At 43.5% G+C, this 57,671-nt stretch carries 37 protein-coding genes (1 of these 37 running past the window's edge); 22 read left to right on the forward strand and 15 right to left on the reverse strand.

Features of this window, described 5'->3' with window-relative positions:
• On the forward strand, window positions 1–1,489 hold the 3' portion of the coding sequence (locus OLM56_RS09160; RefSeq protein WP_264526733.1) for an OmpA family protein. It extends 443 nt beyond the left edge of the window; only the last 1,489 of its 1,932 coding nucleotides appear in the window; the start codon falls outside the window, past its left edge; the stop codon is at window positions 1,487–1,489.
• A 77-nt stretch (window positions 1,490–1,566) separates the two neighbouring features.
• Here the strand turns inward: OLM56_RS09160 and OLM56_RS09165 are convergent, their stop codons facing one another.
• The gene (locus OLM56_RS09165) at window positions 1,567–1,983 is read right to left on the reverse strand and encodes an OsmC family protein (RefSeq protein ID WP_264526734.1); all 417 of its coding nucleotides are present in this window, start codon (window positions 1,981–1,983) and stop codon (window positions 1,567–1,569) included.
• A 121-nt stretch (window positions 1,984–2,104) separates the two neighbouring features.
• Between OLM56_RS09165 and OLM56_RS09170 the strand changes: the two genes are divergently transcribed.
• Window positions 2,105–3,076 carry a hydrogen peroxide-inducible genes activator gene (locus OLM56_RS09170; protein WP_264526735.1) on the forward strand — a complete coding sequence of 324 codons (972 nt, stop codon included), beginning with the start codon at window positions 2,105–2,107 and terminating at the stop codon, window positions 3,074–3,076.
• Window positions 3,077–3,151: 75 nt separating this feature from the next.
• Here the strand turns inward: OLM56_RS09170 and OLM56_RS09175 are convergent, their stop codons facing one another.
• Entirely contained in the window at window positions 3,152–5,056 is a 1,905-nt protein-coding gene (locus OLM56_RS09175; RefSeq protein ID WP_264526736.1) for a sialate O-acetylesterase, read from the reverse strand.
• A gap of 604 nt (window positions 5,057–5,660) precedes the next feature.
• Here OLM56_RS09175 and OLM56_RS09180 point away from each other — a divergent pair.
• From OLM56_RS09180 to OLM56_RS09245, 14 genes are all read left to right on the forward strand, one after another.
• On the forward strand, window positions 5,661–6,392 hold the full coding sequence (locus tag OLM56_RS09180; RefSeq protein WP_121377385.1) for a FadR/GntR family transcriptional regulator: 732 nt from the start codon (window positions 5,661–5,663) through the stop codon (window positions 6,390–6,392).
• A gap of 197 nt (window positions 6,393–6,589) precedes the next feature.
• Complete coding sequence (locus OLM56_RS09185) at window positions 6,590–9,730, forward strand: SusC/RagA family TonB-linked outer membrane protein (protein WP_264526737.1); 3,141 nt, start codon at window positions 6,590–6,592, stop codon at window positions 9,728–9,730.
• A gap of 12 nt (window positions 9,731–9,742) precedes the next feature.
• Window positions 9,743–11,242 carry a RagB/SusD family nutrient uptake outer membrane protein gene (locus OLM56_RS09190; RefSeq protein WP_264526738.1) on the forward strand — a complete coding sequence of 500 codons (1,500 nt, stop codon included), beginning with the start codon at window positions 9,743–9,745 and terminating at the stop codon, window positions 11,240–11,242.
• 12 nt (window positions 11,243–11,254) lie between these two features.
• A complete protein-coding gene (locus OLM56_RS09195) occupies window positions 11,255–13,555 on the forward strand; it encodes a polysaccharide lyase 6 family protein (RefSeq protein ID WP_264526739.1) in 2,301 nt (766 codons plus the stop codon).
• A 15-nt stretch (window positions 13,556–13,570) separates the two neighbouring features.
• The gene (locus OLM56_RS09200; protein WP_264526740.1) at window positions 13,571–15,007 is read left to right on the forward strand and encodes an IPT/TIG domain-containing protein; all 1,437 of its coding nucleotides are present in this window, start codon (window positions 13,571–13,573) and stop codon (window positions 15,005–15,007) included.
• Between the two features lie 12 nt (window positions 15,008–15,019).
• The gene (locus OLM56_RS09205; RefSeq protein WP_264526741.1) at window positions 15,020–17,227 is read left to right on the forward strand and encodes an alginate lyase family protein; all 2,208 of its coding nucleotides are present in this window, start codon (window positions 15,020–15,022) and stop codon (window positions 17,225–17,227) included.
• A gap of 5 nt (window positions 17,228–17,232) precedes the next feature.
• Window positions 17,233–17,574: a cupin domain-containing protein gene (locus OLM56_RS09210; RefSeq protein WP_121377379.1), complete on the forward strand. Its 342-nt coding sequence runs from the start codon at window positions 17,233–17,235 to the stop codon at window positions 17,572–17,574.
• 82 nt (window positions 17,575–17,656) lie between these two features.
• Window positions 17,657–18,538 (forward strand): T9SS type A sorting domain-containing protein, encoded by an 882-nt coding sequence (locus OLM56_RS09215; protein WP_264526742.1) that lies wholly within the window; start codon window positions 17,657–17,659, stop codon window positions 18,536–18,538.
• A 33-nt stretch (window positions 18,539–18,571) separates the two neighbouring features.
• Window positions 18,572–19,837 carry an MFS transporter gene (locus tag OLM56_RS09220; RefSeq protein WP_264526743.1) on the forward strand — a complete coding sequence of 422 codons (1,266 nt, stop codon included), beginning with the start codon at window positions 18,572–18,574 and terminating at the stop codon, window positions 19,835–19,837.
• Window positions 19,838–19,867: 30 nt separating this feature from the next.
• Entirely contained in the window at window positions 19,868–20,620 is a 753-nt protein-coding gene (locus OLM56_RS09225; RefSeq protein WP_121377376.1) for an SDR family NAD(P)-dependent oxidoreductase, read from the forward strand.
• A gap of 9 nt (window positions 20,621–20,629) precedes the next feature.
• Window positions 20,630–21,637 (forward strand): sugar kinase, encoded by a 1,008-nt coding sequence (locus OLM56_RS09230; RefSeq protein ID WP_264526744.1) that lies wholly within the window; start codon window positions 20,630–20,632, stop codon window positions 21,635–21,637.
• Window positions 21,638–21,640: 3 nt separating this feature from the next.
• Window positions 21,641–22,312, forward strand: coding sequence for a bifunctional 4-hydroxy-2-oxoglutarate aldolase/2-dehydro-3-deoxy-phosphogluconate aldolase (locus tag OLM56_RS09235; RefSeq protein ID WP_264526745.1), 672 nt, complete (start codon window positions 21,641–21,643; stop codon window positions 22,310–22,312).
• A gap of 75 nt (window positions 22,313–22,387) precedes the next feature.
• Window positions 22,388–22,564 (forward strand): hypothetical protein, encoded by a 177-nt coding sequence (locus OLM56_RS09240; protein WP_264526746.1) that lies wholly within the window; start codon window positions 22,388–22,390, stop codon window positions 22,562–22,564.
• Window positions 22,565–22,727: 163 nt separating this feature from the next.
• Window positions 22,728–23,771 (forward strand): T9SS type A sorting domain-containing protein, encoded by a 1,044-nt coding sequence (locus OLM56_RS09245; protein ID WP_121377373.1) that lies wholly within the window; start codon window positions 22,728–22,730, stop codon window positions 23,769–23,771.
• A 68-nt stretch (window positions 23,772–23,839) separates the two neighbouring features.
• Here the strand turns inward: OLM56_RS09245 and OLM56_RS09250 are convergent, their stop codons facing one another.
• The 7 genes from OLM56_RS09250 to OLM56_RS09280 all read right to left on the reverse strand — a co-directional run bounded on the left by OLM56_RS09250 (window position 23,840) and on the right by OLM56_RS09280 (window position 41,084).
• On the reverse strand, window positions 23,840–24,238 hold the full coding sequence (locus tag OLM56_RS09250) for a hypothetical protein (RefSeq protein WP_121377372.1): 399 nt from the start codon (window positions 24,236–24,238) through the stop codon (window positions 23,840–23,842).
• 158 nt (window positions 24,239–24,396) lie between these two features.
• A complete protein-coding gene (locus OLM56_RS09255) occupies window positions 24,397–24,621 on the reverse strand; it encodes a hypothetical protein (RefSeq protein ID WP_182493935.1) in 225 nt (74 codons plus the stop codon).
• Window positions 24,622–24,655: 34 nt separating this feature from the next.
• Window positions 24,656–30,625, reverse strand: a complete 5,970-nt coding sequence (locus tag OLM56_RS09260; protein ID WP_264526747.1) for a T9SS type B sorting domain-containing protein — start codon at window positions 30,623–30,625, stop codon at window positions 24,656–24,658.
• Between the two features lie 109 nt (window positions 30,626–30,734).
• Complete coding sequence (locus OLM56_RS09265; protein ID WP_264526748.1) at window positions 30,735–33,959, reverse strand: gliding motility-associated C-terminal domain-containing protein; 3,225 nt, start codon at window positions 33,957–33,959, stop codon at window positions 30,735–30,737.
• A gap of 186 nt (window positions 33,960–34,145) precedes the next feature.
• On the reverse strand, window positions 34,146–37,925 hold the full coding sequence (locus OLM56_RS09270; RefSeq protein WP_264526749.1) for a T9SS type A sorting domain-containing protein: 3,780 nt from the start codon (window positions 37,923–37,925) through the stop codon (window positions 34,146–34,148).
• 199 nt (window positions 37,926–38,124) lie between these two features.
• The gene (locus tag OLM56_RS09275) at window positions 38,125–38,322 is read right to left on the reverse strand and encodes a hypothetical protein (RefSeq protein WP_264526750.1); all 198 of its coding nucleotides are present in this window, start codon (window positions 38,320–38,322) and stop codon (window positions 38,125–38,127) included.
• A gap of 11 nt (window positions 38,323–38,333) precedes the next feature.
• On the reverse strand, window positions 38,334–41,084 hold the full coding sequence (locus OLM56_RS09280) for a T9SS type A sorting domain-containing protein (RefSeq protein ID WP_264526751.1): 2,751 nt from the start codon (window positions 41,082–41,084) through the stop codon (window positions 38,334–38,336).
• 389 nt (window positions 41,085–41,473) lie between these two features.
• On the opposite strand from OLM56_RS09280, the gene OLM56_RS09285 reads away from it, so the two are divergent.
• The 3 genes from OLM56_RS09285 to OLM56_RS09295 all read left to right on the forward strand — a co-directional run bounded on the left by OLM56_RS09285 (window position 41,474) and on the right by OLM56_RS09295 (window position 49,520).
• Window positions 41,474–41,926: a T9SS type A sorting domain-containing protein gene (locus OLM56_RS09285; RefSeq protein WP_121377365.1), complete on the forward strand. Its 453-nt coding sequence runs from the start codon at window positions 41,474–41,476 to the stop codon at window positions 41,924–41,926.
• A 2-nt stretch (window positions 41,927–41,928) separates the two neighbouring features.
• Entirely contained in the window at window positions 41,929–48,945 is a 7,017-nt protein-coding gene (locus OLM56_RS09290) for a polymorphic toxin type 23 domain-containing protein (protein ID WP_264526752.1), read from the forward strand.
• A 62-nt stretch (window positions 48,946–49,007) separates the two neighbouring features.
• Window positions 49,008–49,520 carry a hypothetical protein gene (locus tag OLM56_RS09295; protein ID WP_182493929.1) on the forward strand — a complete coding sequence of 171 codons (513 nt, stop codon included), beginning with the start codon at window positions 49,008–49,010 and terminating at the stop codon, window positions 49,518–49,520.
• Between the two features lie 74 nt (window positions 49,521–49,594).
• Here OLM56_RS09295 and OLM56_RS09300 read toward each other — a convergent pair whose 3' ends face one another.
• The 6 genes from OLM56_RS09300 to OLM56_RS09325 all read right to left on the reverse strand — a co-directional run bounded on the left by OLM56_RS09300 (window position 49,595) and on the right by OLM56_RS09325 (window position 54,017).
• Complete coding sequence (locus OLM56_RS09300) at window positions 49,595–50,023, reverse strand: PepSY-like domain-containing protein (protein ID WP_182493928.1); 429 nt, start codon at window positions 50,021–50,023, stop codon at window positions 49,595–49,597.
• 125 nt (window positions 50,024–50,148) lie between these two features.
• The gene (locus OLM56_RS09305; protein WP_182493927.1) at window positions 50,149–50,625 is read right to left on the reverse strand and encodes an acyl-CoA thioesterase; all 477 of its coding nucleotides are present in this window, start codon (window positions 50,623–50,625) and stop codon (window positions 50,149–50,151) included.
• A 27-nt stretch (window positions 50,626–50,652) separates the two neighbouring features.
• Window positions 50,653–51,009 carry a SnoaL-like domain-containing protein gene (locus OLM56_RS09310; RefSeq protein WP_264526753.1) on the reverse strand — a complete coding sequence of 119 codons (357 nt, stop codon included), beginning with the start codon at window positions 51,007–51,009 and terminating at the stop codon, window positions 50,653–50,655.
• Between the two features lie 71 nt (window positions 51,010–51,080).
• Window positions 51,081–51,662: a Crp/Fnr family transcriptional regulator gene (locus tag OLM56_RS09315; RefSeq protein WP_182493925.1), complete on the reverse strand. Its 582-nt coding sequence runs from the start codon at window positions 51,660–51,662 to the stop codon at window positions 51,081–51,083.
• A 59-nt stretch (window positions 51,663–51,721) separates the two neighbouring features.
• On the reverse strand, window positions 51,722–52,525 hold the full coding sequence (locus OLM56_RS09320) for an AraC family transcriptional regulator (RefSeq protein WP_264526754.1): 804 nt from the start codon (window positions 52,523–52,525) through the stop codon (window positions 51,722–51,724).
• A 76-nt stretch (window positions 52,526–52,601) separates the two neighbouring features.
• Window positions 52,602–54,017 (reverse strand): aldehyde dehydrogenase family protein, encoded by a 1,416-nt coding sequence (locus tag OLM56_RS09325; protein ID WP_264526755.1) that lies wholly within the window; start codon window positions 54,015–54,017, stop codon window positions 52,602–52,604.
• 207 nt (window positions 54,018–54,224) lie between these two features.
• Between OLM56_RS09325 and OLM56_RS09330 the strand changes: the two genes are divergently transcribed.
• From OLM56_RS09330 to hemN, 3 genes are all read left to right on the forward strand, one after another.
• Window positions 54,225–55,046: an SDR family NAD(P)-dependent oxidoreductase gene (locus OLM56_RS09330; RefSeq protein ID WP_264526756.1), complete on the forward strand. Its 822-nt coding sequence runs from the start codon at window positions 54,225–54,227 to the stop codon at window positions 55,044–55,046.
• Window positions 55,047–55,124: 78 nt separating this feature from the next.
• Window positions 55,125–56,021, forward strand: a complete 897-nt coding sequence (locus tag OLM56_RS09335) for a helix-turn-helix domain-containing protein (protein ID WP_264526757.1) — start codon at window positions 55,125–55,127, stop codon at window positions 56,019–56,021.
• A 100-nt stretch (window positions 56,022–56,121) separates the two neighbouring features.
• Entirely contained in the window at window positions 56,122–57,489 is a 1,368-nt protein-coding gene (gene hemN, locus OLM56_RS09340) for an oxygen-independent coproporphyrinogen III oxidase (protein ID WP_264526758.1), read from the forward strand.
• The last annotated feature ends 182 nt before the right edge of the window (window positions 57,490–57,671 follow it).

A 57,671-nucleotide genomic window follows, 5' to 3' on the forward strand; every position in this document is an offset into this window, starting at 1 on the left:
AAACATCGGGATCAATTCAGAATATTCCGATTACGGAACTGCTTTTTACGACAACAAATTAGTTTTTGCTTCGGCAAGAGACACGGGAGGCATCTTCAACAGAAAGCACCAATGGACCAATCAGTCGTTTACGAAGCTGTATGCCTCTGAGATCAGTTCGGATGGAAATATGCTGGAACCTGAAAAATTCAATACGTCTCTAAATTCGAAATTCAACGAAGCGACGCCGGTTTTTACAAAAGATGGAAAGACCGTTTATTTTACCAGAAACAATTACAACAAAGGTAAAAGAGGCAAGAACAGTGACAAGGCAACGCTTTTGAAAATCTACAAAGGCGTTCTTGAAAACGGAAAATGGACCAACATTACCGAGCTTCCGTTTACAAGCGACAATTACAGCACAGCGCATCCGGCTTTAAGCATTGATGAAAAGACGTTGTATTTTGCGTCAGATATGCCAGGAACATTAGGCCAGTCGGATTTGTTTAAGGTAGCGATTAATGCCGATGGAACTTTCGGCACGCCAGAAAACCTAGGAAACAAGATCAATACCGAAGGCCGCGAAACCTTCCCATACATTACAGAAGAAGGCGAATTGTATTTTGCTTCGGACGGACAATTGGGATTAGGCGGATTGGATGTTTTTGTTACTCAAATCAACAAAGACGGAAGTTATGGCGAAATCAAAAACGTAGGCGCTCCGGTTAACGGACCGAAAGACGACTTTGCCTTTATCATTGATACCAAGACCCGCTTTGGATTTTTCTCTTCCAACAGAGATGGCGGAAAAGGCTATGATGATATCTATAAATTCCAAGAAACAAGACAGCTGAAATGCGAGCAGTTATTATCAGGAAAAATTACGGATAGAGAATCTGGACTTCCGATTGCCAATGCTCGTGTGACATTGTCTGATGCTTCTTTCAAGGTCATCAAGACGATTTATGCTGACCACGAAGGAAAGTATAGTTTTGATGTAGAATGCGGCAATGCGTATTACGTAAAAGCAGAAAGCAAAGATTATACGCCAACGGAATTGAAAGCAATTATCCCGAAAGAATCTGGAGAAACCGATCTTTCTATCGAATTGGACAAGCCGGTAAAACAAATTACGGTTGGAACCGATTTGGCAAAGACGTTCGGAATCAAGATCATCTATTTCGACTTGGACAAATCAGACATCCGTCCAGACGCAGCCATCGATTTGGCTAAAATCGTTGATGTCATGAAGCAATATCCAAACATGAAAGTAGATGTCCGTTCACATACCGACAGCCGCCAGACGCACAAATACAATGAAAAACTTTCTGATAGAAGAGCAAAATCTACTATCGCTTGGATGATTCAAGACGGAATTGCCAAAGAAAGAGTAACTGGAAAAGGCTATGGCGAAACGCAATTGGTTAACAAATGCGCCGACGGTGTGGAATGCTCTGAACAAGAACACCAGCTAAACCGCAGAAGTGAGTTCATTATTACAGCCATGTAATGTTCTAAAATAGTTTTAAAATTAAAAAACCGTGCTGTTAAGGCACGGTTTTTTTGTTTAGAAAAATAACTTTTTGATTATGCCAGCGTAGCGGTCAAGGTGATTTCGGCATTTAATACTTTTGATACCGGACAGATTTGTTTGGCTTTCAAGGCAGTATTTTGGAATTCTTCGTTGGTGATTCCAGGAACATCACCTTTTAGTTCCAAATGCATTTTGGTAATCGTTCCGTCTTCAAAAGTAAGTACGGCTTCTGTGCTTAAATCAGTCGGTACATAGTTTAGTTCGCTTAACAAGAAGCTCAATTGCATAGTGAAGCAACCAGAATGTGCTGCTGCTATTAATTCTTCAGGGTTGGTTCCAACACCTTCTGCGAATCGGGTTTTAAAAGATAATTGTGCCTTGTCTAAAGTGGTACTTTGTGTACTGATGGTTCCTTTTCCTTCCATTCCTGTACCTTGCCATTGTGCGTTTGCTTTTCTTGTAAATTTCATAATGTTTGATTTTAAATTGTTTATTTATTAGTTGTTGATTTTTGATAGGACAAATTTATTGCGGGTTTGGTTATAAATCAAATTGATAATTTTTTACCTTTATAAAATAAAATTATAATGTATGACAATTCAGCAATTAAAATACATCGTAGCCTTAGACGAAGAACGCCATTTTGCTAGGGCAGCAGAAGTCTGTATGGTAACCCAGCCAGGACTTACCATACAATTAAAAAATCTGGAAGAAGAAATAGGAATCAAGATTTTTGACCGCACAAAAGTTCCGTTGACGCCGACCGTTTTGGGCGCTAAGATTATTTCGAGAGCGAAAAAAATACTTAGAGAAGTAAATGAAATCAGAGATTTTGTTGTCAATGAAAAAAACATACTTGAAGGAGAAATCAAATTAGGAGTCATTTCTACGCTTTCGCCTTATCTAATTCCGCTATTCATAAAGTCCATGAAAGAAGCGGCGCCAAAGATGCAATTTGTCATCAAGGAAGCCTCTACAGGCCATCTCATGCACGATATCGAAACAGGCGCTCTAGATGTTGCATTAATGGCCAGTCCGACCGGAAATCCAAATTTAAAAGAACACCATGTCTTCAACGAACCTTTCGTAGCTTATCTCAACGAAAATCATCCCTTAGCCCAAGAAGATTTTTACGAACTGCAAGCCAGTGACAAGCCAGAATTGTTGTTGTTGCAAAATGAATACTGCTACAATGCACAGCTTCTCGATATATGCGGTCTTAAAGAAGACAGGAAGATTAGCGAACAATTCTCGTATGATATTAGTTCTATTGAAACGCTGAAAAACCTAGTAAGGGCACAATTAGGCTTTGCCATCATACCCGAACTTTCCATATTGAATGAAAAAGAAAAGCAGCTCTTCAAGCCGTTCAAAGAACCAAAGCCCATACGCGAAATCAGCTTGGTCGTTTCGGATACCTTTTCCAAAAAACTGCTGCTCGAAAAAATGAGCAAGAGCATTTGGGACTGCCTTCCAGAAACCTTGAAGAAAGACTTCAGCTATCGTAAGATCCAATGGAACGATTCGCCTTATTTCATTAACGCGACAAAAGGTTTTCTCTAAAATAAAAATAGCTTACAAGATTTCTCCTGTAAGCTATCTTTTGCGAAATAAAAATAACTAAACTAAATCAACTAATTAAAAACTATCGGTTCTAAAAGGGGGCGTTGCCAGTCCTTCTTTATTATAAAGCATGATTTTTCCAGGAGCGTCTTCCCACAAATAGCGGACATCTTTTGGAGACGAAACCTTATCGCTGCTGAGCTTTATGGTTTTCATGTCGCTTTGTAAATAAGCATTCGCAGGATAGAATTTTTTGTCGCTTCCCGCAACCATAAAGCCATTGATGTTGGCCTTTGCCGTTTCAGGCGCAAAAGTTCCGTTTTTGAAAGTGACGGTAACTGAATTTCCGTCAATCTTAAAACTGTCAAAAACAGGAGCCGATGCCGGAACATCCTTCTCGCCATACGCTACGTTTGAAGCAATCAGCGCCATTCGTTTGCCAACAACCTGCTTGTGGATAGGGTGGATGTTGTCGTCTTCGCCTACATCAATCAATACAGCCATTCCGGTATTCTTCAATTCCAGCGCCTTGCTTTGTGATTCGCGCAATGTTATCCAGCGGTTGTTTTGGTTGGCATAATTAGGAAGCTGTGCATATATAAAAGGATAGTCTGCATTCCATTTCTTTCTCCAGTCCGTAATCATATCCTTAAACATTCCGGCGTATTCTTTCGCGTTTTTAGAATTCGCTTCAGCTTGGTACCAGATGATTCCCTTGATTTTTAGGCCAAAAAAAGGAGCGACCATTCCATTATACAAAGAAGTCGGATATTTTGTCGGATGCTGTCTCACAGGAACTTCTTCGATATCTTTTGTGCCAGCCTCATATTTCCATTCGCCGGCCAAAGAAAGTCGCTGTGATGCCGTTTCAAGGTATAACGATTGTGCATCGCCACGGAAACCGCCAATATCGCCTGTGTTTTTTACGCGGATAGTAATCACGTTTTTCCCTGCAACCAGCACGCTTTTCGGAACTTTATAAAAACGATCCAAATCCTTCTGTGTGCTTTCACCCACTTTTATGCCGTTGATATACGTAATGTCTTCATTATCGACACGTCCGATAGCTAAGGTCATTTCGTCTTTGGCCAAATCTTTTGCTGTCAGCTCGAAATTTCGCGTTACCCAGATGACGCCATCGTTAGGAGTAACCTTCGCTTTGCTCCAATACACAGGCAAGGTTATCGTTTTCCAAGACGACGTATTGTAATCTTTATTGTGCCATTTTTCTTTTGTGCCCAAATCCAGTTCGTCTGCTTTTTTCTCCCAAGCCGTGAATTCCTTTTTATAACTCTTCATGACCTCTTGAAAGTTGATGCCTTTCATCTCGGCAATTACTTTTTGGGCAGCCGTATGCTTTCCCATCAAGTCCTCGCTCATCCAAGCCTCAATATTGGTACCGCCCCAAGACGAATTAATCAGGCCGATCGGCACATTGTATTTTTGGAACAATTCCCTTCCGAAAAAATAAGCCACGGCAGAAAAACCTTTGGCACTTTCAGGAGAGCTCGTTTCCCATTGTCCCTTTTCAATATCTTTTTGCGGTATTCCGGCCATCGTTCTCGACACTTGTAGCAATTTAATCTTTTCATGCGATGCATTAGAAAGCTCTTCTTTCCCGTTTAGGGCATCTTCCAGTTTCCAGCCCATGTTAGACTGTCCGGAGCAGAACCACACATCACCTATATATACATCCTTAAAAGTTATTTTATTGTCTTCAGAAATTACCATTTCAAAAGGTCCGCCTGCCGCTTGCGACGAAAAAGTAAGACTCCACTCACCATTAGCATTGGTTTTACTTTCAAGGTTTTGGTTCTTGAAACTGACCTTTACGGTTTTACCAGGATCAGCCCATCCATAAATCGTTATAGGAGCATCCCGCTGCAGCACCATATGGTCAGAAAAGAATTTAGGCAATGTAGCTTTAGCAGAAAGAGTAGTACTGATAGCTATAAATAGGAGGGAAAGTATGCGTTTCATATACGAAAGGAATAAATAAGTGTGGCTAAAGTATAGAATTAAAATTGGTTGACCAAAAAATAATTTGCGATTTGTTTAAATTTAACGAATAATAATTGCCATCTCAATAATTAAATAAGTAAATAATTGTAGATAGTTCTTCTTAAATTTAAAATGAAGGATAATTGAAGAAAGACAAGTCAAATAAAAAAGGAGCACTATCAGACGACAGACTCCTTGTTTTTGGTATATTTTACATCCATTGCGTAAAGTTGCATCGCTTGTGGGAAGTGAAAAATGGTTTTACTCTTCTGAATGCAGTATAAATAGTACCTTTATGACTACAAAAATAATCATTTTAATGATTTGTAGTGTGAACGTCTCGTTAATAATTCGTCAGCGTATCGAAATTTATGAGGTAAAATACGCTAGTGTTTTGTCGAAAACGTTTTAGTTTGCAGTGTTAAAAGCTGATAGAATTCAAATTTAAACGATTTGTTTTAACTTTTTCATTGAATTATTATTATTAAAATAAACTTAAAATTTCATTATACATAAAAAATACCTGCTTATTTGGTAATTTAAAAAAATGCGTATATTTGGTCAACCAATTTATTATTCTAAAATGCAAGAGTTTGGTTTAAATGGATTTAAATCTTCCGAAGAAGAAGAAATCATTAAAAAATTAAAGGATTTGATTACCTCACAGAAGCTAAAGCCCGGCGACAGGCTGCCTTCAGAGAGAAAACTATCCGAAGAATTTGGCGTTAGCAGAGGAAACGTTAGAGAGGTTATCCAAAAGCTAGAGTTTTACGGATTGCTCAAGACCCTTCCGCAAAGCGGAACTTTTGTAGCAAACCTTGGCGTTCCTGCCCTAAGCGGCATGATAACCGATATCCTGCAACTCAAAAAGCCCGATTTCAAATCGCTTGTAGAAAGCAGGATCATGCTTGAAATGCAGGTAGTAGCCCTTGCAGCAGAAAGAAGGACAGAACAACATCTCGAAAATATAGAAGAAGCATTGTTGGCCTACAAAGCAAAAGTAGAAAGCAATGAAGATGCCGTAGAAGAAGACCTGATGTTTCACCTTAAAATTTCCGAAGCCAGCGGCAACCCAGTACTAAATACATTGATGCTGATCATCACGCCAGAAATCATTGCCAACTTTGAAAAATACCATGTCTGTACCAAATCCATGACGGGAGACAATATTATCGAACACCAGCAAATATATGAAGCCATAAAAGAAAAAAATCCTGAAAAGGCCAAACGCGAACTGCAGTTTCATTTCAAGACGTTGTATGAATACTGCAACAAGACAGATACTTTGATGAATTTGAACGAAAGTATCTTTTAAATTTCCGGTAAGGAAAAAAAGACGGTTATGACATTGTGTAAAGTTGCATCGCTTGGGGAAGTGGATTATTACTGCACATTTAAGTCAAGATTCAGCATCTGATTTTCAGATTTTACGAACTAAAAAGCATTATCGGCAAATAGCCGGTCAGGATGCGCTATATCTTAATGTTACAGAATTGTAAGCTATAAATTTTTATGAAATTAAAAACATTTTTCTTATTCTCGGCCTTGATGCTGACAGGCCTGATTACGGCACAGGAAACCTATATGTTGACTGGACAAGTCGTTGCGGCCAAGGATAATACCACGCTACCTGGTGCTTCTATCACCATTTTAGGTACAAAAAACACCGTAATTGCCGACAACGAAGGCGAGTTTTCAATCGAAGTAAAAGAAAACAGCTCGCTGCAAATTTCCTTTATCGGAATGACTACAAGAGTGGTGCTCGTGAACGGCCAGAAAGACATTACTATTTCGCTAGAAGATGAAAGCAAAAGCCTAGACGAAGTAGTCGTGGTTGGTTACGGTACCCAGAAAAAATCTTCAATCACCGGTTCCGTATCAAAATTAGAAAACACAAATCTTGACGAAAATACAGTTTCCAGAGTCGATAAGGCATTGCAAGGACGAATCGCAGGTCTTCAGATTCAGAACATCACCTCCGAAGTCGGTGAAGCACCGCAAATCAGGATTCGCGGTATGGGCTCTATCAGCGCCAGCAGCGACCCATTAGTAGTTGTTGACGGATTTCCGGTACAAAACGGACTAGAGTTCATCAATCCAAGTACCATCGAATCCATTGAAGTCTTGAAAGATGCCAGTTCTACAGCCATCTACGGTTCCCGTGGCGCCAACGGTGTGATCATCGTTACCACCAAATCAGGCTCAGAATCCAAGACATTATACGAATTCAAGTCCTTTTTCGGCGTGAAATCAGTATACGACAAAATCGACATGTACGATACCTATAGCTATACCGACATGCTGCGTAACGAACGCCAGCTTCACGAAAACTACCTGGCCGGAATCGAAAACAGAGTGCCAAGCACTATTGCTTATACAGCCCGCGAAAAAGGAATGCGCCAAGTCGCAAACAATTCCAACGGCGGAACGGATTGGCAAGACGAAGGAACCCGAAATTTTGCCACAATCAAGAATTACCAATTGAACGTTTCCGGCGGCGGAAAGACCGCAAACTATTATGTTTCCGGACAATATATAGAAGACGAAGGCTTGATGAAAGACAACTTCCTAAAACGTATCAATTTCCAAAGCCGTGTAAGAACAAAACTAAGCGACAAGCTTTCTTTAGATTTCAACCTACGACCATCCTACAGCAAAAGAAGAAGATCAACAATTTCATATTCAGACTTGACACGTTCGCTTGGCTTTATGCCCGTGCGCCATAACGATTATACCTCCGCTCTTACTGGCTATCCAGTTGGCGATTACGCACAAGGAAGACATTTCAACAATGTAAATTTCGATTATATAGACGAAAACGGACAGCCTCAAAACTTCACCACGTCACTTTGGGGAACCAACAACAACAGCCCAATCTCAAGGATGGAAAACGAAACAAGATTCATCCACGATTACAGAATGCTGGCCAATTTTGCGTTAGAATATAAAATCACAAAACGCTTGACGTTTAAGACTTCTGGCGGTGTTAACACAGAATATTCCAACTACGAGCGCTTCCGAAACTCATTGGCAGACCAGACCGGACAAGCCATAGGCGAAGACGACAGTACCCTAAAAACAGACATCCTTACAGAAAATACGCTGAACTACAAATGGAAAGGCGACAATCACAGCGTTGACGCGCTAGGAGGGATGACCTACCAAAAAACAAACATCAAAGGAACCGGAATTTACGGAACCCAATTCCCTTCCGACTATATCGAGACCCTAAACGGAGCAAACATTATCGATGTCAACGAAACCTTTACCAGAAAAGAACAAATCGGATTGCTGTCGTTCCTAGCCAGAGTAAATTACGCCTACAAAGACAAATACCTGATCTCGCTTGCTGCGCGTGCCGACGGTTCCTCATTATTCGGACCAGAAAACAAATACGGAATTTTCCCTTCTGCCTCAATCGGGTGGAACGTAAGCGAAGAAAACTTCTGGAAAGAAAACATCCAGTTCATCAACAAATTTAAACTGCGTACCAGCGTTGGTGTGACTGGAAACAACAACATCGCGAATTACTCGTTCACCAACCTGCTATACCCTTCCAACTATTCCTTAGGCGAAGGCGGAGGAAGCGTTACCTCTGGATTAGGAGAAACGGGCGACGTATTAGGAAACCCTGGAATCGGCTGGGAGCAGACCTTAGAATACGATTCAGGAACTGATATCAGCTTTTTCGATAACCGATTAAACCTGTCATTAGACTACTATTACTCTATTACAGACAAACTACTATTGCAGCAAAATGTCTCTTACATCACCGGACATTCCCAATATTTCAACAATATTGGAAAAATCCAAAACAAAGGAATCGAACTCGAAGTTTCCGGAAACATCCGAGGCAAAGACTTTAGCTGGAAGCCAGCCTTCAATATTGCGGCCAACCAAAACAAACTCATTTCCCTAGGCGGCGAAGCACAATTCATAAGCCAAGGCGAAAGAAACGAAGAATACATTGCCAAAGTAGGGCAAGAAGCCGTACAATTTTACGGATACAAAATGATTGGCGTTTGGCAAAATGCCGAAGAATTAGCAAACAATCCACACTCGGCCGATGACGCCGTTGGAGGAATCAGAGTAGCCGATATCAACGGCGACGGAATCATCAACGCCAGCGACAGGACTACGCTCGGAAGCCCTTTCCCAGATTTCACTTGGGGCTTTTACAACGCCTTTACCTATAAAAATTTCGACCTGAATTTCCTAGTACAAGGCTCTGTCGGAGGCGAAGTGTTTTTCGGCGACGGATACTATAACGAAATGCGCTACCTCTACAAAGATTTCGTAGAAGGCAGATGGTTTAGCGAAGGCGTTCCAGCCACAAAACCACGCGAAAACAACGGTAGAGCTTGGCAAAATACAGACTACCTGATCCAAGACGCTTCCTATATGTCATTAAGAACCGTGACGATAGGCTTTTCAGCTCCCGATGCCTTCATCAGCAAACTAGGATTGAAAAAAGCAAGATTCTACCTATCAGGAGAAAACCTGCTGTACATAAGAGCATCCGATTTCTGGGGATTAAACCCAGAAGGAATCACGACCAGCGGCATCTACAGCTCGCCGTTGATTTCAGGCTATCAGCGAGGCGCTTTCCCTGTACAAAGAACAATCTCTTTTGGTATCGACATTAATTTCTAAAAAATAACAGCTATGAAACTATATAAATTTTCACTCAAAAATTTAAAAATCGCGCTCCTCGGCACGGCTTTTATCTTCGCAAGCTGTGACGAAACACTTGACCTCCAGCCCATTTCAGAAATAGGAGTAGACGAGTTTTACAGCACGCCGCAAGAAGTGAATCTGGCAGTAATCTCCATCTACAACAGCCTATACGGCATGCAGAACAGAGAATGGCTGCTGACAGAAATCCGCTCCGACAATACCTACATGAATCCGAACTCTACCGAAACCAAAGACTTGGCCATTCGAGAAGTAGACCGTTTCGTGCAAGGCTCGCAGAACATTTACGTACAAGAATACTGGAAAGCCTGCTACAGAACCATCAACCTGGCCAATATCGTGATGCAGAATCTCGACGTAGTAACAAACCCTGTAACACGTGACCAATACGAAGGCGAAGCCAGATTCCTAAGAGCACACGCCTATTTTAATCTTGTCCGTCTTTGGGGAGGCGTCTTTATTATCGAAAAACCAGTTTCAGGCAGCGAAGCCAAAAAAATGGACAGAAGTCCGCAAAGCGAAGTCTACCAATTCATCCTAAACGACCTTCGCCTTGCTTCCGAAAAACTCCCAGTTTCCCAAGGAGGAGCCAATCTAGGCAGAGTAGCAGCAGATGCCGCTAAAACACTTTTAGGTAAAGCATTGATTACAGCCGGAGGCGATGCCAACCTTACCGAAGCCAGAATCGTATTAGCCGAAGTAATTGCAGGCAATTTCAACCTGCAGCCTACCTATGCATCCGTGTTCGATATCGCTAACGAATACAACAGCGAAATCCTTTTTGCCGTACGTTACCAATCCGGAAGTGTCGGATTAGGCTCGCCGCACCCTAACTTTTTCGCACCCTTGCAAAGCGACAACTACGTAGTATTCGGAAACGGAGACGGATTAAACGTACCTACAGAAAACATGTCAACCTCCTATGCCGTAGGCGATCCGAGAAAAGCATCATCCATGGCCGATACCTGGATTGGCTTCAACAACTCAGTAAGAAGCGACAGGCACGTCACCAAATACAATTCCACCTTTACAAGAGTTGACGATGGCGGAAGCGACTGGGTCATCCTGCGCTATGCCGATGCCCTATTGCTGATGGCCGAAGCCATTAACGAACAAAGCGGCCCAAATGCCGAAGCCCTAGGATACCTGAACGAAGTAAGAACACGCTCATTAGGAAGCAGCGCCGCCCTTTCGCTAGCCAATGTTTCCACCTATTTCAATTTCAAATTAGCCCTAGAAAACGAAAGAAGATTCGAATTCGCTTTCGAAAACCACCGCTGGTTTGACTTAGTAAGAACCGGAAGAGCAGAAATCGTCATGTCGCAGCACTTCGCTACAGAATTCCAATACAACGATCCCGCACACCCATCCCTGAATACAGGCCCGCTGCAGCATTATCAGATCCTATTGCCGATTCCACAATACGAAATCGACCTGAATCCGACGATCGCACAAAACACAGGCTACTAATTCGTTAAGACAATGAAGAACATAAAATATTCCATAACAGCACTCTGTACCTTTCTGCTAGCTGCAGCAAGCGCAAACGCTGTCGAAATAAAAGTAGGCACCATTGCCGAGCTGAACGAAGCCATTTCCAAAGTAAAGCCAGGCGACCGTATCATCATGTCGAACGGAACCTGGAAAGATACCGCTATCGATTTCAATGCAAAAGGAGCCTCAAAAGACTCCATCTTTTTAGAAGCCGAAACAGCAGGAAAAGTAATCCTTTCCGGCAATTCCTCCCTAAAAGTTTCCGGAGACTATCTAGTAGCAAAAGGACTCTGGTTCAAAGACGGCTATAGCAAATTCGTAATCTCTTTTATGAGCAAAGACAAAGTCGCGACCAATTCAAGAGTGACCAATTGCGCCATTACCGATTACAACCCAGAAACCAAAGCCGAATCCAACCACTGGGTCGAATTATGGGGCAAAAACAACCGCTTTGACAACAACTACGTAGCCGGAAAAAACAACGACGGCTGTACGCTCGTTGTCTGGCTCAAAGGAGAAGAAAACCACCAGAACCACCACAGGATCGACCACAACTATTTTGGAGAACGCCCGCCATTAGGAGCCAACGGAGGAGAAACCATCCGAATCGGAACCAGCCACAATTCCATGTTCCAATCCAACACAATCGTTGAATGGAACAAGTTTGAAAAATGCAATGGCGAAGTAGAAATCATTTCCAACAAATCCTGCAACAATACCTTTAGAAACAACCTATTTTTAGAATCCCAAGGCTCGATGGTCTTCCGTCACGGAAACAACTGCCTCGTAGAAAACAATGTCTTTTTAGGCAACAACCAGCCCTATACAGGCGGTGTTCGTGTCATCAATGAAGGACATACCGTAAAAAACAACTATTTCTACGGATTGACAGGACAAGATTTCAGAGGCTCGCTAGTCATCATGAACGGCGTGCCGAACAGTCCGCTCAACCGTTACAACCAAGTAAAAAATGCCACCGTTACCAACAACATATTTTACAATTGCGGCCCGTTCCAGCTAGGAGCAGGAAAAGACGAAGAACGTTCCCTAGCACCCATAACCTCCGTGATTTCAGACAACATCATCTACAACGACACCGACGCAGAAACCGTTGCTTTCTTTGACGATATGAAAGGCATCACCTTCAAAAACAATACGCTCGACACCAAAAACACCAAAAAGCTAGAAGGCTTCACGCCAAAAAAACTATCGTGGAAAAAAGAAGGAGCCATTTTCGTACCAAGCGAAAAAAACAATATCGATTGCTCCATTTTCCAAAAAGTAATCGCCAACAAGACCGGAACCTCTTGGAACCCGAAAGCACCTAAAGTAGCCATACAAGAAGAAACCATCAACGTAGAGCCCGGAACAGGCACGCTCGAAAAAGCAGTAAAAAAAGCCAAAGGAAAAACCAAATTCATCTTGGCCGCCGGAACCTACCTCTTAGACCGCTCGATCATCATCACAGACAACATCACCATACAAGGCGAAGACGCTGCCAAGACCACCATCAGCTTTAACCCCAATGCCGAAAAAATGTCCAACTACCTGTTCAGGGTAGAATCAGGCGCCAGATTATCCATCGAAAAAGCAACCCTTACCGCTAAAGAAACACAAGCCGTAAAATACGCCATCGTTTCGCCAAAAGACGACACGCCGGGTTCGTACAGCGTTTTTATCAACAAATCAATCATTTCTGATTTCACCAATGCCGAAGGCGGTTCCGTTTTCAAAGCCTCAAAAGGAACCTTTGCCGATACAATCAAAATAAGCAACTCGATACTCAGAAACAATTTCCGCGGCATCAACCTTTCCTCAGAAAAAGACGATACCGGAAAATACAACGCCGAAAACGTAATCCTTGAAAACACAGTCTTCTCCGACTTCTCCCAATGGACATTGCACTACTACAGAGGCGGCAACGACGAATCCACGATTGGAGGCAATCTTGTCATCGACCATTGCGTATTCTCAAGAATCGGTACCACAGAAAAAGACCTAGTAGTCCAAAACAAAGGAATCGTAAACGTAAAAATCCAAAACAGCGTGTTCTACGACAATTCAAAAATAACCAACCCGCTGCGCCTTAACGGAAAAAACAACACCATCAAGAACTCCCTAATCTACAATTCAGGAGAAATCAAGCTCTCCGGAAATGCAGTATCAGAAAATATAATCAGCAAAAATCCAGGCTATCAAGACATGAAGCAATTCCTGCCAAAAGACAAATCGCCCCTAAAAGCAGCCGGAACAGACAAAAAAGACATAGGAATTCTAGTAGTCAACTAACTTAAAAAGAAACACATGAAAAGCATACTACAAGAAAAAATATACAGATTCGCCTGCATGATGCTTGCAGTCGTGATCCTATCCTGCGATGCAGACACCGAAGTAGACAAGACGTTTGAAGAAATCCTTGCGGCACAGCCAACAGTCGAATCATTTTCCCCAGCCTCGGCACCCATCCAAAGCCTGGTGACCATTACCGGAACCAACCTGAACTTCGTCACAAAAGCCTACATCGGCGATGTCGAAGCCCAGATCTATTCCCGTGAAAACTCAAGAATACTGATCATCAAAGTGCCCGCTTCAGCCGTAGACGGAATCATCCGCCTAACGACCGATTCCGATAAAGTAGCCTCATCAGCAGAAAGCCTGACGATTACCTATCCCGTTCCAACGATTACCTCAGAACTCCCAACAATGTCTGTCGTAAACGAAAACATTACCATCAGCGGAAACAACCTCCAAGTAGTCACAAAAGTCACTTTCGGTACCGTTAACGGAACAATCGAATTCCAAGACGACAGAACCATTATCGTCAAGACCCCAAACACAGGACCAAGCCCGCTAGCACTGACCTATAGCTATAATACCGTTTCCGGAGAAGTAGCCGTACCACTAGTCGAAAACTATACCATCGACGTGCCGACGCCTGCCGTAACCGGTTTCCCAAAAGCCATCATCAAAAACAATCCCGTGCAGATTGGTGGAACAGACATGAACCTAGTAACAGGCATTATTTTCGGAACCACGCCGATCACCACCTTCGAAGTAACGCCGACAAGCATCACCTTTAACGCACCGACCGAATTGCCGACCGGCTTCTACGCCATCAAGCTAGTATACGGCGACGGGATGGAAGTAACCAGCGACCCGATTGCCTATATCAACCGAAACGTTGAAACCTATTTTAATTTTGAAGCACAAGGCATGGAAGTAATAACTGCCGGACAAGCCGCACAGATTACCGCAAACCAATTAAACGGAACCGTAGCGCAGCCGCCATTTCCAAGCAGCACCAACTACCACCACCTAAAAATGCTTTCCCCAACAGACAACGGAAGCAGTATCGCCTACATGAGATTCTCATTCGCCACCAATGCCACCTGGAAAACCGCTTTCGATGCCGGAGCCTTCAACAACAACCCCGTGCTGCATTTCTGGCTCAATACCAACAATACAACGCCTACGCTAAGACTATACGCCACCTCCGCCATCAGCAAAAAACTAGTCCATTACAACACAGGAGGCGAGTGGAAGCTAGTCGCTGTCCGCCTGAGAGACCTGTTCCCGACCGTTACAGCTTCCGACTTTGTAAGTGGAAACTACCTAAGAATGAACTACCTCACAGACAACCAAGCCAACGTGCCATTAGAAGTAAACGCAGACTGGTTTATCATTACCGACGAAGTCCTGACAGGAGTAGGAGCAGTCGATTTGACCAGCACATTTAATTAATACAACACAAGAATGAAATACAAAACCATAAAAGCAATCAGTCTGACAGTACTCTTTACAGTACTGTCGGGCAATGCTTTTGCCCAAGACTACGCGCCCCTTTTGCTTCTTTCAAAAGCCGAAGCAAAGAATATCAGCCAGCATTTAGGCGATTACAAAGCCCTAGAAAAATCCTTTTCCAAAGTAAAAAAAGGTGCCGACAAAGCCCTAGAAAAACCAATCGAAGTACCAATCCCTGTCGATAACGGAGGAGGCTATTCACACGAAAAGCACAAGAAGAACTACAGAGAAATGTACTATGCCGGACTCGCTTTCCAAGTCACCGGCGACAAAAAATATGCAAAATTCGTAGAAGACATGCTGCTCGAATACGCCAAGATATACCCAGGCCTGCCGTTGCATCCCAAAAGAAAAGCCGAGCAAAACTCCGGCAAGCTCTTCTGGCAAGGACTCAACGACTGCGTATGGCTCGTACACGGAATCCAAGCCTATGACCTCGTAAAAGAAAACATCAGCGCCCAAAACAGAGAAACCATCGAAAGAGACGTCTTCAAGAGCATGGCAGCATTCCTGAGCGAAAGCGAAAGCGGCAAAGACACCTTCAACAAAATCCACAACCACGGCACTTGGGCCGTTGCCGCAGTCGGAATGACAGGCTATGTCCTAAACGACAAAGACATGGTCGAAAGAGCCCTATACGGTTCCGCCAAAGACAAAAAAACAGGCTTTATCAAACAAATCGACCTCCTCTTTTCGCCAGACGGCTACTATTCCGAAGGACCCTATTACCAAAGATACGCCCTGCAACCCTTCATGGTCTTTGCAGAAGCCATCAACAGAAACCAGCCAGAGCTCAAGATTTTCGATTACAGAAACCAGATCCTAAGAAAAGCAACCAATACCGTACTGCAGCTCACAGATGCCAACGGCTATTTCTTTCCGATAAACGATGCCCTCAAAGAAAAAAACTTCATGACAGAAGAACTCGTCTTTGCCACCAACATCGTTTACGAAAACTATAACGAAACCGCCATCCTGCCAGTAATCCAGCAACAAGGCGAAATCTCCATCTCTGGAGCCGGACTCAAATCAGCCGAAGCCATCCAGAACATGAAAAAACAAGAATTCGTCAAGAACCCAATGATCATTGCCGACGGACCCGAAGGCAAATCAGGAGGACTCGCGCTGTTCCGAATGCACACCAAGAAAAAAGACGAACAGCTCACCGCCGTATTCAAATTCGCTTCACAAGGCATGGGACACGGACACTTTGACCGCCTGGGCATCCTGCTCTACAACAACGACAAAGAAATCCTGCAAGACTACGGTGCCGCACGTTTCCTCAATGTCGAATCAAAAAGCGGCGGACGCTACCTAGAAGAAAACAAGACATGGGCACAAGCCTCTGTCGCACACAATACCGTAATCGTTGATGAAAAATCACATTACGATGGCGATTGGAAAGAAGCCGAAAAGCAGGCTCCTCACACCATCTTTTCGGATATCTCCAATCCCGCCATCCAAATTGCCAGCGCAGTAGAAAGCAATGCCTATGCCGGTGTCGAAATGCAGCGTACGGTCGCCCTTATCGAAGCCGAGACCCCGTTCATGCTAGACATCCTTTCCCTAAAATCAAAAGAAAGCCACCAATACGACCTGAACTTTATGTACAGCGGGCAGATTATGGAAACCGATTTCAAATACGAACCAGCAGTAACCGCACTTTCCCCATTAGGAAAAGCAAACGGCTACCAGCACCTATGGAAACTAGCCGAAGCCAAAGCAAACCCAAGCCTCTCAAAATTCACATGGCTTAACGACAGCAGGTTCTATACCATCTCAACGCTCACAGACGACACCAATAAGATCGTAATGACCCGCCTGGGAGCCAACGACCCAAATTTCAACCTAAGAAACGAATCCGGCTATATGGTAAGAGCCAGCGACAAGAAAAATTACACCTTCGTAAGCATCATCGAGCCGCACGGAAGCTTCGACCCAAAACTAGAATCCGTACAAGACCCCCATTCCAAAGTAGAAGCCATCCAAATCCTAAAACAAGACGACAACTACACCGCAGTCCTCGTCACGTTCAAGAACAAAAAATCATACACGCTACTATTCGCAAACAAAGAAACAAAGCCAGCCACAAAACACAAGATGACCATCAACGGAAAAAACACAGAGTGGAAAGGCAGCTATACACTAATCACAAACTAAGAACCATGAATATCAAGACAGAAGCATTCTATGTAGAAAACGAAAACCCTTGGGAAACCGTTTCCGAAGGCGTAAAAAGACAAATCACAGGCTATGACGTCAGCATCATGATGGTCAAGGTCGCCTTCGAGACCGGAGGAATCGGCCCGATCCACCAACACTACCACTCGCAGACCTCCTACGTCGTATCCGGAAAATTTGAAGTAACCATCAATAACGAAAAGAAAATCCTCCAAGCCGGAGACGCCTTCTATATCGAGCCCAACATCCTGCACGGAGCCATCTGCCTCGAAGCCGGAATGCTCATCGACGTGTTTAGCCCAATCAGAGAAGACTTTTTAAAATAACCCCCGCCTGCTGCAAGACGTTGGAGTAGGTCATAAATCAATACTTAATCGACAAGACACTTAATTCTTAAACTTATTATTTATGAAAAAAATTACCCTATTCGCTGCATTTTTAGTAGCATTCGCATTCCAAGGAAATGCGCAGACAACAATGACCCTCGTAAGCCCGACAGGAGACGGAGGCTTTGAAACGGCAGACACCTTTGAAGGAAACGGCTGGACGCTCCTCAACCACACCTATGGCTCAAGAAAATGGCAGATAGGCACCGGGCAAGCAGGATTCTCCGGAACAAGAGGAGCCTTCATAGGAAGCAGCGCCACAACCGTAGGAACCACGGCAGGAAGCAGAACCGTACACATCTACCGTCCCGTGACCATTCCCGCAGGAGCAACAAACGTTCAAGTAAAATTCAAATACAAACAAGAAGTAGTCGTAATTGACCCAGCAACCGGACCAAACGACTACGTATACCTGTCACTAATGACCGAAGCGCCGACAAACGGAACAGCAGCAGTACGATTTTCAGACAAATTTCCATCGACCGCTGCCGCCTATCCAACCTACACGCAGATAACAGCACCAGTGCCAGAATCAGCAATTGTAGCAGGAACAACCCAATACCTAGTAGTAACATTCAGGTCAACCAACCTGAACGACCCTGCTACTATAGGCTGGGGAGCCATCGACGACATAGAAATGACCTATGAAGCAGCCCTTGGAACAGAAGAATTCAATACCAATAAAATAGCAGCCTATCCAAACCCAGTAAAAGACAAGCTTACCATTACAGCAGCAGAAAACATCGACTCCGTAAGCATCTTTAACCTGTTCGGACAAAAACTGCTAAACCAAGAAATCAATGCCACAGAAACAGCCATTGACATGTCGGCCCTAGCAACAGGCACCTATATCGTAAACGTACAATCAGACAAGAACACAAAGACGATCAAGATAGTCAAATAATAACCGGCTTGCACGAGCCCCTTAAAGTAAATTATGAAAATTAAAGGATTACGATGGTGGATCATTACCCTGATCGGTTTTGCAACCATCATCAATTACATCGACCGCTCCGCCTTATCGCTGATGTGGCCGGCCATGGGAAAAGACTTAGGAATGAGCGATGCCGATTACGCATTGATACTCAACCTCTTTATGATTTCCTATGCCATCGGACAGTCCGTCTCCGGAAAACTATTTGACAAAATAGGAACCCGGCTCGGCTTTGTCATTGCCATATTCGTCTGGTCGCTATCCTCACTATTTCATTTTGCCGTAAAAGGGCTCCTGTCGCTAGCCTTCGTCAGGATCACGCTCGGAATCTCCGAAGCAGGAAACTGGCCCGGAGCCGTAAAAAGCAATTCCGAATGGTTCCCCCTACAAGAAAGAGCCATCGCGCAAGGAATTTTCAACGCCGGAGCCTCCATCGGTTCCATAATTGCCCCCCTTTTCATATCCGCCATGTTCGTAGCCTACGGATGGAAGACCACCTTCATCATCATAGGAGCAATGGGACTTCTCTGGATTATTCCGTGGCTTATCGTCTTTAAAAAACTCCCAAAAGACCACCCCTGGATTACCGAAGAAGAAAAAAAACACATACTCGACGGAAAAGCCGAAGCCACGCCAGAAGAAGAAGCCAAAAAAGGAATGTCTATCACCCAGATCCTTTCCCACAAAGAAAGCTGGGGCGTCATCATCTGCCGTTTCTTCATGGAACCCATCTGGTGGCTTTTCGTAGGCTGGATGCCACTGTACCTGCAAAAAACCTACGGCTTTGATGTCAAGCAAATCGGACTCTTTGCCTGGGTTCCCTATGTAGGAGCCGCGCTCGGAAGCCTTGCCGGAGGCTGGTACTCCGGAATGATTATCGCCAAGACCAAATCCGTAGACAAAGGAAGAAAACAAGCCATCGTCATTGCAGGAATCATCATGTTCCTAGGGCTCATGGCCACCATCTTCTTCGGAGATACCCCGACCAAGTTCGTCATCATCGTCTCCTTCGTCCTGTTCGGTTTCCAGTTCGCCATCGGCAACATCCAGACGCTGCCGAGCGACCTTATGGACAAAAAATCAGTAGGCACGCTCGCAGGATTAGGAGGCTCTATCGGAGTCATCTCGGTCATCACCATGAACTTCCTCATCCCCGTCATCACCAAAACATCCTATACGCCAGCCTTTATCATCATAGCCGCCTTCGTGCCGCTGGGCGTACTCTCGATATTCGCACTGATAAAAAAAATAAGACCAGTAAACACATAGAATTAAAACCAAATATTAAATAGAATTACAATGAAATTAAAAGGAAAAACAGCCGTAGTAACAGGAGGAGCAAGAGACATTGGAAGAGAAGTAGCTATTAAGTTGGCAAAAGAAGGAGCCAATGTAGTGGTCAACTATTATATGAGCCAAGAAGACGGCGATACCACCTTGAAGCTGATCGAAGAAGTAGGAGGCAAGGCCATCATCGTACAAGGCGATATGACCCAGCAAGCCGATATCGATCTGCTCGTAAGCGAGACAAAAAAAGCATTCGGAGAAGAAGTTCACGTATTGGTGAACGTAGCCGGAGGACTTATTGCCCGCAAGACCATTGAAGAAATGGATGTCGATTTCTTTGACACCATGATCAACGTAAATTTCAAATCAGTTTTCCTAGTTACAAAAGCCTTCAAGCCTTTGATGAAAGCAGGAGCATCCATCATTAACTTTGCCTCTCAAGCCGGACGCGATGGAGGAGGGCCAGGAGCATCCCTTTACGCCTCAGCAAAAGGAGCCGTGATGACCTATACCAGAGGACTCGCAAAAGAATTCGGACCACAAGGCATCCGCGTTAACGCACTCTGCCCAGGAATGATTGCCACGGCCTTCCACGACACCTTTACAAAACCAGAAGTACGCGTTAACGTAGCCAACGGAACCCCGTTGAGAAGAGAAGGAAAAGCCTCAGAAGTAGCCGATTTAGTAGCCTACCTCGCATCAGACGAATCCTCATTCCTGACAGGAAACAATATTGATATTAACGGAGGCCTCGCATTCAGCTAATACACGACAATGAAAAAAGTAGTCACATTTGGTGAAATACTCGCAAGGCTGACACCGCCAGGATTCAAGAAAATGGCACAAACCAATCAGCTGGAAATCTACTATGGAGGAACCGAAACCAACGTTTCGGTCTCCCTCTCCATACTAGGCTGCCAGACGATGCACGTTAGCCGTGTCTCCGACGATTTCCTCGGAAACGCCGCCCTTTCCAACCTAAAAAGCAACGGTGTCGACACCTCCTATGTACAAAAAGGAGAAGAACCCCTCGGGCTCTATTTTGTAGAACCCGGAGCAGTCGTGCGTTCAGGAGTCATCTCCTACAACCGAAACCATTCCGCCTTTCGCGCCCTAGAACCCAATTCCATTCCATGGGCCGCTATTTTCAAAAACGCCGACTGGTTTCACTGGACAGGCATCACGCCAGCACATTCCGAAAACAATTTCCTGGCCCTAAAAGAAGCCCTGATGATTGCCAAAGAAATGAACGTCACCGTTTCCTGCGACCCAGCCTATAGAACCGGACTCTGGAAATACGGAAGAAAAGCAGAAGACGCCCTCAAAGGACTCGTAGCCCTTTCCGACGTTTTTATCGGAGGAGCCGAACAATTCAACGAGCTCTTAGGAACCGATTTCTCCCTTTCCGACGAAGATTTCAAAAAAGGAAGCATTGCCCTCAAAGCAGAATTCCCAAAAATAAAGACCATTTACGACAAGACCCGAACCGGAAAAAACGCCTCATGGCACCAAATCGAAGCCCGAATGTGGAACGGAAAAAACCTGTTCTCCTGCGAGCCCATCGAAATTACCCACATCGTAGACCGCATCGGGACAGGCGATGCCTTTGCAGCAGGAGTCATTTTTGGAGAGCTGAACAACTATTCCGAAAAAGAAACCCTCGCCTTTGCCAATGCCGCCTGCGCCATAAAACACACCATCGAAGGCGATGCCAACCTGGCCGACTTCAATGAGATTAACCAAATTGCCCGAGGCAACACCTCAGGAAGACTAATACGATAAACCATGGCAAGATTTTCAAAACTGCAAGTGCTCAACACCATCAGCCAAAACGGCATCGTGCCCGTCTTTTACCACCAAGACGCAGCCACCTGCAAAAAAATCCTAAAAGCCGTATACGACGGCGGCGTCCGCATTTTCGAATTCACCAACAGAGGCGACGGAGCCCACAAAGTCTTCGAAGAATTGCTCGCCTATGCCCAAGCCAGCCTGCCCGAAATGATCCTCGGCATCGGCTCCGTAGTCGACGCCGGCACCACCTCGCTATACATGCAGCTCGGTGCCAATTTCGTAGTATCGCCAATCGTCAATGCAGAAATGGCAGCCACCTGCAACCGCAGAAAAATACCATGGATGCCCGGATGCGGGTCGCTCACCGAAATCAGCTATTCCGAAACCCTCGGCGCCGATATCGTAAAGATTTTTCCAGCACAGCAAGTAGGAGGTCCCGAATTCATAAAAGCCGTAAAAGCACCCTGCCCATGGTCAAGCATCATGCCCACAGGAGGCGTACAGCCCACGGCAGAAAACCTCAAGCAATGGTTGGATGCCGGAGCCCATTGCGTCGGACTCGGCTCGCAGCTCTTCGTAAAAAACAACGACGGCAGCTTCGATTACGATGCCATCCAAAAAGCCGCACAGCTATCCGTAGAAACCTTTAAGAACCATAAAAAATAAAAAAGAGGCTAACAGCCTTTAGAAGTTCTTTTCATAGTTTTAGAAACTCTTTTCACGCCTTTAGAAATTCATTTCATGCCTTTAGAAGTTCTTTTCAGGTCTTTAGAAACTCTTTTCACGCCTTTAGAAATTCATTTCACGCCTTTAGAAACTCTTTTCATGCCTTTAGAAGCTTCTTTCACGCCTTTAGAAACTAGTTTCACGTCTTTAGAAATTCATTTCATGCCTTTAGAAACTATTTTTACAGTTTAAGAAGTTCTTTTTATAGCTTTAGAAATTCATTTTATACTTTCAGAAGAAGCTTTTACAGTTTTAGAAACTGATTTTACACCTTTAGAGATGAAATAAGTAATAAAACATATTTTCCCCTAAAAAACAAAAAAACACAAAACCGAATACGTAATTTGCATCCAGTATGAAACTAATAAAATACACACTGCTGCTGCTAAGTCAGGTTTCCTTGGCACAAGTCACGCTGTCTGCAGACGGTCCCGGCAACACCTATGAGCTCATCAATAGCGTATTGGCACCCGGTTACGACGTAGTAGAAGCACCAGACTGTGCCCATTCCAGCTTTGGCAGGCACATAGAAGAAGTTTGGGACGCCCAGCTCAACAAATACGTCTTTAAGTTCCACATTCATGTCTCTCACGACAACGACCGTTGCATTAAGTTCGACAGGCAGCGCAACGAAATCAAGACCTACAACCAATCGCCAGACAACCTTATCGGTACTTTAGGTGAGACAGTCGTTTACAAATGGAAATTCAAGCTCGATGCCGCCTTTCAAGCCTCCAATAAATTCACGCACATCCACCAGATAAAAGCCTATGGCGGTCCACACGAAGACATTCCTGTCGTTTCACTCATTACCCGCGGCGGAAGCTCCCCAAAGCTCCAAGTCATGCATTCCGACAGCATTACCTCCGTACAGATGGCGTCTGCCAATCTCTCGCTGTTCAAAGGAGTGTGGGTAGAAGCCACAGAAACCATTACCTATGCCGAAAACGGCAAATACGCCATCACCCTAAAAAAAATAAGCGATAACTCCGTATTGCTCAACTATTCCAACAACAACATCAGGATGTGGAGAGACAATGCCAACGGTATCCGTCCCAAATGGGGCATCTACCGAAGCCTTCTCAGTCCCGAGCAATTACGAGATGAAGAAGTCCTCTTTGCCGATTTCTCTATCCAAGAACTCAGTACCGCCTTGTCCAGCAAGACAGCCGCAAAAGAAGACGCCCCTTTTCCCAATCCCGTAAAAGATACGCTCCACCTAAAAGAAGCCAAGTTCTGGAGCCACATTATCATTCTAGACGAACAAGGAAAAAAAGTCTACGAAAAGAAAAACACTACCACTGGAGAAATCGACGTATCCCAGCTCGCAAAAGGAACCTACATTCTAAGGCTTAAAGGAGAAAAAGAAAATACCTCGGCAAAATTTATAAAACAATAATACACCGCAACAAAAACAAAAAAGCTCCCTTTAGGAGCTTTTTTTATGATAAGAAATAATACCTACAACTATCGAGAAATAAAATCCTCCATGTCCGTAAACTGCGACTTAAAAGCCGTGACCCTATCCCTGATGACATCAGGATTGCAGTTCAGCTTGAAAGCATAAAAACTAATCTGTCCCTGATTAGGAAACTCTTTTTCCAATTCCGCTTCCACATTAAGGATATAATTTAAAGCCTGTTTTTTCACGAATCCCCAAAGCTCTTTGATCTTTGCTTTCGTAAATGATTCGTTATGGTTCGCGCCAAAAGCATCGCTGATGCACTTTTCCGCAATTTCTTTAAAAAAAGGTTCTTCAGGAAAGGGGTATTTGTAATAGCGCTCTGCATAAACCTTAAATTTACGCATGATTTTCTTTACCACCGAGACTTCATCGCTCAGGGTATTTGTTTTATTGTATTCCATAACGTTCACCCTCGTGGTAGAAGGGATTTTTTGTAATTTTAAGTAATAGATTAGGGCTATACAAACTTACTTTAAAATTTGCTCTTTTTCAAATTACCGAGCTAAAAATCGTTACAAAATAGCAGTATTTAGACTGATTTTGTACAAGTTGAGGAAACTTACTTCGAACTTTCAGAAGTTTTTTTAGATTCTGTAAGATTTTTCTTTTTATATTTTGTATCGAATAATTTCTTGATTTTATTGCTCACTAACGACGACTTCACGCTCACAACCCTTCCGTTATTAAAATGAAACTCATACTCGTCAATAAGCTTCTCGATTTTATACACGTGGTCTAAATTGTAAACTACATCCTCGTACCTTTTAGGTTTGATGAAATTCATGATTGTGGTATTTTGTTGAAATAATAAGCAAACACTATCGCTTCAAGGCAAAATGCGCCTTGAACTCCTTAGCTACACCATCTCTGCTTTTGTACAATAGCTTAAACCAATAATCCGTAGCAGGTAGCGCATGGCCGTTATACGTTCCGTCCCATCCCGCCGATGAAGGGAAAATCTGCTTGATGAGCTTTCCGTAGCGGTCAAAAATATAAATCATGGCCTCTGGCTGGTTGGCGAGACCATCAACATTCCAAGTATCATTATAACCATCTGCATTAGGCGTAAAATAATACGGATAATTCAAAGCATAGACCGTTAATGTGATTTCACCACATCCCTGCGTATCTTTTACCGTAATTTCATATTCCCCCTCATAGATATTCGTAAACTGATTGCTTTGCTGCGGAGTGCCGCCATTCAACTGGAATTCATACTGGCCAGAGCCTCCTGTAACATTTACCGTAATGATTTGGTTTTTGTCAAAATCCCTGCCTACGGTAGCAGTAGCTATCGCAAGAGAAGAAGTACCCACGGTAGCCGAAGCCGAAGCCGTACAGCCCGTATTTAAATTAGTAACAACCACCTGATAGTTTCCAGGCTCGGTAGCAATATGCGTATTGGTTGTCGTTGGCAATACCACATTATTTCGTGTCCACACAAACGTATGATTAGCATTAGGAATGTGGCTGTACAACGTTACCGTTGAAAGGACAGCCCCCGTTTGGTTATCCAAACAAATAAAATCATCCTTAAGTACCGGACTCGGTGGCAGATACACGATAATCGTTTTTCTGACGATAGAAGTACAATTGCCGTTACCTACAGAATAGGTTATTACCGCTGTTCCGGCATTCACTCCCGTAACATTTCCGGCAGCATCTACCGTAGCCGCATTCGTATTATTGCTTGACCAAGTGCCGCCCGGAGTCGTATGTGTCAGCTGTATCGTATTCGTAATACATACCGAAATTGGACCATTTATAGCTGGTAAAGCCACGCTATTGTTAATCGTAACATTCAATGTAGTACTCGTGGCACACTGTCCCGCATTCGGCGTAAATACGTAGCTTCCGCTAGCCGTATTGCTGATTGTGGCAGGACTCCAAGTACCGCTTATTCCGTTAGGAGAAGTCGCCTGAAGTGCCGGTACCGTTTCACCACTGCAAAAAGCCAATGCCGTTGCAAAATCAGGAACGATAGTAGGATTGATAGTCACATTCAATGTTGCGTTTGTAGCACACTGCCCTGTATTTGGAGTAAAGACATACGTTCCGTTAGCTGTATTGCTTATTGTGGCAGGAGTCCAAGTTCCTGTGATTCCGTTAGGCGAAGTCGTATTTAAGGCAGGTACTGTACCTCCGTTACAAAAAGTCATTACCGTTGCAAAATTAGGAACAACTCTACTGTTAATAGTTACCCTTAAAGTAATGCTTGTAGCACACTGTCCCGCATTTGGCGTAAAGACATAATTGCCGCTTGCCGTATTGCTTATCGTAGCAGGATTCCAAGTTCCCGTAATTCCGTTTGGCGAAGTTGCCAGAAGTGCTGGCACCGTTTCGCCATTACAGAAAGCAAGAGAAGTAGGGAAGTCAGGTACTGTATTTCCGTTAATGGTGACATTCAAAGTAGCATTTACAGCACACTGTCCTGCGTTTGGCGTGAAGACATAACTTCCGCTTACAGTATTGCTGATTGTAGCAGGGCTCCAAGTTCCCGTGATTCCGTTTGGAGAAGTTGTGCTCAATACAGGTGCTATCGCTCCAGAACATAAGTTTAAGGCCGTTGCAAAACTCGGCGTGATGCTGTTCGTTACAGTTACGTTTAAGGTCGTACTTGTAGCGCACTGTCCCGCATTTGGCGTAAAGACATAACTTCCGCTTGCGGTGTTGCTGATCACAGCAGGACTCCAAGTTCCTGTAATTCCGTTTGGAGAAGTTGCAACCAAAGCAGGTGCTGTACTTCCGTTACAAAGTGTCATTGTTGTAGCAAAGTCAGGTACAGTTTGGTTGTTTATAGTTACATTCAGCGTAATAGCTATAGCACATTGTCCGGTGCTTGGTGTAAAGACATAACTTCCGCTGGCCGTATTGCTGATTGTGGCAGGATTCCACGAACCCGTGATTCCGTTTGGAGAAGTCGTATTTAATATCGGAATTCCGTCTCCACTGCAAAAAGTCATTGCTGTAGCAAAATCGGGTACTATGTTGTTATTTATGGCCACATTTAGCGTCATAGCTGTAGCACATTGTCCTGCAGTTGGCGTAAATACGTAGCTTCCGCTAGCCGTGTTGCTTATCGAAGCAGGACTCCAAGTTCCCGTAATTCCGTTTGGAGAAGTGGCTTGAAGCGCTGGAACTGTTCCGCCATTACAGAAAGCCAATATTGTAGGGAAATCCGGAGTGATGTTATTGTTTATCGTGACGTTCAATGTCATTGCTGTAGCGCATTGTCCCGTATTCGGAGTAAATACATAGCTTCCGCTGGCTACGTTGCTGATCGTGGCAGGGCTCCAAGTTCCCGTAATTCCGTTTGGAGAAGTAGCTTGAAGTGTCGGTACCGTTGCTCCGTTACAGAAAGATAATGCTGTAGGGAAATCCGGCGTGATGTTATTGCTTATCGTCACGTTCAGCGTGATGGCTGTAGCACATTGTCCTGCAGTTGGCGTAAATACGTAGCTTCCGCTAGCCGTGTTGCTTATCGAAGCAGGACTCCAAGTTCCCGTAATTCCGTTTGGAGAAGTGGCTTGAAGCGCTGGGATTGTTCCACCATTACAGAAAGCCAATACTGTAGGGAAATCCGGAGTGATGTTATTGTTTATTGTCACGTTTAATGTCATTGCTGTAGCACATTGTCCCGTATTCGGCGTAAATACGTAGCTTCCGCTAGCCGTGTTGCTGATTGTGGCAGGGCTCCAAGTTCCCGTAATTCCGTTTGGAGAGGTAGCTTGGAGTGCTGGTACTGTTGCTCCATTGCAAAAAGCCAGCGTTGTAGGGAAGTCCGGCGTGATGTTATTGCTTATGGTCACGTTCAGCGTCATGGCTGTAGCACACTGTCCCGCATTCGGCGTAAATACGTAGCTTCCGCTGGCTGTGTTGCTTATCGTGGCTGGACTCCAAGTTCCCGTGATTCCGTTTGGAGAAGTCGCTTGGAGTGTTGGTACTGTTGCTCCGTTACAGAAAGCCAATGCTGTAGGGAAGTCCGGCGTGATGTTATTGCTTATCGTCACGTTTAACGTCATGGCTGTAGCACACTGTCCCGTATTAGGAGTAAAAACATAGCTTCCGCTAGCCGTGTTGCTGATCGTGGCAGGACTCCAAGTTCCCGTGATTCCGTTTGGAGAAGTAGCCTGAAGCGTCGGTACGGTGGCACCATTACAGAAAGCCAAAGTTGTAGGGAAATCTGGGGTGATATTATTATTTATCGTTACGTTCAGCGTCATGGCTATAGCACACTGCCCCGTATTCGGCGTAAATACATAGCTTCCGCTGGCTGTGTTACTGATCGTGGCAGGACTCCATGTTCCCGTGATTCCGTTTGGAGAAGTGGCTTGGAGTGTCGGTACCGTTGCTCCGTTGCAGAAAGCCAATACTGTAGGGAAATCTGGCGTGATGTTATTGGTAATCGTGACGTTCAATGTCATTAGCGTGGCGCATTGTCCTGTATTCGGCGTAAATACATAGCTTCCGCTAGCCGTGTTGCTGATCGCGGCAGGACTCCAAGTTCCCGTAATTCCGTTTGGAGAAGTGGCTTGGAGTGTCGGTACAGTTGCTCCGTTACAGAAAGCCAATGTTGTAGGGAAATCGGGTGCAATAGGGCTATTAACCGTTACATTCAGCGTCATATTTGTAGCACATTGTCCAGCGTTTGGCGTAAAGACATAGCTTCCGCTAGCGGTATTATTTATAGCTGCTGGTGCCCATGTTCCTGTGATTCCATTAGGAGAAGTCGTGTTTAATGTAGGAACCGTACCTCCGTTGCATAACGCTAGTGTCGTTGGAAAATCAGGTAGGATATTGTTGTTTATCGTTACGTTCAGCGTCATAGGTGTGGCGCACTGTCCTGCATTTGGCGTGAATACATAGCTTCCGTTAGCCGTGTTACTTATCGTGGCTGGACTCCATGTTCCAGTGATTCCGTTTGGAGAAGTGGCTTGGAGTGCAGGCACTGTTTCTCCATTACAGAAAGTCAGCGTTGTCGCGAAATCGGGCACGATGCTGTTGCTTATTGTTACGTTTAATGTGACGCTTGGGGAACATAGTCCTGCAGTTGGCGTAAAGACGTAGCTTCCGCTGGCCGTGTTGCTTATCGTAGCAGGACTCCAGGTTCCTGTAACACCATTAGGAGAGGTAGTGCTTAAGGCAGGAACGGTTTCTCCATTACAGAAAGAAAGTGCTGTAGCAAAGTCAGGAACTGTGGATGGATTTACTTCTAATTGTGCCGCATGACTGATCAATGTATGTTGCGTAGAGGTAACTTGACAATAATATTGATTGTCGTCAAAAGTTAAAGGTGTCGGATTGATGGTAAGCGTGTTCGTAGTAGCTCCCGAATAAGGCGCTCCATTGGTAATATTGACCCAGTTTCCTGATGCGTCAAGCCTTTTCCATTGAAAAGTAAAGCCTGTACTGTTGGCAAGAGTAGCGGTATAAGTAACCGAATTGTTCTCGCAAATAATCCTGCTTGTCGGATTTGTCAATGTTGGCGGCGTAGGGTTGCTTACATTGTGGATTCCGATATTGGCGCAGCTTTCAGAAGTTTGAGTATTCCAATCGCTACCATTAAAAACAACTTTAGGAGCGACAGCATTTGGATTTCTAATAACGGAATAGCCCACATTATTTGGAGCATGTACGTTGTCGATAACCACACCGTTTTTAATCAATTCGAATTCGTCATTTGCATTAAATCCTGTTGGATAAGTCTGGTTGGAAGTAATGCTACACGGAATTACGCCTGTTCCAATTCCGATTAAGAAAATCCCTCCTGGAGGAATAGAACCACTAAGTACAATTGTATAAAAAGTCGCACCGCCAATATCGCCATACCTTCGTATGGTATACCCAGTTAGATTGACTGTGGATGCGGTTCCATTATATATTTCTATGACACCGCCATCTCCAGCTTGTGCATCATGCAGTTCGGAGATATAGATATCGCTTGAATAATTCCCAATACTGCTCGTTTCCAGCTTAGTAAAACCGGTCGATGAAAACCCTTCGCACCCGTTGGTCGTAATGCTGATGTTGCCTGTGGCGTTTCCTGCAGGAACATAGGCCTTGATGACCGTATTGGAAACAACAGTAAAACTAGTTGCGTCGATGCCGTTAAATTTTACTGCGGAAGTTCCTGTACCTGCTAAAAATCCGTTTCCGTTTATGGTAACTATGGTATTCTGCGGACCTGATGTAGGCGAAAAAGAAGTTATCGTAGGAGCGGCACAATTGGAAGTCACGCTTCCGTTTAAGGTAAAATCATCCAAACGGAACGTACCGTTTCCGGTAGCGCCGCTAAGCGAAATAACTACGGTCACAGTTCCTGTCAGTCCGGAAATTGTATTGGCAACATTGGTAGTTCCGAGTGCAGCACCTGTAGTTCCGATGGTACCGTTTCCAGCATTGATTCCATTGATGGTCATCGACCAGTTTTGCGGACCGAAATTACTTCTCACCCTCCAAAAATCAAAAGAAGTGATTTCTGCCTGAAAGTTGGCGGCCACATTAAACGTAAGCGTAATTGTTGCGGCAGTAGCGGTAGTAAGGCGGATTGCTTCTCCTGTAGCTCCAGTTGTACTTGTCCATGTATTTAAGCTGTTGCTCCACGAAGAACCCGATAAGCGCGTATTTAAAGTCGTTGGAGCTACCGTATAGGGATGTGCCGTGATAGCGGTCGTGCCAAAATTATGGTAATAGATTTGAGCCGAGGCTTTCGATCCGGCCATCAAAAAAAATAGAGTAAGGAACAAAAATGTATTTTTTTTGACAGAAGTACTAAGGTTTTTTGACATAGTTGTGGGAGATTAGCATTATTTCAAAACCTACGAAAAGTAATGTTTATTCTACTTTGAAGGGATTAGGTTTTCTTTATTAAATGTTTAATAAACAGTTACTTATGTTTTATCTATTGATGTAAACCCATCCGGTTAAGGTTTGTCCGTCGCTCTTGCTGATTACATAGTAATACGTAGCATCTGGCAATTCGTTTCCTTGGTCAGATTGTCCTTTCCATTGGTTGGTATAATTCTTATAGCCGTATACTTTTACGCCGTATCGGTTAAAAATGGTAAGTTCTTTTACTCCCAATCCGCTAAGGTCGAATTCGTCATTTCTAGAATCATTATTAGGGGATATGCCTTTCGGAATCGAACAGAAAGTGCCGTACACGATTCTTTCTTGTGTTAACGTGCAGCCTTGTGGTGTAGTGACACGTACGTAATAGGTTATCGGAAATTCTTCTTCAACTGGAGTAGCATTCAACAGATCGGTAATATTTAAATACGAATCGGTTCCTACTATACCGCCTTGGCTGTTAGTCCATTGATAATCCGCTTCGTTGCTATCGAATGAACCTTCAACAGGAACTACCGTGATGACATAATCTCCATCTTGGCATTCGTTATTGATTTCAAAATTTACATTGCCAACCGTTACGCTTAAAGTGATGCTCGGAGCACATTGCCCTGCGTTCGGTGTAAAGACATAGCTTCCGCTCGTTGTATTGCTAATCACGGCTGGATTCCAAGTACCTGTAACTCCATTTGGAGAAGTTGTATTCAGGGTCGGTGCCGCATCTCCATTGCACAAAGCCAATGTGGTTACAAAATCAGGAGTGATGCTATTTGTGATTGTTACATTCAATGTCATGCTTGTTGCGCATTGTCCTGCATTCGGCGTAAATACATAGCTTCCGCCAGCAGTAGTACTTATTACGACAGGATTCCATGTTCCTGTGATTCCGTTTGGAGATGTAGCATTCAAAATAGGCGCAGTACTGCCTGAACACAAAGAAAGTGTAGTCGGAAAGCTGGGCGTGATGCTGTTGCTTACCGTCACGTTAAGCGTCACGCTTGTTGCGCATTGTCCTGCATTTGGTGTAAAGACGTAGCTTCCGCTTGCGGTATTGCTTACTACGGCTGGATTCCAAGTTCCTGTGATTCCGTTCGGAGAAGTAGTATTCAATATCGGAGCGGTACTTCCCGTACAAACCGTCAAGCTTGTTGGGAAATTTGGCGTAATGCTGCTGGCTACGGTTACGATTAATGTTACGCTTGCGGCGCACTGCCCTGCATTCGGCGTAAATACATAGCTTCCGCTGGTCGTATTGTTAATTACGGCCGGATTCCACATTCCTGTTATTCCGTTCGGAGAAGTCGTATTTAAAGTCGGTGCTGTATTTCCCGTACATAAAGAAAGTGTAGTCGGAAAGCTGGGCGTGATGCTGTTGCTTACCGTCACGTTTAGCGTTACGCTTGTTGCGCATTGTCCTGCATTCGGCGTAAAGACATAATTTCCGTTAGCCGTATTGCTGATTACGGCCGGACTCCATGTTCCTGTAATTCCGTTTGGAGAAGTCGTATTTAATGTCGGAACAGTTCCTCCTGAGCATAGTGAAAGCGTAGTCGCAAAATTCGGAGTAATGCTGTTGCTTACCGTCACGTTTAGCGTTACGCTTGTTGCGCACTGTCCTGCATTTGGCGTAAAGACATAGCTTCCGTTAGCCGTATTGCTGATTATGGCTGGACTCCAAGTTCCTGTGATTCCGTTCGGGGAAGTCGTGTTTAATAAAGGTGCGGTGCTTCCGTTACATAAAGATAGGGTAGTCGGAAAGTTGGGCGTGATGCTGTTGCTTACCGTCACGTTTAATGTTATGCTTGTAGCGCACTGTCCTGCATTTGGTGTAAAGACATAGCTTCCGTTAGCGGTATTGCTGATTACGGTCGGATTCCATGTTCCTGTAATTCCGTTTGGAGACGTTGTGTTTAATAGTGGTGCCGTACTTCCTGAACATAAAGAAAGCGTTGTCGGAAAGTTGGGCGTGATGCTGTTAGATACCGTGACATTTAATGTTACGTTGGTAGCACATTGTCCCGGATTTGGCGTAAAGACATAGCTTCCATTGGCTGTATTGTTGATTACGGCTGGATTCCATGTTCCTGTAATTCCATTAGGGGAAGTTGTATTTAAAGTCGGTGCTGTATTTCCCGTACATAAAGAAAGTGTCGTAGGGAAGTTGGGCGTGATGCTGTTGGTTACCGTCACATTTAAAGTTACGCCAGCTGCGCACTGTCCGGTGTTTGGCGTAAAGACATAGCTTCCGTTGGCTGTATTGTTGATTACGGCCGGATTCCATGTTCCCGTGATTCCATTCGGAGAAGTAGTATTCAAGACAGGAGCCGTATTTCCCCTGCAAAGAGAAAGCGTGGTAGGAAAGTTCGGCGTGACACTGTTCGTCAATGTTAAGTTGATGGTATCGGTTATTTCTAATCCGCAACTGTTTATGGCTGTCAGAGTAATTGTGACAACGCTTCCAGCTTGTGAAGCGCTTGAAGTATATGTTGTAGACAGATTGTTTGGTGTCGAAAAAGTACCGCTTGGCGCAGACCATCTTACAGATTGGTATCCTTGTGCAATTCCATTTAATGAGATAGTAGTCCCCGCACAAGCAGTTAGGGTAGCAGGTCCAGCATTGACAGTAAAGGGCTGGACAGGAGCAGAACACCCATTGTTGATGTATGTAGGCGTTCCTGCCGGATTGTATTGCACGATAGCTCCGTCTGCTGCAACAGTGGCTCCATTGGTATCGATAAGCAGGGCACGGTCGTAAGAAACGGTATCAGAACAAGATCCAAACGAGATAGTCAAGGTTCGTATTCCAGTTCCTGAATTGGCAAAATGCCCAGAGGCTGTCGAGGGATTATTCTGAAAGATGATATAAATGTTGTCGGTCAAAGCCCCAAAAGAGTTGAGATCGGTATCGAAAGTGTGGCTTGTAACCAATATGACGTTCGCATTAGCAGGCAGTACGCCTCCAGTCGGTTCGATTAATTGGCCGCAACCTCCAGCATCTAGGATATCGGCATTAAGGGTTGCTACTTTTGAAGCTGTCGTTGCATTTCTAATAAGACCTTGCCAAGGATTGTTTGGCCAAGACACAGTTAGATTGCTAGTGTTTATGTCGGCGTTGCCTACTTTAAATCGTACCATTTCATTCAGTCCTTCCTGCACGCCGCAAGCATCTACCAAGATACTCTCGATTTGAAAACATTGGGAAAAGGCATCTTGATAAGATAAAAGGGCCAATGTAGCTATGGCAAGAAAGCGTTTGAACTTTTTTAATTTCATTGTAGTCAATTTAAAACCGGCGCAATGTAGGCTCGTTAGATTAATTAGAGCCTTTGTTAGATTTATCAAAATGTTATCTTACGTCGTGCTGTTGCCGGCCAATGTTAGGATTTTGTTACTTTTCTGTTATTCCGCACCAAAAGCCTGCTAGGTATTTTAGCAGGCTTTTGACGGAATTATGAGGTCTTATTTCTTGAGGACTCTAATGGTTTTTGATGCTTGTCCAGAGGATAATTTTACAAGATAAGCTCCAGCTTCAAGGCTTGACATATCAAGTTTGATGTTGCTGTCGTTTGCTTTCTTGTCGATTACTTTCTGTCCTAGCAAGTTGAAAACAGTAACAGATTCGATAGTCTTAGAATAAGAAATGTTCAGCACGTCAGTAGTAGGATTAGGATAGGCTTTTAGATTTTCCATGTTAAAACTTGGAGTACCTAAGACCTCTGAAACGGTAACTGCTAATGGACTGCTACTGCATTCGTTAAGGGTCTGCACCGCATAATAAGTCGTGCCATCTACAAGTAATTCGGTCGGGCTTAGAGGCGACGTTCCTGTTTCGGCAGCTTCGGCAGAAGAAAACCATTCTAAATTAGTTCCTGTTACTTCTAAAGCGGCTAAAGTTTCGCCTTCTGTGAATTCTTGGCTTGTTGCACCACTAGGAATAGCAGTAGTGTTTACAGTAACAGAAGTCACGGTTCTTGTGCTTTCGCATACGTCTACTGTCATAGTCGCATAATAGTTTCCTGTTGCCAAGGCTTCTGTCGGCAATAGTGGTGTTGTCGTATCTGCATCAGCATACCATTTGATACCAGCCGTATTTGGCAATAAGTCAGCTACGGTTGCTTCAGCTAGGCTGCAGAACGTCTGTGCTGTTGTAGTAGGAGCCGTGATGGTAGTCAGGGTAACAGAAGTCAGCACTCTTGTACTTTCGCACCCGTCTACTATCATAGTCGCATAATAATTTCCTGTTGCCAAAGCTTCCGTCGGCAATAATGGTGTTGTCGCATCTGCATCAGCATACCATTTGATGCCAGCCGTATTCGGCAATAAGTCGGCTACGGTTGCTTCGGCTAAGCTGCAGAACGTCTGTGCTGTTGTGGTAGGAGCCGTAACTGTAGTTAAGATAACAGAAGTCAGGGTTTTTGTACTTTCGCACCCGTCTACCGTTATAGTCGCATAATAATTTCCTGTTGCCAAAGCTTCTGTCAGCAATAATGGTGTTGTCGCATCTGCATCAGCATACCATTTGATGCCAGCTGTATTCGGCAATAAGTCGGCTACGGTTGCTTCGGCTAGGCTGCAGAATGTCTGTGCTGTTGTGGTAGGAGCCGTGATGGTAGTCAGGGTAACAGAAGTCAATGTTCTTGTACTTTCGCACCCGTCTACTGTCATAGTCGCATAATAGTTTCCTGTTGCTAAAGCTTCTGTCGGCAATAGTGGTGTTGTCGCATCTGCATCAGCATACCATTTGATGCCAGCCGTATTCGGTAATAAGTCGGCTACGGATGCTTCGGCTAGGCTGCAGAAAGTCTGTGCGGCTGTTGTAGGTGCTGGAGTTTGTGTGACTGTAATTGTTGCGATAGCTGAATTTACTTCTGGGCAAGGTATGTTAGATACTACGGCACGATAATAAGTCGTTTCTAAAAGATTCGTATATTCTAGGGTTGAAGAAGTATTGGCAATATCTGAAATCGTACCGCTAAAGTCAGCAGTAGTCGAAGACTGCCATTTGATAATGCTTCCTACATGATTCTCTAATGTAAGCGTTCCGTTATTTGTACCTGAACATGCTGTAGTGCTTCCAGTTAGGTTTCCTCCATTGCTCACGGCAACGATAGTAACAGTAGCGCTTCCGCTTAGGTCAGAAGCTTGAGCCGTACAGTTCGCATCTTCTACGGCAGTTATCGTATAGGTTTTCGTTTCTGGAATCGTAACGGTAAAAACATAAGGCGATGCTGTAATATTGGTTACAGGAAAAGTCGTAGTTCCATCCGTGTAAGTTATCGACCAAGGTGCTGTTCCTGTCAAGGCAATGCTCAAGTCGGAAGAAACCGAACCTAAGCAGATTGATTGGTCGCCGCTCAATACCGCAGTCGGTCTTGGATTAATCACCAACGATGTACTGATGCCTGTAAGCGTACTGTTGCAATTTGGAAGAACATCAGTGCGAGTAATAGAAGTAATTTCTAGTGTCTGGCCGTTATTTGCAGCTGTCAATGGCAAATCAAAACGGGCTTCTCCCGAAGCATCTGCAGTAATACCTGTTAGTGTTACGGCTGTTCCGCCAGCTATAGCATAAACAAGGTCAGAAGTACTGCTTGGTATCAAGCCGGTCAGGGTAATTGTGGTGCTTCCGCTTTCTCCGCATACAGAAGTAGCGCTTATGGCAGTAACTGTTGGCGTAGGATGTACTGTCAAGACAATAGAATTAGCTGTCGTCAATGTGTTAGGGCAGGAAGGAATGTCTGTTCTTTCGATGGTGCCAATAACCAAAGACTGGCCATTGTTGCTGGCAGTTGAGGTGATATTGAAACTAGCATTACCGCTAGAGTCTGCTATAATTCCGGTGCTGTTTTGAGCAGTACCACCATTAATAGCAAAGCTGATTGTTGAAGTTGAGCTTGGGATCAAGCCGGTCAGATTAATTGTAGCTGTTCCTCCATCGCAAACTACGGTTGATTGTGTAATTCCTGAAAGCGTTGCCGCTTCGGTAACTACAATATTATGTCCGTTATCATTATTACTGAAAGTCAGAGGGTCATCATTATAAACTCGGACTCTATAAAGAGAGCTAGGCGCAATATCAGCAGGAATGGTCACGCTGACAGGGCTAATTGACGATACACCGACTATATTGGTTGGTGTTGTTGGGAAAGTTCCATCAGGATTAGAAAGCTGTGCATAAAAATTAGTACTGTTGAAGCTTCCCGCTGGCGTAAAGTCTAAATCAAAAGTATTGGCAATTCCGTTGCAATAAGGTCCATAAGGCTCATCGTCTACGACAATATAACTTACTGCAGGAATACCGTTTCCAGTAACCGAAACGAATTTGTTTGTCGCTCCTGCAGAGGACAAAACGATATCTCCAGAAGCATTTCCAACCGCGGTAGGGCTAAAACGCACCCAGATTTGTTCATCGTTTAATGTTCCTGCATTCGGACTGATGTCCGTTCCAGGATACCAGTTGCTATTGTCTGTGCTGATTTCAAATCCTGCTGGAGCAGCGATGCTTACGTCTTCTGTCATGCCAACGGCGTCAAAAGTAAAACTAGTTGATGCCGAACTGCTGCCTACCATAACATCTCCAAAAGAAGCCAAGGAAGTTGTAGAAGGAGTGATCAATGGATTGACAGCTGCAACAACGCTTCCGTCAATTTTTAATGAATTTGTACCGCCAGTTAGGTAATAGTTACCTGTCGAGCCTTGCGGGATGATTCTGAATTTCACGACAACTCCAGGACCGATATTCTGCAAAGCGCTGATTCCTGCTAAGGATACAGAGTTAGCAGTACCGGTGGTTCCGCTTGTTGATGAAGTAGTCCAGCTGGCAACGCTGGCAAAAGGAGCGCCTCCTACAGAATAATAAACAATACAGCCTGTCGGACCAGAATTTGATCTTCGAGTTGCTGTCGAAATAGAGCTTAAGCTTACTTTATAGCCAGCTGTTGCTTGAAAAGTAAAATAGAAGCTGTTGGCATCGGATTGGCCAGTTGACCAGCCTCCAGAACCTCCCCAGCAATTTCCTGCCGGAGTTCCGCTTGTGGCAATGCTTGATCCTCTGATAAGTCCAGAGGTCTGTAGGTTAGTGTTTAACGTTGAAGGTATCCACGGACTGGTACCGAATCCGCCACCGGTGCTGTTAGCATTCCAGCCAATAATTTGGGCAAAATTAGCTGTAGGGGAAAGTAAAATAAGTGCAAAAAGAAAAAATGAACCGAAAAGTTTTTTGTGTAAAGTTGAATCCATAAGTCTGTAATTTTTGAGCGTATCTGAATTTTATTCGTTCATTTACAGATACATACAAAGATTAGGAATATATTTTCCTTGTAGTTTATGTAGATATTTTATTACTGTAAAATCAAAATTATGATTGTGTTACGTACATTAAATAAACAAAAAAACGGCTGTACATCGTACAGCCGTTCTCTATAGCAAATAAAGCGGTTTAGGCTTCTTTAGTCTTGCTTCTCATCAATTTATAGCCTAAGAATACTCCGGCCAAAAGCATCGGAACGATATAATCATTGATCGGTGCTGATGGGACATCTTGCGTATCATCGTCGAAATCTTCTTGCGCGCTGGCATTTTGAAAACCGGCTGTCAGCATAAGGATTAACAATAGTGTCTTGATTTTTATTTTCATCTTGATAGGATTTATTTTACTGCAATTTTTTGTTTTACCGACGTTTTGCCATTGGATATTTCTACAATGTAGATTCCTTTGCTTAATTGCAATGATGGGTTTACGGTTATGATACTTGAGCTTTCGCTGCTGGTTTTGTAGATTTCTTGTCCTACAAGGTTGTACAGCTTGATATCCACTTTCCCGCTTGTACTGCTTGGCAAAGCAATATTGAATTGGTTGTTGTGGATCGGATTTGGATAAATCTTTACAGAATTAGTATTCCATTCTTCATTTCCTAAAGCCGCAGCACGGAAAACAATACTGAAACGATCGATTCCATACGAAGCAGGATCAGAAGTAGTTGCGAAATTTACCAAACCAGTTCCTGATAAGCTGATTGCAGTTTCTGTAGTCAAATAATGATCAAGAAGATACGCTTCTACATTTTCACGGAAATTAGCCGTATTGATTTTAAAAGTATAGGATTTGCCTGCTGAAAACTGAAGTGTTTTTACGTGCAATTCATCTTCTGTTGTAACAGGAGCCAATGCTTCGATAGCTAAGATTTTATTGCTTCTTCCTAAACCTATATGCTCGCCTGAACCGTAAAGCTTTTCTACATCGCCAAGCCCGATTGCATTGTCGAAAGCAGTTCCAAAAACAGCAAGAGTTCCGTCAATTGGATAGCCAGCTGCTGCTTGGTTGGCATCGTATACTGAGATATTGAACACTGCTTTTTCTGCAGTATTGTTTCTGAAAACATCTGTAAACTGTGATGCTTTGTTGCTTTCCTCAAAAGTTAGAGTTCCAGCTGTACCCAAGACCGTGTTTTTTACGAAGAATGCCTGTCCTGGCTGAATGTATTGTCTTACTTCTGAACCCGCTAGGTTATTGCTTCCGATAGTCTGGCTATAGGCTACATAACGGCCTCTTTGCGCTTCTGTACCCATATTTGGATCCCAAGCATAATATACATCTTCGATTCCTGCTTTGGTTACCGAATGCCAGTCTACTGGGCTTACATACGGATTTCCAATTAAGCTGAATCCGTTGGTTGAAGTATTTTCTGTTGCATTGATCGCAGGAGTACTTGAGGCGTCAAAAACAACTTGCCCTGTTTTTAGTGTTCCTTTGGCGGTCAAGGTTACGGCTGCATTCATGTCGGCTGCAGAAGACTGGTTTAAGTCAACGTTTCTGTCTCCTCTGACCAGGATTCTATATCCGTTTCCGGCTGTTAGGGTAGTAGCATCGGTATTTGCAATAGCGTTCCATCCTGAACCCGAAGCGATGCTGTTGTTGTACACATACATCGATGGATTTCCTGTTAATGTCGTGTCAAATCCGTTTTCGCCTGCTGTAGAACCTGTAATATGTGTTCCAGCCTGCCAGTTGTTGCTTATGAAATTTGTAGTCGTAACGGCAGGAGTCAGGAAACGGAAAGCACGTTTTCCTTGCGGAATATAGCGCTCAACAGTTGCCTCTCCCGAAATAGAACCCGTAACAGCAGCAATTCTAGCAGAACCTGTTGCAGTTGATTTTAATACTAGGTTTCCGTTTGTCGTTAAAGTCCCGGCTGTTACGTCAAGGACTCCTGTTACATTCGTAATACTGTTTAAGGTAAGTCCAGCCGTATTGCTCAAAGTCAGCTTTGAGATTGTATTGTTTGTGAAGAAATTAGCAGGGATTGCCTGTGCGGTAGTTCCTGAAAAAGTAACATCGCCAGCAGAAGCATCGACAGTTCCGCCACTTTTTGCAAGTGTCTGTTTTACGTCTAATCCGCCTACGCCAATGATTACGGCTCCTGAAGTAACCGATACGCTTTTAGCTGTTATAGGTCCTTGTGGTGCGGCCGCATTTGTATCATAATTTCCACTGATGATAGCATCGAGCGTTGCTGTCGGATTTCCGTTGCTCCAAGCAGAACCATTCCATGTAGTAGAAGTAATGACTCCGGTTCCTGAAACTGCAATATTTTGTGTGGTAGCTCCAGAAGTAGCAATAGCAACATTCCCTGTCTTAAGTCCGGCTGTCTGTGGCGAAAAGCGGATGTATAGCGGTCGGCTGGTTACGGTACCTCCTGATTGTGCAAAGCTTACTGAATTGGACCAAGAAGAGTTGTTCGTGCTTACCTGAAAATTAGTTGATGGCGCGGTTGCTGTGATATTCCCAGAAAGATTAGTGCCCGCAATCGTCACAGAAGTACTGGTTGAAAAAGCACCTACACTGATGTTCCCGAATCCTGAGATAGAAGTAGGGTTAACAGTGAACTCAGCTGCTGCCGGCGCTGCCGTAACAATAACGTCGTCCATGTCGCAATTTCCGCTAGCTTTTGTATAGGTCCATCGGATATAACGTGTCGTAGAAAGTAGCGGTATGTCAAAATCAACGCATTGTGCATTGGTAATTGCTGTTGCGCCTGTCGCTGTTCCATACTTTCCAATTTCCGTATAGTCAGTTCCGTTTGCAGACTGTTCTACCAATAGATACGATTGCCCGCTCATGGATTGGTTCTTTAAAGTCATCGACAAGGTTCCAGGTGCTGCATTAAAAACAAGTAGCCTGCTGTCGCCGTTCGTGTCAAAACTTGTCGCGCTGTTATTCGTACAGGCGGAACTTGTAGTTCGTTGCGAACACCCTGAATTGGTCCAACCTGTCGGTTCAGTTCCCCATGATGTTCTGTTTACTGGCAATGTAGCCTGCCCCCAAGCAGTACTGAAAAATAACCCAAATACTACTAGTCCTAGTACGTTGGCGTAATTTGTTCGTAAGATTGTTTTCATTAATAAAAGTTAAAAGTTTGAGGTTCAAAGTTATAGGTTTGACCCCCAAGCCTCTTGAGGTTTAGATTACCATTTCGTTAAAGAACTTTTACTTTTATCGGCACTGTTTTAAGAAAGCATAACCTAAAAGTTATGAAGTTTATTTAATGTTTAAGTTTTATAAATGCATTTGAAAGCTTAAGCCCTGCCTTTTCAAGAGGAACAATGACATAAGACACATATTTGTATGAAATGTCTTAAAAAAAGCAAAGTTATTTTATGAGATTACGGATTTCCGTAAGGCTATTCCCGAATTCAATAGTAGTATTGTACCGAAATCTGTTCTGTATGTTTTTTTATGGCGTCCATAGCATTTTTACAATCAAAATTAACCCACAATCCCCTAAACTATGAGAAAAGTAATACCACTTATTTTTTTCCTGATGTGTTTGGCAGCAAATGGCCAGGTTCCTAAAATTCATTTTGAATATGATGTAGCCGGCAACCAAATAGTCAGGGAATTATGTCCCTTTTGTGCTTCAAGGACGAGCAGCCAGCCTCCAAAAGAAATTTCTGATTTAAAAGAAGAAGACTACCAAAAGTTTTTTCCCGAAGACGTGATTTCGTATTATCCGAATCCGGTACGAGAAGAATTGTACCTAAAATGGGAACTGGTCGATGAAGTCAAAGTCTCTTCTATAGAAGTGTATTCTATGAGTGGACAGTTGATCAAATCCTATAAAAATATGGAAAAGGAACAAACCTATGCGGTACCATTCCAAAACTGCCCTACAGGTGTTTATTCCGTAAATTTATTCTATAACAATGGCGATCGCAAATCGATAACAATAATCAAAAAATAAGCATGAGAAAAGTAATATATACCCTAGCGCTTATTTTTTCTTGCCTATTCTCTTCTGCTCAAGAACAAATGGGTACCCCGATTCTTGGGGTAGTCCCTATCAAAAGGACCAGCTCAAGTACTGCTTCTGAAACTAATAGAAGAGTTGAAGACGATGCTTTGGTAAGAACTATGACCTCGGCAACAGGCGCATCGACAGAAGTCGGTATTACCGAAGGACAACTTTCTGTTTCATTAACGGGAGCAGCAACATATAATGTTCCTATTGCTGTACCGCCGGGAATCAATGGCGTGATTCCGCAATTGAGTCTTGCTTATAATAGCCAGTCTGGGAACGGACTGGCTGGTTATGGATGGAATGTTTCGGGGATCTCGGCAATTACAAGAATCCCTTCTACGAAATACCATGACAATATTATCGACGGTGTCGATCTTGATGTTTACGATCGATTTGCACTCGACGGGCAAAGACTTGTCGTAAAGACCACTAGTGCCAACCAGACGTATGGAGGGCATACAACAGTTTATGAAACGGAAAATTTCTCGAACCTCAAGATAACGGCCTACAATCAGACCGCCAGTCCGGTTAGTACGGCTACTTTCAAGATTGAGTATCCCGATGGCTCTATTGCAGTTTATGGAAATGATAACAATTCACGTTCCATCTCTACTTGGGCTATTTCTTATTGGCAGAATCCACAAGGCGTTAGAATCAATTATGTCTATACCAATACGAACAATTATTTGAGAATTAGCGAAATAAATTATGTAGGCGTAGGCAGTCCTAACCAATTTCCTACCAATTGGATAAGCTTTGCTTATAAAAACAGACAAAGACCAGAACAAGGCTACATAGGCGGCGTAAATATTATTGATGACAAAATATTAAGCACAATCTATGTTCATGGATTCGGTACTGGCTTTAGAAGATATGAACTCGCACATAGCATTTCTACCTTAGGTTATGAAAGATTGACAAGCATAACCGAAAAAACAGGTGACGGTACGAAAAGCTATAATCCTACAGTTTTTAGCTATGATACAACGGCCGAAACAATTTCCTATTCTCCTACAACAGCGAGCTTAAGTGTTGGCAATATTTCCGTGCAAAATGCGGCGACCGTATCGGGAGATTTTGATGGCGACAGCAAGCTGGATTTTTTACTATATCCTACGTATGGGCCAGACTATAAAAGAAAATTTTGGCTGTTCAACGATATCCAAGGCCAATCCCTTAACTTCGGTTGGGAAGTGCCTATAGGCTTTTTTGAAGAACTTTTACCGACTACGTGGCTCAATCACAATGACAAGTTAATGCCGATGCAAGGAGTTACCGTAGTCCAGCATGTGCTTAATAATCCTAATCCCTATTTGAATACAAATAACTCAGACGTCAATTTTAAAGTCTTGAGCCAGACTTCCTACGGCGTTTTCCTTCAATATCAAAAAAATGTACTGTTTCCTACTAACGGATTGAAGAAATACCTTAGCGGAGACTTCAATGGCGATGGATTAACTGATATCATGGCATTGGAATGGAACAGTGTTGGTGCTACCAATCTTTCGAAAAAGACCTATTTCGTCGATCTTGATAGGAGAAAGACAGAAGGTTTTATGAATTATGCCGGAGATTTGGTCGATCCGATTGCTCTGGGTAATGATTTTGATAACACGATCCGATCCAAGACAGAGACAGCAGATGTTAATGGCGATGGAAAGACCGATATCTTGCAGTTTACCAACGGAAAAGTCCATGTATATACTTTGAATAATTCCAATCAGTTGGTTTTGTTATGGACTTATACAGATCCAAATATTATCGTTGATGAAACAAAAACACTTTTGCTCGGTGACTATAATGGTGACGGCAAGACTGATTTTATCATCCCGAAAGGATCCGGATATTTTGATTGGTATAAATATACTTCTACAGGAACTGGATTCATAAAGCAGATGCAGACTTATAATGGCTTCAATTATTCTGATGGAAGTCTAGGGCTGACGATTTCGCACTGGATACCAACCGATTTTAATAATGATGGCAAGACGGATATTATCCGCGTGGGCTGTAACCGAAACCAAGATAATACTTGGGGATTTGTATCAGTTACTTGTGTCGTCAATAAAAACGGAACATTTGCGCAAACGTCAGGAAATTATTATTATGCTACTTCAGGAAATCAGGCTGATATTACCAAATATGCTCTCCCGATTTTTTATACTTCGAGCCAGCCTAACAGGAAGATGGAAATGGCTTTTATCAACGGTAACAAGATCCATTATTTCCAGTCGCAGAAAGATTTTAATAAAGATAGGCTCGTAAGGTCGATAACTACAGGAAACGGTGTCAAAGAGACCATAACGTATAAGACGCTCGAAAGAGAAAGCTGCCCTTATAATTGCAATTCAGCTTATACACCTTCCAGCTATACCGAAAATTACCCGAATTTAGATATCGAGATAGCGCCTACTTTCCAAGTAGTTTCTAAAATCGAAAAACAGAGCGCATCGGTTTATAAAAGACAGCTGTTTTCGTATTATGGTGCAGTCAGCAATATGGAGGGCTTAGGGTTTTTAGGATTCCGGGCTACATTAAAGACCAACTGGCATGATGATACCGCTCAAGTCATTTCGACCATCACAAAGAATGATGTCAGCAAGAGAGGCGTAAGCGTAGAAAGTTTTAATGTATTGGGATTGAGTTATCCTAGCTATACGGTACCTGCTTCGGGACCATTCATCAGCAGGAGCCTTAATACGTATAATACTTACGATAATGTGACATTTGAGCCTATAGTGCAGTCGAATAAAGTCTTTAAGCTTAAAAATACGATAAACCAGAATTTTAATGGATTAGAAGGGACGAGTACAGAGACGACCATTCAGTATGATACTTATAACAATCCGACTCAGTCCACTACTGTGTTGAAAAATGGTACCGCTATAGAGCAACGATCTGTCAACGTAATGACATATCAAAACCAGCCTACGGCAACGCCTTATATTATAGGAAGGCCGCAGAGCAAGACCCAAACTATTACGATTTATCCAGGACAGCCAAATCAAGATGTTACCACTACCGAAGAATTGTTTGCTTATAATAACAATTTAGTCTCTCAAATCAAGAAGAAAGGCAATGGAACAGTATATATTACTGAAGATAACATTTATGATACGTACGGAAACATAACTAAAAAAACAATCACAGCTCCTGGACTTTCGCCAAGGATTCAGGAATTTGAGTACGATGATTCAAAAAGATTCCTGAAAAAAATTACCAGCCAAGGGTTGTCTACCCAGTTTGCGTATGACGATTTCACAGGCTTACTGATTAAAGAAACGAATCCTTTTGGTTTGGTCACTACCAATGCTTACGATGCGTGGGGTAAAAAAATCAAGGTTACAGACTATTTAGGAAAAAATGTTACTTACGCTTATACTCCCGTTTCAGGAAACACTCAGGTTCTTGTAACTGGAGACGACGGAAGTAGCAACGATGAATTATTTGATGACCTAGGACGAAAAATAAGAACCGGGATCAAAGATCTTACAGGGAATTGGTCATACACTTCGTATGAATACGATATCTATGACCGAAATATAAAAACAAGCGAACCGTATTTCGGAACCAGTCCGCTACAATGGAGCCAGACTAAATATGATAACTACGGAAGGATAAGTCAGAAATTATCTTTTACGGGCAAGACCATTAACACGGGCTACAATGGCCTTACTACGACCGTAAATGATGGCGTAAAAACGAAAACTTCTGTCAAGAATGCGATCGGAAACGTCATTACGCTGACAGATTCTCCAGGCGGGACGATTAATTACCAGTATTATGCCAATGGAAACGTAAAGCAGACAAATTATGGCGGAGTAGTTATTAGCATGGAGCAAGACGGCTGGGGAAGAAAGACAAAGCTGGTCGATCCTTCGGCAGGAACCTACCTCTATGAGTACAATCATTTTGGGGAAATGACGAAAGAAACAACCCCAAAAAGCGAGACTCTATTTAATATTGGCGACTATGGTGTGGTTAATTATAAGACAATCACTGGACTAAATGGTGATGCGACCAATTCAAAAACAACATTTACCTATGATCCGACGACAAAATTATTGACCAATACAAGGTTCGATGATTTTACGGCAGGATACTATACGCTGTACAATTACCAATACGATGATTTCAAGAGATTGTCTTTCTATGATGAAAGCGGTTTCAAAGCTTATTTCCAAAGAGCGACATTCTATGATGCTTTCGGAAGACCCGAAAAAGAACTCTATACCGCTGTCAATACGGCAACAAACAAGCGTTCTGACAAGTGGATAAGAAATACATATAAAAACGGATTTCCATACCAAGTAATTGACGATGGCACAAATAAAGTACTGTGGCAGATCAATACGACTAACGCTAGAGGACAGGTTACTGGCGCTCGATTTGGAAACCTTAGGAATGCCGTAAGCGTCAACAAAACCTATGACGAGTACGGATTTATTAGCAGTATCAAGCATACTAAAAGCGAATTGGTCATTATCGGTGAACCCGTTCCTCCGCCAACAGATTATATGACGGTAGGGTATACTTTTAATCCGCAGACAGGCAATCTCGAGAATCGTACCAACAGTACCTTCAACTGGAACGAGACTTTCCAATACGACAGTCTTGACCGTTTGAAAGAATATACAAATGCAAGAGGACAGCAAGAAACCCAAGTCTATGACGACAGAGGAAGAATTACTCAAAATAATCTAGGGCAGTACAATTATACCAACACGGCAAAAGCATACCAAAATACGTCGGTAGAGTTAACGCCAGAAGGAGAGGCCTACTATAAATTGAGAGAAGGTATCTTCTTTGATACGATGGAAAGCAAAAAAGGATGGACTATCTACGAACCGTCGATAATTACCTATGATGATACCTTTGCGACAAATAGTGCAGGAACAGTTTCCCTAAAAATAAACAATCCTGACACTACAGAAAAAGTGGTACATTCTGATGTTTGGGTACCGATAAATAATGCCACGGCTACGCAGTATACCTATTCCGCATGGGTGTATAGCAATGGTCCTCAGGCAGAACTCTTCCTCTTTATGAAAGAAGAAGGAGAAACTGAGTACTTCACGGCTGTTGATCAAGTAGTAACAAACGTAACAGGACAATGGGTTTTCGTCCAAAAGACTTTTTCGGTACCGGCAAATATCAAAAGGCTCAATATCCGACTAGATAATAATGGGCAAGGAATCGTTTGGTTTGATGATGTGAAAATCAGAAAAACAAGCAACCCGGTTATCACATCAGATACCCAGAGAAAATTAGATATTACCTATAACGCTTTCAAGAGTCCTGTTGAAATTATTGAAATGGGAAGCGACAGGATCAGTTTTGAATACAACATGAACAACAGTCGCTCGACGATGTACTATGGAGGCGTACAGGTTGATAAAAACCAGCGTCCGCTTCGTAAATCCTATTCAGCCGATGGCAGTATGGAAATAAAACACAATATCCAGACAGGAGAAGTAGAGTTTATTACCTATGTTGGCGGCGACGGATATACTGCTCCAGTAGTATTCAGGAGTCAGGTTGATGCAAGTGGCACCCAGACGGAAGGCTTCCTTAATCTGCATAGAGACTATCAAGGAACTATACTAGGCATTTCTACTTCGGGAGGAACCATACTTGAAAAGCGCCTCTTTGATGCTTGGGGTAATCTCATAAAAGTAGTCGACGGACAAGGAAATGTCCTCAATCAAATGGTGGTTTTAGACAGAGGTTATACAGGGCATGAACATCTACAGAGTGTTGGCCTGATCAATATGAACGGCAGGCTTTATGATGCCAAGCTGCACCGTTTCTTACAGCCCGATAATTTTATACAGTCGCCATTTAGCACCCAGAGTTATAACCGATATGGTTATGTCGCCAATAATCCTTTTAAATATACTGACCCTTCGGGTGAATGGTTTGGGTTGGACGACCTGATCGTAGCCGGGGCAAGTTTTATTATCGGCTATGTATCTAGCGGATTGACAACCGGAGAATGGGGCTGGAAATCAGTACAAGCGGGATTGATATCCGCAGCTATGGGCTGGATCGGCTACAATACCATGGGGGCATCGACCTTTACGGATAGTTGCGTCGCAGGAAATACCGGAATGTGGAATTATATAGCCACCTCCGCCGTCAGCGCTGCTATCAACTTTGCGATACCGCCAATGGGCGTGCAGCTTACCAATAATTTTGGATTTAGTATTTCACCTAGTATTGCCTTTGGAAATACGATGGCAATAGGAATGAACCTTTCGGTAACCTATACTAATGGAGAGTTTAGTTTCTCTGCAGGTGTCGGCATCATGTCGAATAGCAATTATCAAGGACTGGGAAGAAGTGGAATGGAAACCCGCGTATCTTTTCTAGCAGCTTATGATAATGGAAGCACAGGATTCAGCCTGGGTACCAATTTCTGGGGCGGTTATGATGACATGGCCGAATTCAAGCAGCAGACCGGTGTACTCGGAATAAGGAGCGGCGATTTTAAATTCTCTTATGAAAATGACGGATTGCCATTTTCGGGCTTTGCAGGCGATGGGAACGACAGTTACAGGACTGCCGCAGCATCAGTAGCCATTGGTGAGTTTTCTGCTGGATTCAACCTGTTTACTGGAAGAAGAACTGATTATACAGGAGATGAAGCCAAGGTTGGAACAGGAAAAGGAAATCCAGGAAAATTCGATGAAAGAATGCCTAACAGTTATGTTATTGAAGATACAAATTATCCAAGATATAGATTTGGAGGATTGTCTTTACGATACGGAAATTACAGAATTGGAATCAACTCTGACAGGCATGTAAGGCATCCAATTCAAGATCATTTTGCACACAATACATTGATTAAGATTTTTGGAATCAAGATATTTAGTACACAACAGCCAGGATTTGAAACATTAAGCAATTCAATTCAGCCTTATCTGCAGTATCAGACGACAAATCCTTTTACATCGTGGTAAAAATAACAGTATCCATTTTTTTAATGTTAGGATTGTTTTCCTGTAATGTAAAGACAAGATACTTGGATAATAATAAGACAAGGGTGCCGACAGACAATCAAGTCTTCGGCAACCGAGGTCTTTTTAATTCCGACATATTAAAAGGAATCGAAACCGATGTTATTTATGAAGAAATCTATGGTTATCTGTCTCAGAAAGACAATTTCATTCCTTTAGGAAAGCAGAAAAACTACAATACTCAGATGCAAGTAGGCTACTATAGATTTTATGAAAATGGTTGCGTGAATTTTTTTATACTGGAAAAAGATTTCAATGCTGCTCAGCAGGAAAGAAATATCAATCCAGAATACGATGGGAGTAGGGGAGTTTTGTATCAAAAAGAAGGTACGCGTAAAGTAGACTTGTTTGCGATCAAAAGCTATGGACTAAAACCAAATTACGACATCATTACTCGTATTATTGAAATAAAAGGCGATAGTCTGTTTGAAAAATCGATGAAAGATCCTAATTCGGTCAGAGTCTATGCAAAAAGAAAACTATCTCCAATGGCCTCAGCTTATACGGCTGATTGGTAATAATATCTAGTTTTTATAAAAAAAAGCCTCTAAATAGATAGAGGCTTTTTTGCTTTTAAGTATCAGGATCTAAATTAATCCGCTTTCAAAAATTTTCCTTCTTTAGTAAATTCCAAGTCAATACCATTCGTCAGATCCACATCCAAATCCTTATGGCCGTAATCGATATGCGTAATCTTTTCGTTTGGATAGTTTTTCGACACATAGTCTTTTATTGAATCTGGAATAAATGCAGTAGGAATCGGATTTTTCCCTCCATCGACTTCGCGATACGAACCGTCTTTCCAGAATTCTACTTCTGTACCGTCTTTAAGCTTGACTTCATAGCCCTTTTCACCGTGTTCTGCATCTTTCTTGGCGACTTCAATCGATGTATGGCTGAAATGTTTTTGCAAGAATTCCTGTGCTGCTTTTGGCAGTTCTGTCGTTTCTATTTTTTTCTGGGCATTAGCCGATACTGCCAAACCTAGCAATAATGCGGCAAAAGCAATTTTCGTTTTCATGGTTGTGTGTTTTAAGGTTATGTCCTCACTAATTTAGCACAACAAAAACGACAATCCAATCACTTTAGCAAATCTTTAATCTTTTGTATTTTAGTTGTATAGCGGATTATTTTTATAAAATACTGCTACTTTAACGTTGCCATCAGCTCTTTGCATCGTTCTTCAAAATAATGCTGTCCCGAAGGAACTACAATCGATTGGAACAATTCCATCAGCTTTTCAGAATGCTTCATCGAAGACTGCGTACGGATATCTACGTGGATAAACTTAGACCAAGACACTGCTTTTAATTTGGCCGCAGATTCATCCCACATCGTCATTTCGACCAAAAGCGATTTCTCCGAAAACTGAATCAGCTGCGATTTGATAGTTACTGTTTCCATCGTAAAAGCAGGCTGCAGATACGCAATCTGGTTGGTCGCCACAACCCAGCCGATCTTTTCGGTCTTGATCATCTCAAATATGTCAAGATTATAGTTTTCCTTGACTTGGTCTTCGCGGGCATTGATAAAATAGTCAAGGTATTTTGAATTGTTCAGGTGGTTGAACGGATCGCAGTCCTGAAAGCGTATTTTTGCCTTTGAGGCTAGTATTTTTTCCATATAATTGAAGGGTTGAGATTGTAGGATTTATAATCCCGAAATAAAGAATTGCTGGCTTATGATTTTACTGTTTGCTACTTTGTACACGCACAATTCTGAAATCGTCTTGTCTTGCCCCGCAACGCTGAAATCCATCGAAAGGGAAACGCTGAAATAATTTCCAGCAAGTATAGGTTCAGACAGACGGATTTTTTTAATTTCGGCTCTTGACAAAAATAACTTTTCTCTTTCGATCAAACCAGAAAGCCCTTTCAGGTCCGGCTGATACATCGGGTCGATGCTTACGGCATTCTCGTCAAATAATTCTTCATAAGCTTCCACAAAGTGCTGCTGTTGCAGGAGTTCGGTCAATCGTGCCGCTAGGGTTGCAGTTGTTTTTTCCATACTCTATAGCCTGATGTTTTTTATACCAAGCGATTACAAATCTAGCCATCGCAAGAACCAAAAAAAATGACCTATGTCAGTTTCGCAGCTACCTGTTTCCGGATACGGCTCAAGCTTTCAGGATGGATACCCAGATACGACGACAAGTGCTTGACCGATATGGCGCTTACGAGCGCTGGATTTTGTTTCAGAAGCAAAGCATAACGCTCTTCGGCGGTCATCGACAGAATTTCGATTTCCCTTTCAAGCCGTTTCATATATTGGATTTCAGCCATCAGTCGGCCGAGCTTTTCTCCGTTCTTATGCTTTTTGTAGAATAAGTATAAGGAACTGTGCGGAATGCAGCAGGCTTCAATATCAGTTATGGCCTCAATCCGAATAGGCGAGGGCTTTCGGGAAAGAAAGGAATAATAAGCGGCGACAAATGTTCCTTCCAGCCTAAAATCGACGGTCAGTTCTTTTCCGTCCTTGATGAAAAAGTTGCGTGTTGCGCCCGAGTTAAGAAAATAGATATAATTCTCCACCTGTCCCACGTCGCACAATACGTCGCCTTTTTTGAAATGTTTTATCTCGATCCTATGCGTATAGGCTTCCCATTCTTCAGCTGTAAACCGCAGCACGGAATCTACAGCTTCTTTTAATTTTTCCAGCATGGCATGCTTATTTCTGATAAAAATAGGCAATTTATCAAGAAAAAAAGAATAGTGATTCACTACACCTTCGAAGGCGATACCCCATACTTCTTCTTAAACGCAAACGAAAAATGCGACAAGTCTTCAAAACCGACATCAATATAAACTTCCGACGGCGTCTTGGCCTTATTGCTGATCAAGTAATACGCTTCCTGCAACCGTCGTTGCTGCAGCCAGTGGCTCGGCGTATCTTGGAATATTTTCTGGAAATCCCTTTTGAATGTAGCCAAGCTGCGCCCCGTGAGGTAAGCAAACCGTTTGAGATGCACGTTAAAGTGAAAGTTCTTGTTCATAAAAGCCTCCAGGTCGATCTTTCCAGGCTCGCTGAAATCAAACAAGATGTCTTTCAGTTCTGGATTGATCTTGATAAGCAGATAAACTGCCTCTTTTATTTTCAGCCTTAAGAGTTCCTGATTGTTTTCTTGTGGCAATTGCAAGTAGGCGAGGAGCGACTCCATAAAACTTACATACAGCGGATTCGAAGCAATAGGAATTGCCGTTATATCTAGGTTCGTCTTTTTTGCCGTATAGTTGATTTCTCGGCTGATTTCCTGTAATGTCTCTTGATCCAGAAACAAGGAAATAACCTTAAATTCTCCATTTTCTGGTGGCTGTTTCGCGAATTTGGCCAAACGGTTGCGTACGCTCAATCGGAAATCACCTTCTTTGGAATGATACGTATTCTTCGCATCCCATGCCGTCATCGTTCCCGATATCTGGTAGCTGAAAACGTGCTCGGGAATAAAATGTTCTCCTTCTCTTGTACGCTGGTAGTAACAAGAATACAATACCTGCGGAGTTTTATCGTCTTTTGATGCTGTCATGATGGTAAAGTTAAAAAAATAGCTTCAGAAATACCGCTGTTTTTTAACCGTATTTCCGAAGCTGCTGTTATGCAAGTTATCCGATCAAAGCTTTTGGTTCCAGATAGGCTTCGAGTCCGTAGATGCCGAATTCCCTTCCGATACCCGATTGTTTAAAACCTCCAAAGGGCGCTTCAGGATCATGGTTTAAGCCGTTAACCAATACACGTCCGGCATTGATTTTCGAGGCAACGCGTCGCGCTCTTTCTGTATCGACAGAACTCACATACGCCTGCAATCCGTAGATGGTGTCATTAGCAATCTCGACAGCTTCCGCTTCGTCTTTGTAGGTGATGATAGAAAGTACCGGACCGAAGATTTCTTCCTGAGCAATACGCATCTTGTTGTCTACATTATAAAAAACTGTTGGCTTTACAAAGTTTCCGTTTTCAAGGCCTTCCGGATGTCCGAGCCCGCCGGTAAGGACAGAAGCACCTTCTTCAATCCCTAATTTGATATAGCCCTGCACTCTCTCGTACTGCTTTTGGCTAACCATCGGCCCTATAGCTGTTGTTTCTTCTTTCGGATCGCCAACAGGAAACAGCGGAAGCATCGTTTGTATCAATTCTTTGGCCTCTTCGAGTCGGCTTTCCGGAACCAAAAGGCGCGTTGCGGCAACACAAGCCTGTCCGCTGTTCATAAAGGCAGCTGCGATGGCGGTTGGAATCGCCTTAGAAAAATCAGCATCTTCTAGAAGAATGTTTGGCGACTTGCCTCCGAGCTCCAAAGTATAGCGTTTCAGTGTAGCCGAAGCCTCGCGGGCAATAATCTTTCCTACCGTGCTCGATCCGGTAAACGAGATTTTGGCAACGTCAGGATGCGTGCTGATTTCGGCACCTACGGTTTCGCCCAGTCCGTTTACGATATTAAAGACGCCCGCAGGCAATCCAGCTTCGTGCAGGCATTCGGCCATAAGCTGCGTCTGCAAGGCGCTCATTTCGCTAGGCTTGATGACAGCGGTACAGCCTGCTGCCACAGCAGTAGCCAGCTTTCCGGCAATAAAGCCATTGCTGGCATTCCACGGAATGATGATGCCAACGACGCCTAGCGGTGTCAATTGCACTTCCGAAAAGCCCATCTTCTTTGTAAAGTCGAATTTTTCTAAAGTAGCTATAGCAGCAGTAAATCCGCTGAGCGTGAATTCCATGCTCATCCTGCAGAACTGCAAAGTCCCGCCATATTCTTCTACCATCACGTCAACAAGCTCGTCTTTTCGTCTGGATACCGCTTCGCGCATTCGTTTCAAGTATTCGATACGTTCTGCTTTTGTCGTTTGAGAAAAAGTCTTAAAAGCTTCCTTGGCTGCAGCAATGGCAGTTCGGGCATCGTGCTCGTTTCCTAAAACGACCTGTCCGATCTGTTTATTGGTTGTCGGACTAATAAGGTCAAAGACTTGGTTTCCTTGCGGTTTCACAAACTCGCCGTTGATGTAGATGCTGTCAATTGTTTTCATAGTATTAAAATTATGTATCTGATTATTGATACCGCAAAGTTCAGCTATAGCCATACGCCCTGTTTTGCTGTGCGGCTCAATATCACTTTGCTGTACGGCTCACCGTTAGCTCTAGGACAAAATGTATATGCTTTACCGCTTTTTGTATAAATCCTACCAGTATCGCTGTCCTAACTTTGTCCTGTTATTAATCTAATACATTTACTGATGTCAAAAGTCATATTTATTACAGGTGCTTCCCGCGGATTTGGGAAGATATGGGCAGAAGCCTTTCTAAAACGCGGCGACAAAGTTGCTGCAACAGCGAGAAACACAGACTCGCTCAACGATTTAAAAGCACAATACGGCGAAGCGATCCTGCCGATACAATTGGACGTAACCAACCGCGAGCAGAGCTTTGCCGCAATCAACCAAGCCAAAGAATATTTCGGAAAGCTGGATGTCATTATCAACAATGCAGGTTACGGGCTGTTCGGAACCATTGAAGAAAACTCTGAAAAAGAAGTCAGAGACCAGATCGAAACGAACGTATTTGGATTGTTATGGATTACCCAAGCGGCGCTTCCAATCTTGAGAGCACAAGGCCACGGGCATATCATCCAGCTGTCTAGCGTATTGGGCGTTGCTACCCTGCCGACTTTAGGCATCTACAATGCTTCCAAATTTGCCGTTGAGGCGATAAGCGAAACGCTTGCTACAGAGGTGAAGGAGTTCGGCATTAAAGTTACTTTAGTAGAGCCAAACGGATTCTCTACCGACTGGGCTGGTCCTTCTGCTATCCAATCAGAATCGATAGCGGCTTATGACAATGTGAGGGCTGCCTTCCATGCTGGATTGGCCGATACGGATTCCTTCGGTAATCCAGAAGCCACTGCCGAAGCCATCCTAAAACTGGTCGATGCCGCCAATCCGCCATTGCGCTTGTTCCTTGGTAAGGTAGCCTTGCCTTGGGTAAAAGAAGTATATGCACAGCGCCTTTCAGAATGGGAAGAATGGAAAGACGTGTCTGCAAAAGCACATGGAAAATAAACTGCTTTTTTAGTATATTTACGTACCTAATTTTTAAAAAGAACTGCGCCTTCAAAAGCGTGGTTCTTCTCCTTTTTTATGAAACATTACAAAACCATAAGCGAACTGCACCGCGCCGTTGGCTATCCGCCTCCAGAAAATCCTCTGGTGAGCTTGGTCGTGTGCGAAAGACTAGCGGAATGCTCTATAGGACAGAGCGAATTTACTACCGATTTTTACATGATCGCTTTCAAGAAGATCAAGTCGGGTTATGTGCTCTATGGCAGGACGAAATACGACCATGACGACGGCTCGATGATGTTCGTAAAGCCGCGACAGGTAATAGAAATCAACAATGTAGAACTCGAAGAAAAAGGCTTTATCATCTGGATCCACGAAGATTACCTGAACGGTTTCCATCTTCATTCCGAAATAAAGAAATACGGCTATTTTGATTACGAAGCCAACGAGGCGTTGCATCTTTCGGCCCGCGAAGAGCAGATTATCTGGGACCTTTACAGCAAGATAGATCAAGAATACTATAACAACCAAGACGAATACAGCCGCGAGATCATCATTGCGCATATCGATTCCATCTTAAAATACTCGCAGCGCTTCTACAAGAGACAGTTCATTAACAGGACAGAGCTGTCTGGCAAGACCGTATCTAAGTTTAATGACTTCCTGTCTTCGTATCTGGAAAACGGAAAGCTTCTCGAAAAAGGACTGCCGACCGTAAAGTCGCTCGCTGCCTTATTTAACCTTTCGCCGCGCTACCTCAGCGATTTGCTGAAACAGGAAACCGGCAAGACAGCCATGGAACTGATTCATATCTTCCTGATTTCCGAAGCCAAGAACCTGCTGCAAGGCTCTGAAAACTCGGTTTCTGAAACGGCCTATGCGCTTGGTTTTGACAACCCCCCGTATTTTTCGAGGCTTTTCAAGAAAGAAGTCGGCATAAGCCCGAACGAATACCGGAAGAACTTTCTGAATTAAGATATCGAATTCAGAACCATGCTGTTAAAATTAACGAACATGACAATTATCATTCTTTAAAAATGATAAGGGAAGTAGCTTTGGCATAAAATTACCGATCATGCCAAGCCATTCCCTTGTTCAAAAATACAATGTTCCTGGTCCTAGGTACACAAGCTATCCGACCGTGCCCTATTGGGACAGCAGCAATTTTAGTTATGAATCGTGGATGCAATCCTTCAAGAAATCCTTCCGCGAAAGCAATGCTTCCGAAGGCATCAGCATCTATATCCACTTGCCGTTCTGCGAGAGCCTCTGTACGTTCTGCGGCTGTACCAAACGCATCACCAAGAACCATACTGTCGAACAGCCGTATCTCGAAGCCGTCCTAAAAGAATGGCAGCTCTATTGCCATGAAATGGAGGAGAAGCCCGTGATCAAAGAGATACACCTCGGCGGCGGCACGCCTACCTTTTTTGCCGTAAAGCATCTGGAAGACCTTATCAATGGCATACTCAAGACGGCCACCAAGGCGAAGGATTTCGAATTCAGCTTTGAAGGACATCCCAACAATACCACCAAAGAGCACCTCCAGAAACTCTACGACCTCGGATTCCGCAGGGTAAGCTTTGGCGTTCAGGATTATTCCGAAACCGTCCAGAAAGCCATCCACCGCATCCAGCCGTTCCAGAATGTTGCCAAGGTAACGCTGTGGGCGAAGGAAATAGGCTATACCTCTGTAGGACACGACTTGGTCTTCGGACTGCCGTTCCAGACGATTGAAGATGTGGTCGATACCATCGAAAAGACCCGTTCCCTCAAGCCCGACCGATTGGCCTTTTACAGCTATGCCCATACGCCTTGGATCAAAGGCAACGGACAGCGCGGCTATAAGGACGAAGACATTCCGAAAGACGACGAAAAACGCAAGCTCTACGAAATAGGCAAGGCGCTCTTGCATTCCAACGGCTACCACGAAATTGGCATGGACCATTTTGCTCTTGCGACCGATTCGCTGTATAAAGCTTCAGCAGCAGGAAAGCTCCACCGCAATTTTATGGGCTACAGCCATTCCAAGACGCAGCTCATGATCGGATTGGGCGTATCGTCCATCAGCGACAGCTGGTACGGCTTTGCCCAGAACGTAAAAGACCTAGATGATTATTACCAATTGCTAGAATGGAACCAAGTACCCGTCAACCGCGGGCATATCCTTACCAAAGAAGACTTGATTATCCGACAGCACATACTCAACCTGATGTGCCGTTTTGAAACAACATGGAGCCGTCCGGAAGAATCTTTTCCAGAACTGCCAGCCGTACTTGAAAAACTATCCGAAATGCAAGACGATGGCCTGCTCCTGATTGAAGAAGGCAAACTTACCATTACCGAAATTGGCAAGCCTTTCCTAAGAAATGCCTGCATGGCATTTGATGTTCGATTGCAGCGCAGCGTACCAGAAACGCAGTTGTTTTCGATGGTTATTTGAGAAAGGTGCTAAGAGGCTAAGGTGCTGAGGTGCTGAGGTTTTGGCAGTTGTAGGCGATTAGCATTTGTGGAAATAAGAAATAAACAAAACTAATTATAGTAGCCTCTCATTATTGCAAGAACAAAACAAACCTCAGCGCCTTAGAACCTCAGTACCTTCCTAAAAACCTTAGTACCTCAGCA

This window comes from Flavobacterium sp. N2550 (assembly GCF_025947265.1).
Lineage (GTDB): Bacteria > Bacteroidota > Bacteroidia > Flavobacteriales > Flavobacteriaceae > Flavobacterium > Flavobacterium endophyticum.

Bases quoted from the DNA above. Each gene is read 5' to 3' on its own strand.
- OLM56_RS09190 (WP_264526738.1), top strand. From the start codon at position 9,743: ATGAAACTATATAAATTTTCACTCAAAAATTTAAAAATCGCGCTCCTC.
- OLM56_RS09195 (WP_264526739.1), top strand. From the start codon at position 11,255: ATGAAGAACATAAAATATTCCATAACAGCACTCTGTACCTTTCTGCTA.
- OLM56_RS09250 (WP_121377372.1), bottom strand. From the start codon at position 24,238: ATGGAATACAATAAAACAAATACCCTGAGCGATGAAGTCTCGGTGGTA.
- OLM56_RS09180 (WP_121377385.1), top strand. From the start codon at position 5,661: ATGCAAGAGTTTGGTTTAAATGGATTTAAATCTTCCGAAGAAGAAGAA.
- OLM56_RS09315 (WP_182493925.1), bottom strand. From the start codon at position 51,662: ATGCTGGAAAAATTAAAAGAAGCTGTAGATTCCGTGCTGCGGTTTACA.
- OLM56_RS09325 (WP_264526755.1), bottom strand. From the start codon at position 54,017: ATGAAAACAATTGACAGCATCTACATCAACGGCGAGTTTGTGAAACCG.
- OLM56_RS09270 (WP_264526749.1), bottom strand. From the start codon at position 37,925: ATGGATTCAACTTTACACAAAAAACTTTTCGGTTCATTTTTTCTTTTT.
- OLM56_RS09320 (WP_264526754.1), bottom strand. From the start codon at position 52,525: ATGACAGCATCAAAAGACGATAAAACTCCGCAGGTATTGTATTCTTGT.
- OLM56_RS09260 (WP_264526747.1), bottom strand. From the start codon at position 30,625: ATGTCAAAAAACCTTAGTACTTCTGTCAAAAAAAATACATTTTTGTTC.
- OLM56_RS09330 (WP_264526756.1), top strand. From the start codon at position 54,225: ATGTCAAAAGTCATATTTATTACAGGTGCTTCCCGCGGATTTGGGAAG.
- OLM56_RS09275 (WP_264526750.1), bottom strand. From the start codon at position 38,322: ATGAAAATAAAAATCAAGACACTATTGTTAATCCTTATGCTGACAGCC.
- OLM56_RS09310 (WP_264526753.1), bottom strand. From the start codon at position 51,009: ATGGAAAAAACAACTGCAACCCTAGCGGCACGATTGACCGAACTCCTG.
- OLM56_RS09245 (WP_121377373.1), top strand. From the start codon at position 22,728: ATGAAACTAATAAAATACACACTGCTGCTGCTAAGTCAGGTTTCCTTG.
- OLM56_RS09210 (WP_121377379.1), top strand. From the start codon at position 17,233: ATGAATATCAAGACAGAAGCATTCTATGTAGAAAACGAAAACCCTTGG.
- hemN (WP_264526758.1), top strand. From the start codon at position 56,122: ATGCCAAGCCATTCCCTTGTTCAAAAATACAATGTTCCTGGTCCTAGG.
- OLM56_RS09200 (WP_264526740.1), top strand. From the start codon at position 13,571: ATGAAAAGCATACTACAAGAAAAAATATACAGATTCGCCTGCATGATG.
- OLM56_RS09305 (WP_182493927.1), bottom strand. From the start codon at position 50,625: ATGGAAAAAATACTAGCCTCAAAGGCAAAAATACGCTTTCAGGACTGC.
- OLM56_RS09285 (WP_121377365.1), top strand. From the start codon at position 41,474: ATGAGAAAAGTAATACCACTTATTTTTTTCCTGATGTGTTTGGCAGCA.
- OLM56_RS09280 (WP_264526751.1), bottom strand. From the start codon at position 41,084: ATGAAAACAATCTTACGAACAAATTACGCCAACGTACTAGGACTAGTA.
- OLM56_RS09335 (WP_264526757.1), top strand. From the start codon at position 55,125: ATGAAACATTACAAAACCATAAGCGAACTGCACCGCGCCGTTGGCTAT.
- OLM56_RS09165 (WP_264526734.1), bottom strand. From the start codon at position 1,983: ATGAAATTTACAAGAAAAGCAAACGCACAATGGCAAGGTACAGGAATG.
- OLM56_RS09185 (WP_264526737.1), top strand. From the start codon at position 6,590: ATGAAATTAAAAACATTTTTCTTATTCTCGGCCTTGATGCTGACAGGC.
- OLM56_RS09300 (WP_182493928.1), bottom strand. From the start codon at position 50,023: ATGAAAACGAAAATTGCTTTTGCCGCATTATTGCTAGGTTTGGCAGTA.
- OLM56_RS09265 (WP_264526748.1), bottom strand. From the start codon at position 33,959: ATGAAATTAAAAAAGTTCAAACGCTTTCTTGCCATAGCTACATTGGCC.
- OLM56_RS09225 (WP_121377376.1), top strand. From the start codon at position 19,868: ATGAAATTAAAAGGAAAAACAGCCGTAGTAACAGGAGGAGCAAGAGAC.
- OLM56_RS09215 (WP_264526742.1), top strand. From the start codon at position 17,657: ATGAAAAAAATTACCCTATTCGCTGCATTTTTAGTAGCATTCGCATTC.
- OLM56_RS09230 (WP_264526744.1), top strand. From the start codon at position 20,630: ATGAAAAAAGTAGTCACATTTGGTGAAATACTCGCAAGGCTGACACCG.
- OLM56_RS09235 (WP_264526745.1), top strand. From the start codon at position 21,641: ATGGCAAGATTTTCAAAACTGCAAGTGCTCAACACCATCAGCCAAAAC.
- OLM56_RS09290 (WP_264526752.1), top strand. From the start codon at position 41,929: ATGAGAAAAGTAATATATACCCTAGCGCTTATTTTTTCTTGCCTATTC.
- OLM56_RS09175 (WP_264526736.1), bottom strand. From the start codon at position 5,056: ATGAAACGCATACTTTCCCTCCTATTTATAGCTATCAGTACTACTCTT.
- OLM56_RS09240 (WP_264526746.1), top strand. From the start codon at position 22,388: ATGCCTTTAGAAGTTCTTTTCAGGTCTTTAGAAACTCTTTTCACGCCT.
- OLM56_RS09220 (WP_264526743.1), top strand. From the start codon at position 18,572: ATGAAAATTAAAGGATTACGATGGTGGATCATTACCCTGATCGGTTTT.
- OLM56_RS09170 (WP_264526735.1), top strand. From the start codon at position 2,105: ATGACAATTCAGCAATTAAAATACATCGTAGCCTTAGACGAAGAACGC.
- OLM56_RS09255 (WP_182493935.1), bottom strand. From the start codon at position 24,621: ATGAATTTCATCAAACCTAAAAGGTACGAGGATGTAGTTTACAATTTA.
- OLM56_RS09205 (WP_264526741.1), top strand. From the start codon at position 15,020: ATGAAATACAAAACCATAAAAGCAATCAGTCTGACAGTACTCTTTACA.